This is a genomic window from Nocardioides marmoriginsengisoli (assembly GCF_003725695.1).
Lineage (GTDB): Bacteria > Actinomycetota > Actinomycetes > Propionibacteriales > Nocardioidaceae > Marmoricola > Marmoricola marmoriginsengisoli.
The window spans coordinates 56,327-111,840 of sequence record NZ_RJSE01000003.1 but is presented as its reverse complement, the minus strand read 5'-3'; the positions used below and the strand labels follow the sequence as shown (position 1 = coordinate 111,840).

General features: G+C 70.1%; 55 protein-coding genes (2 of these 55 running past the window's edge). 33 read left to right on the top strand and 22 right to left on the bottom strand.

Annotation, left to right across the window (positions count from 1 at the left end):
• On the bottom strand, window positions 1-321 hold the beginning of the coding sequence (locus tag EFK50_RS02530) for a thymidine kinase (protein ID WP_123225981.1). Its footprint begins 333 nt before the window's first position; 321 of the gene's 654 nt are visible here — the first part of the coding sequence; its start codon is at window positions 319-321; its stop codon lies beyond the left edge, outside the window.
• A gap of 16 nt (window positions 322-337) precedes the next feature.
• Between EFK50_RS02530 and EFK50_RS02525 the strand changes: the two genes are divergently transcribed.
• The gene (locus EFK50_RS02525; protein WP_123225980.1) at window positions 338-1,162 is read left to right on the top strand and encodes a sulfurtransferase; all 825 of its coding nucleotides are present in this window, start codon (window positions 338-340) and stop codon (window positions 1,160-1,162) included.
• Window positions 1,163-1,253: 91 nt separating this feature from the next.
• Here EFK50_RS02525 and EFK50_RS02520 read toward each other — a convergent pair whose 3' ends face one another.
• On the bottom strand, window positions 1,254-3,260 hold the full coding sequence (locus tag EFK50_RS02520) for an SDR family oxidoreductase (protein WP_123225979.1): 2,007 nt from the start codon (window positions 3,258-3,260) through the stop codon (window positions 1,254-1,256).
• A 138-nt stretch (window positions 3,261-3,398) separates the two neighbouring features.
• Entirely contained in the window at window positions 3,399-4,439 is a 1,041-nt protein-coding gene (sepH, locus tag EFK50_RS02515) for a septation protein SepH (RefSeq protein ID WP_183407666.1), read from the bottom strand.
• A 71-nt stretch (window positions 4,440-4,510) separates the two neighbouring features.
• Here sepH and EFK50_RS02510 point away from each other — a divergent pair, with 71 nt between their 5' ends.
• Window positions 4,511-5,140, top strand: a complete 630-nt coding sequence (locus EFK50_RS02510) for a trimeric intracellular cation channel family protein (protein WP_123225977.1) — start codon at window positions 4,511-4,513, stop codon at window positions 5,138-5,140.
• A 3-nt stretch (window positions 5,141-5,143) separates the two neighbouring features.
• Here the strand turns inward: EFK50_RS02510 and EFK50_RS02505 are convergent, their stop codons facing one another.
• Together EFK50_RS02505 and EFK50_RS02500 are read right to left on the bottom strand one after the other, a co-directional pair.
• Entirely contained in the window at window positions 5,144-6,442 is a 1,299-nt protein-coding gene (locus EFK50_RS02505; protein ID WP_123225976.1) for a D-arabinono-1,4-lactone oxidase, read from the bottom strand.
• 9 nt (window positions 6,443-6,451) lie between these two features.
• Window positions 6,452-7,633, bottom strand: coding sequence for an MFS transporter (locus tag EFK50_RS02500; protein ID WP_123225975.1), 1,182 nt, complete (start codon window positions 7,631-7,633; stop codon window positions 6,452-6,454).
• Window positions 7,634-7,702: 69 nt separating this feature from the next.
• On the opposite strand from EFK50_RS02500, the gene EFK50_RS02495 reads away from it, so the two are divergent.
• The 3 genes from EFK50_RS02495 (at window position 7,703) to EFK50_RS02485 (ending at window position 10,098) form a co-directional block, all read left to right on the top strand.
• On the top strand, window positions 7,703-8,788 hold the full coding sequence (locus tag EFK50_RS02495; protein WP_123225974.1) for a ferrochelatase: 1,086 nt from the start codon (window positions 7,703-7,705) through the stop codon (window positions 8,786-8,788).
• Window positions 8,788-9,603 carry an inositol monophosphatase family protein gene (locus EFK50_RS02490; RefSeq protein ID WP_123226583.1) on the top strand — a complete coding sequence of 272 codons (816 nt, stop codon included), beginning with the start codon at window positions 8,788-8,790 and terminating at the stop codon, window positions 9,601-9,603. The genes EFK50_RS02495 and EFK50_RS02490 overlap by 1 nt, the downstream gene beginning before the upstream one ends.
• A gap of 204 nt (window positions 9,604-9,807) precedes the next feature.
• Window positions 9,808-10,098, top strand: coding sequence for a DUF4193 domain-containing protein (locus EFK50_RS02485; protein WP_123225973.1), 291 nt, complete (start codon window positions 9,808-9,810; stop codon window positions 10,096-10,098).
• A gap of 66 nt (window positions 10,099-10,164) precedes the next feature.
• Here the strand turns inward: EFK50_RS02485 and EFK50_RS02480 are convergent, their stop codons facing one another.
• Together EFK50_RS02480 and EFK50_RS02475 are read right to left on the bottom strand one after the other, a co-directional pair.
• Window positions 10,165-10,485: a DUF4235 domain-containing protein gene (locus EFK50_RS02480; protein WP_246003996.1), complete on the bottom strand. Its 321-nt coding sequence runs from the start codon at window positions 10,483-10,485 to the stop codon at window positions 10,165-10,167.
• A 21-nt stretch (window positions 10,486-10,506) separates the two neighbouring features.
• Window positions 10,507-10,971, bottom strand: coding sequence for a DUF3093 domain-containing protein (locus tag EFK50_RS02475; RefSeq protein ID WP_123225972.1), 465 nt, complete (start codon window positions 10,969-10,971; stop codon window positions 10,507-10,509).
• A 160-nt stretch (window positions 10,972-11,131) separates the two neighbouring features.
• On the opposite strand from EFK50_RS02475, the gene dut reads away from it, so the two are divergent.
• The 4 genes from dut to EFK50_RS02455 are packed head-to-tail and all read left to right on the top strand — an operon-like array spanning window position 11,132 to window position 13,337.
• Window positions 11,132-11,572 (top strand): dUTP diphosphatase, encoded by a 441-nt coding sequence (gene dut, locus EFK50_RS02470; RefSeq protein WP_123225971.1) that lies wholly within the window; start codon window positions 11,132-11,134, stop codon window positions 11,570-11,572.
• Window positions 11,569-12,222 (top strand): DUF3710 domain-containing protein, encoded by a 654-nt coding sequence (locus EFK50_RS02465; RefSeq protein WP_123225970.1) that lies wholly within the window; start codon window positions 11,569-11,571, stop codon window positions 12,220-12,222. Before dut ends, EFK50_RS02465 begins: the two co-directional genes overlap by 4 nt.
• 9 nt (window positions 12,223-12,231) lie before the next feature.
• Window positions 12,232-12,597: an OB-fold nucleic acid binding domain-containing protein gene (locus tag EFK50_RS02460; protein WP_183407665.1), complete on the top strand. Its 366-nt coding sequence runs from the start codon at window positions 12,232-12,234 to the stop codon at window positions 12,595-12,597.
• Window positions 12,598-12,605: 8 nt separating this feature from the next.
• Window positions 12,606-13,337, top strand: a complete 732-nt coding sequence (locus tag EFK50_RS02455) for a DUF3159 domain-containing protein (protein ID WP_246003995.1) — start codon at window positions 12,606-12,608, stop codon at window positions 13,335-13,337.
• A gap of 9 nt (window positions 13,338-13,346) precedes the next feature.
• On the opposite strand, the gene EFK50_RS02450 is transcribed toward EFK50_RS02455, so the two are convergent.
• Window positions 13,347-14,009, bottom strand: coding sequence for a potassium channel family protein (locus EFK50_RS02450; RefSeq protein ID WP_123225969.1), 663 nt, complete (start codon window positions 14,007-14,009; stop codon window positions 13,347-13,349).
• An 8-nt stretch (window positions 14,010-14,017) separates the two neighbouring features.
• Window positions 14,018-14,665, bottom strand: coding sequence for a potassium channel family protein (locus EFK50_RS02445; RefSeq protein WP_425454372.1), 648 nt, complete (start codon window positions 14,663-14,665; stop codon window positions 14,018-14,020).
• 272 nt (window positions 14,666-14,937) lie between these two features.
• Here EFK50_RS02445 and EFK50_RS02440 point away from each other — a divergent pair, with 272 nt between their 5' ends.
• Both EFK50_RS02440 and EFK50_RS02435 read left to right on the top strand, forming a co-directional pair.
• Window positions 14,938-16,959 (top strand): APC family permease, encoded by a 2,022-nt coding sequence (locus tag EFK50_RS02440; RefSeq protein WP_123225967.1) that lies wholly within the window; start codon window positions 14,938-14,940, stop codon window positions 16,957-16,959.
• Window positions 16,949-18,073 carry a class I SAM-dependent RNA methyltransferase gene (locus EFK50_RS02435; protein ID WP_123226579.1) on the top strand — a complete coding sequence of 375 codons (1,125 nt, stop codon included), beginning with the start codon at window positions 16,949-16,951 and terminating at the stop codon, window positions 18,071-18,073. Before EFK50_RS02440 ends, EFK50_RS02435 begins: the two co-directional genes overlap by 11 nt.
• Here the strand turns inward: EFK50_RS02435 and EFK50_RS02430 are convergent.
• Window positions 18,070-18,732 (bottom strand): ion channel, encoded by a 663-nt coding sequence (locus EFK50_RS02430; protein WP_183407664.1) that lies wholly within the window; start codon window positions 18,730-18,732, stop codon window positions 18,070-18,072. The genes EFK50_RS02435 and EFK50_RS02430 overlap by 4 nt on opposite strands.
• Window positions 18,733-18,935: 203 nt before the next feature.
• Here EFK50_RS02430 and acnA point away from each other — a divergent pair, with 203 nt between their 5' ends.
• The 6 genes from acnA to EFK50_RS02400 all read left to right on the top strand — a co-directional run bounded on the left by acnA (window position 18,936) and on the right by EFK50_RS02400 (window position 25,998).
• The gene (acnA, locus tag EFK50_RS02425; protein WP_123225966.1) at window positions 18,936-21,608 is read left to right on the top strand and encodes an aconitate hydratase AcnA; all 2,673 of its coding nucleotides are present in this window, start codon (window positions 18,936-18,938) and stop codon (window positions 21,606-21,608) included.
• Window positions 21,609-21,735: 127 nt separating this feature from the next.
• Window positions 21,736-23,076 carry a hypothetical protein gene (locus EFK50_RS02420; RefSeq protein ID WP_123225965.1) on the top strand — a complete coding sequence of 447 codons (1,341 nt, stop codon included), beginning with the start codon at window positions 21,736-21,738 and terminating at the stop codon, window positions 23,074-23,076.
• Window positions 23,069-23,581, top strand: coding sequence for a SigE family RNA polymerase sigma factor (locus EFK50_RS02415; RefSeq protein WP_246003994.1), 513 nt, complete (start codon window positions 23,069-23,071; stop codon window positions 23,579-23,581). Before EFK50_RS02420 ends, EFK50_RS02415 begins: the two co-directional genes overlap by 8 nt.
• Entirely contained in the window at window positions 23,578-23,883 is a 306-nt protein-coding gene (locus tag EFK50_RS02410; RefSeq protein ID WP_123225963.1) for a thiamine-binding protein, read from the top strand. Before EFK50_RS02415 ends, EFK50_RS02410 begins: the two co-directional genes overlap by 4 nt.
• Window positions 23,884-23,908: 25 nt before the next feature.
• On the top strand, window positions 23,909-24,820 hold the full coding sequence (locus EFK50_RS02405; RefSeq protein WP_123225962.1) for an ABC transporter ATP-binding protein: 912 nt from the start codon (window positions 23,909-23,911) through the stop codon (window positions 24,818-24,820).
• On the top strand, window positions 24,817-25,998 hold the full coding sequence (locus tag EFK50_RS02400) for an ABC transporter permease (protein ID WP_123225961.1): 1,182 nt from the start codon (window positions 24,817-24,819) through the stop codon (window positions 25,996-25,998). Before EFK50_RS02405 ends, EFK50_RS02400 begins: the two co-directional genes overlap by 4 nt.
• A 96-nt stretch (window positions 25,999-26,094) precedes the next feature.
• Here the strand turns inward: EFK50_RS02400 and EFK50_RS02395 are convergent, their stop codons facing one another.
• Window positions 26,095-26,517, bottom strand: a complete 423-nt coding sequence (locus EFK50_RS02395; protein ID WP_123225960.1) for an SsgA family sporulation/cell division regulator — start codon at window positions 26,515-26,517, stop codon at window positions 26,095-26,097.
• 228 nt (window positions 26,518-26,745) lie between these two features.
• Window positions 26,746-27,834, bottom strand: a complete 1,089-nt coding sequence (locus tag EFK50_RS02390) for an oxygenase MpaB family protein (RefSeq protein WP_123225959.1) — start codon at window positions 27,832-27,834, stop codon at window positions 26,746-26,748.
• A gap of 47 nt (window positions 27,835-27,881) precedes the next feature.
• On the opposite strand from EFK50_RS02390, the gene EFK50_RS02385 reads away from it, so the two are divergent.
• The 8 genes from EFK50_RS02385 to EFK50_RS02350 all read left to right on the top strand — a co-directional run bounded on the left by EFK50_RS02385 (window position 27,882) and on the right by EFK50_RS02350 (window position 35,508).
• On the top strand, window positions 27,882-28,505 hold the full coding sequence (locus EFK50_RS02385; protein WP_123225958.1) for a TetR/AcrR family transcriptional regulator: 624 nt from the start codon (window positions 27,882-27,884) through the stop codon (window positions 28,503-28,505).
• A 32-nt stretch (window positions 28,506-28,537) separates the two neighbouring features.
• Complete coding sequence (locus EFK50_RS02380; protein WP_183407663.1) at window positions 28,538-28,969, top strand: hypothetical protein; 432 nt, start codon at window positions 28,538-28,540, stop codon at window positions 28,967-28,969.
• A gap of 21 nt (window positions 28,970-28,990) precedes the next feature.
• Window positions 28,991-29,428 (top strand): NUDIX domain-containing protein, encoded by a 438-nt coding sequence (locus EFK50_RS02375; RefSeq protein ID WP_246003993.1) that lies wholly within the window; start codon window positions 28,991-28,993, stop codon window positions 29,426-29,428.
• Complete coding sequence (locus EFK50_RS02370) at window positions 29,425-30,363, top strand: SMP-30/gluconolactonase/LRE family protein (RefSeq protein ID WP_123225957.1); 939 nt, start codon at window positions 29,425-29,427, stop codon at window positions 30,361-30,363. The genes EFK50_RS02375 and EFK50_RS02370 overlap by 4 nt, the downstream gene beginning before the upstream one ends.
• 57 nt (window positions 30,364-30,420) lie before the next feature.
• On the top strand, window positions 30,421-32,319 hold the full coding sequence (gene dxs, locus EFK50_RS02365) for a 1-deoxy-D-xylulose-5-phosphate synthase (RefSeq protein WP_123225956.1): 1,899 nt from the start codon (window positions 30,421-30,423) through the stop codon (window positions 32,317-32,319).
• Between the two features lie 7 nt (window positions 32,320-32,326).
• Window positions 32,327-33,598, top strand: coding sequence for a hypothetical protein (locus EFK50_RS02360; protein ID WP_148046028.1), 1,272 nt, complete (start codon window positions 32,327-32,329; stop codon window positions 33,596-33,598).
• 99 nt (window positions 33,599-33,697) lie between these two features.
• The gene (locus EFK50_RS02355; RefSeq protein ID WP_221177247.1) at window positions 33,698-34,645 is read left to right on the top strand and encodes a proteasome assembly chaperone family protein; all 948 of its coding nucleotides are present in this window, start codon (window positions 33,698-33,700) and stop codon (window positions 34,643-34,645) included.
• A complete protein-coding gene (locus tag EFK50_RS02350) occupies window positions 34,645-35,508 on the top strand; it encodes an acyl-CoA thioesterase (protein ID WP_123225954.1) in 864 nt (287 codons plus the stop codon). The genes EFK50_RS02355 and EFK50_RS02350 overlap by 1 nt, the downstream gene beginning before the upstream one ends.
• 8 nt (window positions 35,509-35,516) lie before the next feature.
• Here EFK50_RS02350 and EFK50_RS02345 read toward each other — a convergent pair whose 3' ends face one another.
• Together EFK50_RS02345 and EFK50_RS02340 are read right to left on the bottom strand one after the other, a co-directional pair.
• Window positions 35,517-36,398, bottom strand: a complete 882-nt coding sequence (locus tag EFK50_RS02345) for a MaoC family dehydratase (protein WP_221177246.1) — start codon at window positions 36,396-36,398, stop codon at window positions 35,517-35,519.
• A gap of 2 nt (window positions 36,399-36,400) precedes the next feature.
• Complete coding sequence (locus EFK50_RS02340; RefSeq protein WP_123225953.1) at window positions 36,401-37,738, bottom strand: 3-oxoacyl-ACP reductase; 1,338 nt, start codon at window positions 37,736-37,738, stop codon at window positions 36,401-36,403.
• A gap of 179 nt (window positions 37,739-37,917) precedes the next feature.
• Here EFK50_RS02340 and EFK50_RS02335 point away from each other — a divergent pair, with 179 nt between their 5' ends.
• Window positions 37,918-39,198, top strand: coding sequence for an acetyl-CoA C-acetyltransferase (locus EFK50_RS02335; protein WP_123225952.1), 1,281 nt, complete (start codon window positions 37,918-37,920; stop codon window positions 39,196-39,198).
• 135 nt (window positions 39,199-39,333) lie between these two features.
• Here EFK50_RS02335 and EFK50_RS02330 read toward each other — a convergent pair whose 3' ends face one another.
• From EFK50_RS02330 to EFK50_RS02290, 8 genes are all read right to left on the bottom strand, one after another.
• Complete coding sequence (locus tag EFK50_RS02330) at window positions 39,334-40,008, bottom strand: TetR/AcrR family transcriptional regulator (protein WP_123225951.1); 675 nt, start codon at window positions 40,006-40,008, stop codon at window positions 39,334-39,336.
• 25 nt (window positions 40,009-40,033) lie between these two features.
• Window positions 40,034-41,170: an HAD family hydrolase gene (locus EFK50_RS02325; protein ID WP_123225950.1), complete on the bottom strand. Its 1,137-nt coding sequence runs from the start codon at window positions 41,168-41,170 to the stop codon at window positions 40,034-40,036.
• Window positions 41,167-42,393 carry a helix-turn-helix domain-containing protein gene (locus tag EFK50_RS02320; protein ID WP_148046027.1) on the bottom strand — a complete coding sequence of 409 codons (1,227 nt, stop codon included), beginning with the start codon at window positions 42,391-42,393 and terminating at the stop codon, window positions 41,167-41,169. Before EFK50_RS02320 ends, EFK50_RS02325 begins: the two co-directional genes overlap by 4 nt.
• Window positions 42,394-42,511: 118 nt before the next feature.
• Window positions 42,512-43,759: a PucR family transcriptional regulator gene (locus EFK50_RS02315; RefSeq protein ID WP_484213811.1), complete on the bottom strand. Its 1,248-nt coding sequence runs from the start codon at window positions 43,757-43,759 to the stop codon at window positions 42,512-42,514.
• A 345-nt stretch (window positions 43,760-44,104) separates the two neighbouring features.
• The gene (locus EFK50_RS21785; RefSeq protein ID WP_148046026.1) at window positions 44,105-44,845 is read right to left on the bottom strand and encodes a hypothetical protein; all 741 of its coding nucleotides are present in this window, start codon (window positions 44,843-44,845) and stop codon (window positions 44,105-44,107) included.
• A gap of 15 nt (window positions 44,846-44,860) precedes the next feature.
• Window positions 44,861-45,784: a hypothetical protein gene (locus EFK50_RS02300; RefSeq protein ID WP_148046025.1), complete on the bottom strand. Its 924-nt coding sequence runs from the start codon at window positions 45,782-45,784 to the stop codon at window positions 44,861-44,863.
• A 211-nt stretch (window positions 45,785-45,995) separates the two neighbouring features.
• A complete protein-coding gene (locus tag EFK50_RS02295; protein WP_123225944.1) occupies window positions 45,996-46,646 on the bottom strand; it encodes a hypothetical protein in 651 nt (216 codons plus the stop codon).
• Between the two features lie 79 nt (window positions 46,647-46,725).
• Window positions 46,726-47,472, bottom strand: a complete 747-nt coding sequence (locus tag EFK50_RS02290; protein WP_148046024.1) for a hypothetical protein — start codon at window positions 47,470-47,472, stop codon at window positions 46,726-46,728.
• A 395-nt stretch (window positions 47,473-47,867) separates the two neighbouring features.
• On the opposite strand from EFK50_RS02290, the gene EFK50_RS22925 reads away from it, so the two are divergent.
• The 7 genes in view from EFK50_RS22925 to EFK50_RS02255 are tightly spaced (at most 1 nt apart) and all read left to right on the top strand, a layout consistent with a single transcriptional unit that may run on beyond the window.
• Complete coding sequence (locus EFK50_RS22925) at window positions 47,868-49,625, top strand: ABC transporter permease (RefSeq protein ID WP_425454366.1); 1,758 nt, start codon at window positions 47,868-47,870, stop codon at window positions 49,623-49,625.
• A gap of 1 nt (window position 49,626) precedes the next feature.
• Entirely contained in the window at window positions 49,627-50,463 is an 837-nt protein-coding gene (locus tag EFK50_RS02280; protein ID WP_123225942.1) for an ABC transporter permease, read from the top strand.
• Window positions 50,460-51,749 carry an MCE family protein gene (locus EFK50_RS02275; RefSeq protein WP_123225941.1) on the top strand — a complete coding sequence of 430 codons (1,290 nt, stop codon included), beginning with the start codon at window positions 50,460-50,462 and terminating at the stop codon, window positions 51,747-51,749. The genes EFK50_RS02280 and EFK50_RS02275 overlap by 4 nt, the downstream gene beginning before the upstream one ends.
• On the top strand, window positions 51,746-52,750 hold the full coding sequence (locus EFK50_RS02270) for an MCE family protein (RefSeq protein WP_183407662.1): 1,005 nt from the start codon (window positions 51,746-51,748) through the stop codon (window positions 52,748-52,750). The genes EFK50_RS02275 and EFK50_RS02270 overlap by 4 nt, the downstream gene beginning before the upstream one ends.
• Window positions 52,750-53,769, top strand: coding sequence for an MCE family protein (locus tag EFK50_RS02265; protein ID WP_123225939.1), 1,020 nt, complete (start codon window positions 52,750-52,752; stop codon window positions 53,767-53,769). Before EFK50_RS02270 ends, EFK50_RS02265 begins: the two co-directional genes overlap by 1 nt.
• Window positions 53,769-54,800 (top strand): MCE family protein, encoded by a 1,032-nt coding sequence (locus tag EFK50_RS02260; protein WP_123225938.1) that lies wholly within the window; start codon window positions 53,769-53,771, stop codon window positions 54,798-54,800. The genes EFK50_RS02265 and EFK50_RS02260 overlap by 1 nt, the downstream gene beginning before the upstream one ends.
• Window positions 54,800-55,514 carry the 5' portion of an MCE family protein gene (locus EFK50_RS02255; RefSeq protein WP_183407661.1) on the top strand. Its footprint extends 554 nt past the window's final position, so the window shows 715 of its 1,269 coding nt (coding positions 1-715); it begins with the start codon at window positions 54,800-54,802; the stop codon falls past the right edge of the window. The genes EFK50_RS02260 and EFK50_RS02255 overlap by 1 nt, the downstream gene beginning before the upstream one ends.

The following is a 55,514-nucleotide window of genomic DNA, read 5'->3' as shown; positions in this document are numbered from 1 at the left end:
CTGCAGCTCGTCGACGACCCGGGCGAGCTGGTCGATCTGCAGCGGTGCGTAGAACTGGGCCTCGTCGCAGATCAGGTAGTCGATCCGGGCGCCGTGGGTCAGCGAGTCCACCACGTAGCGCCAGAAGTCGAAGTCCGCGGTCACCTCGAGGGCGTCGTGCTCCAGACCCAGCCGCGAGGACAAGATCGCTTCGCCGGCGCGGTCGTGCGTGGTGAAGATCCGACCCACCCTGCCCCTGGCGGCATGGTTGTGGTTCGTCTGCAGCGCGAGCGTGCTCTTCCCGGAATCCATGGTCCCGGTGAAGAATTGGAGTTCAGCCATCGGGGAGGATCATGCCATGAGCGTGTTGATCTCAGCCTCCGAACTGAACGCCGTCCTCGACGACGTGACCGTCCTGGACGTCCGCTACCAGCTGGGCGGGCCCCCGGGCGGTGAGCAGTTCATGCTCGGGCACGTCCCGGAGGCCCAGTACGTCGACCTGGACAAGGCCCTCGCCTCCGAGCCGGGACCGCGAGGCCGGCACCCGCTGCCGGACCCGGCGAGGTTCGGCGCCGCGATGCGCTGGGCCGGGGTCTTCGCCGACCTCCCCGTCGTCGTCTACGACGACTGGCAGGGCCGCGCGGCGGCGCGTGCCTGGTGGCTGCTGCGGCACCACGGCCACCCGGATGTCCGGGTGCTCGACGGCGGCTGGTCCGCTTGGGTCGCCGCCGGTGGCGCAGTGGAGACCGGCATGCGGCTGCCGATGCGAGGTGACTTCGAGCCCGGTCCGGGGGTGCTGCCGGTGATCGAGGTCGACGACGTCCTCGGTTTCGCCGAGCGGGCCGTGCTCGTCGATGCCCGCAACGCGGAGCGCTACCGGGGCGACGTCGAGCCGGTCGACCCGGTCGCAGGCCATGTCCCGGGGGCGGTGAACGTGCCGACCGGCACCAACCTCCGCACCGACGGGACCTTCCGGTCCCCGGCCGAGATCGCCGCCCTGTACGCCGCCTCGGGCGTGACCGACGGCGCCGAGGTCGGCGTGTACTGCGGGTCCGGGGTGACGGCGGCCCACGACGTACTGGCGCTGGCCCATGCCGGGATCGACGCCGCGCTCTACCCGGGGTCGTGGAGCGAGTGGGTCGCGGACCCGTCCCGGCCGGTCGCGACCGGGTCGAATCCGTAGACCGGACTCAACCGACCACGGCCGCCGACTGAACGGGCCGATTCAACGGGCAAGACGGGCCTGTTCAACGGACAAGACGGGCCTATTCGACCTACCAGTGGACGCCCTTGAGGACCCGGGCCATCATCGCCTGCTCGGAGGTGGGGGCGGGCGGGGATTCGCCGCGGGCCGCCGCCGAGTCCGGGAAGATCTGGTAGGCCAGGTGCAGCACCCGGAAGGCGACCTTCGGCGCCAGGGTGTGCGCCAGCGAGCCCAGGTTGCCGGTGAGGGTGTTGATCTCGTGCGGCCGGTCGACCAGCGCCGAGATCACCTTCTGCGCGGCCTGCCCGGGGCTGATCGTCGGGAACCGGTCGTACATCTTGGTGGGCGCGATCATCGGCGTCCGGACCAGCGGCATGTGGATCGAGGTGAACGAGACCCCGTCGCCGACGAGCTCGCTGGAGACCACGTTGCTCCAGGCGTCCAGCGCGGCCTTCGAGGCGACGTACGCGCTGAACCGCGGCGGGTTCGTCAGCACGCCGATCGAGGAGATGTTCACGATGTGCCCGGACTTCTGCTGGCGCATCTTCGGCAGGAGCCCCATGATCAGCCGGATCGCGCCGAAGTAGTTCAGCTGCATGGTGCGCTCGAAGTCGTGGAACCGGTCCTCGGAGAGCTTCAGCGAGCGCCGGATCGAGCGGCCGGCGTTGTTGACCACGTAGTCGATGTGCTCGAAGTCGCCGGACAGCTGCTGGGTGAGGGCGTCGATCGCCTGCAGGTCGGAGAGGTCGCAGCCGTACGCGTACGCCGTCCCGCCCTGGCTCTCGATCAGCGCTTTGGTGGACTCGAGCTTGTCCTTGCCGCGGGCCACCAGGATCGGGATCGCGCCGGCCTTGGCGACCTGGACCGCGGTCACCAGGCCGATCCCGGAGGAGGCGCCGGTGATCACGACGGTCTTGCCCTTGAGCGCGGAGACCGTCGCCCGGTCGGAGGTGATCGAGTCGTCGAGCATCTCCTCCCAGTAGGACCAGAGCGCGCCGGCGTACGACTCCAGATCCGGTACGGCGATGCCGGAGCCCGCCAGCGCCTTCTGGGTCGCCTTGGAGGCGTACACGGTCGGGAAGGAGACGTGCTCGAGCACCTCGGCCGGTACGCCGAGCCGCCCCATCGTCTGGTTCAGCAGCAGGTGCGCCGGGGGAGTCCGCAGCGCCGCGCCGATCAGCGCGCCGGGACGGAACTGGCGGGGGAGCAGGGCGGTCGGCAGCCGGTTGGTGACGCTGCGGTCGAGGGGGACCGCGAACTGCGGTGCCTTCGCAGCGGCGGCGAACGTGTTGACCAGGTCGATGGTGTTCTGCGGCTCCGGGTTGACCAGGTGGAAGGCCTCGCCGTCGCGGTCGGGCAGGTGCCCGAGGTGGTCCATCGCCTTGGCGACGAAGTCGACCGGGACCACGTTGGTGTCACCCAGGTCCAGACCCGCCAGCGGCAGCCAGGACGGCAGGTTGTCGCGCATCCGCTTGAACACCGGGAAGAAGTAGTAAGGACCGTCGATCTTGTCCATCGCGCCGGTCTCGGAGTGCCCGACCACGACCGCGGGCCGGTAGACCCGCCACGGCACCGGGGACTCCTCGCGGACGATCCGCTCCGACTCGAACTTGGTCCGGTGGTAGGCGGAGGGGAGGTTCTGGCCCTCGTCGAACATCGTCTCGTCGAAGAGGCCGCGGTAGTCGCCGGACGCGGCCACCGAGGAGACCTGGTGGAAGATGCCGGCCTCGACGGCGCCGGCCAGCGAGAGCGCGGCGCGGGTGCCGCCGACGTTGAGCTCCTCGTTCATCTCGTCGCTCGCGGTCATGTCGTAGATCGCGGCCAGGTGGAAGAAGTGGTCGATCTTGCCGGTGTTCTCGGCGATCCACTCCGGGTCGACGCCGAGCTGGTCGGCCCGCAGGTCGCCGACGACGGGGACCAGGCGCGAGCTGCCGCCCCACTGCTTGATCAGCGCGTCGAGACGGCCGCGCGAGCCTTCTCGGCAGAGCAGGTAGATCTCGCCCGTGCGGTTCTCGAGGAGCTCGCTGACGAGGAAGCGACCGATGAACCCGGTGGCGCCGGTGACGAAGTAGGACATGGAGCCTCTTCTATCTGCTTGGCTGACGGAGATGATTCATTCAACTCGCAACGCGCCGTGGCGTCACGCACTGGCGCGATGTTACTGAGCAGTAACCAACGCGTCCAGTACGCGACCGTAGGTAGGGCCGAGGCCCCGTCAGTCGTTCTTGCCGCCGCCGAACATGATCTCGTCCCAGCTCGGGACCGACGACCGTCCCTTCTTGCGGGGCGGGGCGTCCTCGACCGGCTCGGGGGCCACGTCCACGGCCTCCCCGGCGGGCTCCTCGGCGGGCTCGTCCGCGGGCCGTTCGTCGGTGGGTGCCACCGGTGCCTCGTCCGGGACGACGGCGATCCAGTCGGCGTCCGCGTGGTCCGCGCCGAGGTCGTCGAAGGCCCCCTGCTCGGACGCCGGAGCCTCGGCGACAGGAGCCGCGGTCACCGGAACCTCGACGGTCGCCTCGGCGACCGGGGGCTGCTCGGGCGTCGGCTCGGCAGGCGTCTCGACCTCGCGCTCACGGACCAGCTCGAGGGCGTCGTCGCCCAGCGGCAGCTCCTCGGCTCCCGGAGCCGGGACGGCCGCGAGACGGCGTCCGGTTGGCTCGGCGGCAGCTGCCGGTGCGGTCGCCTCGCCGGTCAGCAGCAGGGCCTCGTCGTTGTCCGCGACCACGTAGCGCCCGGGCTGGTCGTAGGTGAACTCCGCCAGGTGCACGCTGCCCTGGGCCTCGTACATCCCGGCCAGGTGCCAGCGGCCGTCGTCACGGCGCCAGGCGTCCCACTCGACCTGGTCGGCGCGGACGGAGATCGCCATCAGGTGCTGGCGGGAAGCCTCGTCGAGGGTGCGGCCGACCGGGCTGGAGTCGGCGCTGGCGCGGCGGATCGACGACTTGACCGCGGTCTGAGCCACGTGCGCGCGCTCGGCGAGGACCGGGGCGGCGAACGCCATGATCGCGTCGACCGTCGTCTGCGCCGCCGCGGCGACGTCCTCCGCGGACTCGCCGGCGCGGATCCGCGACTGGATGTCGCGCGGTCGAAGTGCGCTTTCCATCTTCATCTCCAACTGGCCGAGTCGTGCATTGTCACCCCGCAACGCGGTCCGGAGGCGCTGATCCACCCGTACGGCGAACTCCTCGCCCGAGTCGCTGGTCAGGACGAGTTCAGTGCCGTCCTGGTTCAGCCCCACCGGGGTGAGGTGCTGCATCGTTGCCGACTCCTTCATTTTCCGCGTGGGGCCGAGCCTACCTTCACCGGCAGCCTCATTAGGCTCACGACATGATCGACGACTCGCCCCTCTTGCTGACGTTCGAGCTCGTCGGGATCTTCGTCTTTGCGATCTCCGGCGGGCTGGTGGCGGTGCGCAAGCACCTCGACGTCTTCGGCGTGATCGTGCTGGCCGGCGCTACCGGTCTCGGCGGCGGTTTCCTGCGCGACGTCCTCATCGACGCGACCCCGCCCGCGGCGCTCGCCGACTGGCGCTACCTGCTGGTCCCGGTCGTCGCCGGACTGACCACCTTCGTCTTCCATCCGGCCCTCGGCAAGATGGAGCGGGTCGTGAACATCTTCGACGCGGCCGGGCTGGGGCTCTTCTGCGTGACCGGCGCGCTCAAGGCGCTCGACTACGGGCTCGGACCGATTCCGGCCGCGTTGCTGGGGATGGTGGCCGGGATCGGCGGCGGCATGCTGCGCGACCTCCTCGCCGGCCGGGTCCCGATCGTCTTCTCCAGCGAGCTGTACGCGACCCCGGCACTGGCCGGCGCGGCCTGGGCCGTGTTCGCGCACGAGCAGGGCTGGGCGCTGGCGGCGGTGGCGATCCCCGGCGTGGTCCTGTGCTTCGGGTGGAGGGTGCTCGCGATCCTGCGGAACTGGCGCGCCCCGGTGGCCAGCGGACCGGCGAGCGTCTAGGGCTCAGTCGCCCAGGACGCGACGCAGGTAGGTGTTGCTGAAGATCCGGTCCGGGTCGAGCCGGTCGCGGAGCTTCTGGAACTCCTCCCAGCGCGGGTACGCCGGCGCCAGGTCCGCCGCGGTGCGGGTGTTGAGCTTGCCCCAGTGCGGGCGGCCGTCGTACCCGCGGAGGATGTCCTCGACGCCCTTGAAGTAGGCGGTGTGGTCGGTCTGCGCGTTCATGTGGAAGGCGAGGTACATCGAGTCGCGGCCCGAGGAGGTCGAGAGCGCGATGTCGTCGGCCGGGGTGGTGCGCACCTCGATCGGGAAGGAGATGCTGATCCCGGAGGCGTCGATCCAGCGGCGGACGTCCTGGAGTGCGGCCAGGCCGACCTCGCGCGGGACGGCGTACTCCATCTCGCGGAAGACCACCGAGCGCGACGACGTGAAGACGCGGTGCGGGGCGTCGGAGTAGGTGCGCTCGGAGAGCGCCTGCCCGGCGAGGTTGCTCATCCGCGGGATCAGCGAGGGGCGTAGGTTGCCGATCCGGTTGACCAGGCCGAACAGCTTGTTGGAGAGCAATTCGTCATCGACCCAGTGCCGCACCTTGCCCAGGGGCGCCGGCTCGTCGAGCGTGCGGTTGTTCTCCTTGGCGAGGATCCGGTCGGTGTGCGGGAACCAGTACATCTCCGCGTGGTGGTTCTGCTCGGTGAGCTCGTCGAACCGGGCGATCGCCTCGTCCCAGAGCATCGGGAACTCGTGCGCCTCCAGGGTGAACATCGGCTCGACCTTGAAGGTGATCGACGTCAGGATGCCGAGCGCGCCGAGGCCCAGGCGCGCGACCGCGAAGACGTCGGGGTTGGTGTCCGCGTCGGCGCGCAGCGTCTCCCCGGTGCCGGTGACCAGCTCGAGCCCGGCGATCTGGGCGCTGAGCGAGGCGACCAGCCCGCCGGTCCCGTGGGTGCCGGTGGAGGTCGCGCCGGCGATGGTCTGCTCGGCGATGTCGCCCATGTTGTGCAGCGACAGGCCGTGCGACTCCAGCGCTGCGTTGAGGACGTGCAGCGGGGTGCCGGCGTGCGCGGTGACGGTCAGGTTCTCGGCATCGACCGCGATCAGCCCGGACATGCCGGCCGGGTCGAGCCGGATCCCCTCCGGCGCGGCGATGCCGGTGAAGGAGTGGCCGGTGCCGGGCATCTTCACGGTGGTGCCGAGCTCGCGGGCCCGCTCGGTCGCGGCGACCACGTCGGCGACGCCGGCCGGTCGGATCACCTCGCTCGGAGTGGTCGTCGTCAGGCCGGACCAGTTGCGCCACTCGGTGCTCATGGCGGCAGGTTAGTCGGCAACCGGGGCTGGACGGCAACTGAGCGCCGCGATCAGGGCGAACCCGGCCGCGCCGGCGCAGACCCAGTACGCCGGCGACCCGCCGGCGTGGTCGGCGACCACCCCGGCCAGGTAGGCGCCGGGAGCGATGCCGCCGGAGATGCCGGTCTGGAAGACCGCCATCGCCTCGGTGAGCCGTGATCGCGGCGTCGACCCCTCCAGCAGCGAGACGATCGCGATCAGGGTGGGGGCGAGCGCGGTGCCGATCACGAAGAGGACCAGGCCCAGCGGGACCAGGTGGGAGACGAACGGCAGCACCAGCATCGCCGGGGCCAGCAGTGCGATGCCGCCCTGGAACCGGCGCAGGTCGCTGGACTTCCAGTGGATCGCGCCGGCCACGATGCCGGCTCCCATGCTGCCGAGGGCGAACACCCCGAGCAGGGCGCCGGACGCCGCCTTGTGCCCGTCGTCCTCGGCGACCGCGACGGTGGCGACCTCCAGGGCGCCGAACAGGCAGCCCATCGCGATCGCGGCCAGCGCGATCGGCACCAGCCGCCCCCAGGGCAGCGGGTCGGTCTTGGTCTCCCGGGTCACCGGGTGGGCCGGCGGGGCCGTCCGGGTCTGCAGCGCGAGCACGACGGTCCCGACGGTGCCGAGCGCGAGCGCCACCAGCAGGCCCGTCTGCGGGGCGTAGAGGGTGGAGAGGAAGGTGACCAGGCCGGGACCGGTGACGAAGACGAGCTCGTCGACGACGGCCTCGACGGCGAACGCGGTGTGCCGTTCCTGGTCGGAGGAGACCAGGTTCGCCCAGCGGGCACGGACCATCGAGCCGATCTGCGGCATCGCGGCGCCGGACAGCGCGGCGAACAGGTGCGGCACCGGGTTCGCCCAGTCGGCCGTGACCGAGTGCACGAGCAGTCCGGTGGCCAGGGCGAAGACCACCGCGTCGACGTACAGGACCCTGGTCTGGCCGAACCGGTCGGCCAGCCTGCCGTGCGCGATCGCCACGACCGCGTTGCCGATCACGAACGCGGCCGAGACCTGACCGGCCAGCCCGTAGGACCCCGACAGGGTGCTGACCAGGATGACGATGCCGAGCGTCATCATCGAGATCGGCAGCCGGGCGATCAGGCCGGTGGCCGAGAACGACGCGCTTCCTGGATGGGCGAAGACGCGGCGGTAGGAGTCGAGCATGGCTAGCCGAGGCTATCCGTTCGGGCAGCCGATCTCATCTCGGTTTCCCGGCCTCGTAGCATTCGGACCATGCCTTCCGGTCCCGATCCGTACGACGCCCTGCTACTGGTCTCCTTCGGCGGTCCGGAACGGCCCGAGGACGTGGTGCCCTTCCTGCGCAACGTCACGACCGGGAAGAACATCCCGGACGAGCGCCTCGTCGAGGTCGGCGCGCACTACGAGCTCTTCGGCGGCCGCAGCCCGATCAACGACCAGAACCGGGCGCTGCTCGCGGCGATCCGGGAGGACTTCGCCAGCAACGGTCTCGACCTGCCGGTCTACTGGGGCAACCGCAACTGGGACCCGTACCTGACCGATGCGCTGGAGCAGATGAAGGCCGACGGGATCCGCCGGGCCGCCTGCATCGTGACCTCGGCGTACTCGTCCTACTCGGGATGCCGGCAGTACCGGGAGAACCTGGCCGACGCCGCTGCCGCCATACCGGGTGCACCGCAGCTGGACCGGCTGCGGGCCTACTTCAACCACCCGGGCTTCGTGGAGCCGAACGTGGACGCCACGCTGGCCGCCCTGGCCCAGCTCCCCGACGACGCCCGGCACGAGGCGCACCTGGTCTTCGTCACGCACTCCATCCCGGAGGTGATGAATGCGGGCAGCGGGCCGATCGGCGACGCCTACGTCTACCAGCACCGGGTGGTGATGGACGAGATCAGCGACCGGGTCCAGGACGAGACCGGGCACCGGTACCCGTCCGCGCTGGTCTACTGCTCCCGCTCCGGGCCGCCGTCGATGCCCTGGCTGGAGCCGGACGTCAACGACCACCTGGCGGCGCTGAACAAGGCCGGCGTACCCGGAGCCGTGCTGGTGCCGATCGGGTTCGTCTCCGACCACATGGAGGTCATCTACGACCTCGACACCGAGGCGATGGCGACCGCACGGGACCTGGGGATGGCCTGCGAGCGGGCCGCCACGGCGGGCGTGGACCCGCGCTTCGTCGCGATGGTCCGGGAGCTGCTCCTCGAGCGCGCCGCTGTCGAGCGCGGCCAGGAGATCGAGCGGGCCGTGGTGGGTCCGGCTCCGGCGGCCTGGGACGTCTGCGCACCCGGGTGCTGCGCCAACCCGAGAGGGCCGCGACCGGCGCTCTGCGGGTCGGACTGATGACCGACCTCGAGGAGCTGCGGATCCTCGCGACGGCGATCGCCCGCGAGGCCGGCGAGCTCATCCTGGCCAAGCGCGCGGCCGGAGTGCGGATCGCGGAGACCAAGAGCAGCGCGACCGACATCGTCACCGAGGCCGATCGGGCCAGCGAGGCCCTGATCCAGGACCGGGTCCTGGCCGCGCGTCCGGACGACGGCCTGCTCGGTGAGGAGGGCGCGTCCCGGGAGGGGGCCTCCGGGGTGCGCTGGATCATCGACCCGATCGACGGGACGGTGAACTACGCCCACGGACTGCCGCACTACGCGGTCGCGATCGGGATCGAGGTCGACGGGGTGCCCGCGGTCGGGGTGGTGCACGCGCCAGCCCTCGGCCTCGAGTACAGCGCCGCCCTCGGCGGCGGTGCCTGGTGCAACGGTCGTCCGCTGCGGGTCGCCGACCCGGTTCCGCTGGGCAGTGCGCTGGTCGGCACCGGGTTCTCCTACGAGCGTGCGTTGCGGGTCAGCCAGACCACGACGCTGACCGCGCTGCTGCCGCGGATCGCCGACATCCGCCGCAACGGCTCCTGCGCCCTGGACCTGTGCGCGGTCGCGGACGGACTCCTCGACGGCTACGTCGAGGAGGGCATCGGGGGACCGTGGGACTACGTCGGCGGACGGGTCATCGCGCACGAGGCCGGAGCCGACTCGGAGGTCCTGACCGGGGTGGCCGGACGCATCCTGGTCGTGGCCGCTCCGGCGGGTTCCTACCCGGGGTTCCGGGCCGCCGTCGAGGAGTGCGGATTTGTGGAATCCGGGGCCTCGAAAGAGCGGCTCTGAGCGGGAACAACCAGCCCCGGGCGGGTGTTGTGTGAATCCGTTGGGCGCAATCGCGCGGTGAACGTGCACTTTCGTTCGTTGTGGTGCACAATCTGCCCGCCGTCTCATTGAGGCGGCCCGGGGAGAAAAGCCCGGCGCGGTTCAGGGAAATGAGCCTGGACCGGCCCGGCAACGGGGACAGAGGACGGGGGCAGGAGAGGGACGATGGCTACTGATTACGACGCACCACGCAAGACTGAGGAAGAGCAGAACGAGGACAGCCTCGAAGAGCTCAAGGCGCGCAGGCACGACAAGAACTCCGGCAAGGTCGACGAGGACGAGACCGAAGCAGCCGAGTCGTTCGAGCTGCCCGGCGCCGACCTGAGTCACGAAGAGCTCGCCGTCGAGGTGATGCCTCGTCAGGACGACGAGTTCACCTGCATGAGCTGCTTCCTGGTGCATCACCGCAGCCAGCTGGCTGACGAGAAGAAGCTGATCTGCCGGGACTGCATCTGACCGCAGGACCGCACGCGAAACGGCCGCCGAACCCCGATGGGGTCGGCGGCCGTTCGCGTTGCCGGGTCAGGCGTCGGCGCGTAGCCCGGGCGGGAGCTTGCCCGTCGAGCGAGCGTAGTAGTCGGCGGCACGTCGGGTTGCCAGCATCCGGACCACCGCGATCAGGGTGCCGCTGACAGCGGCCCAGAGCAGGGCCTCGCGCATCGCGACGTCGGGATCGGCCGGGTTGGCCGGCGGCTCCTTGCCGGTGGCCGCCTTCCAGGAGGCGTTCAGTCCCTTGCGGGCCACGGTGGCGGCGAGCAGCGCCGAGACCAGGGAGAACGCTCCCCAGATCTTCGAGCTCTCCTGCTCCTCGGACTTCGACATCTTCACCTCGGGTTCGTGCACGGTCGGATCGGTGACGCCAGCCTAGCGAGCCGGGCCGCCGAGGGCAGCCGCCAGCTGCCGGGGGTGCCGGGTCGAGACCAGCCAGTACGGCGTCGGGTCGGCCGGGTCCTCGATCGGCACCCGCACCGACCGGGAGAGGTAGGGCCGCGTCTGCAGGAAGGCGCGCACGTCCGCATCGACGCCGTGCACCCGGCGGGTGGCGTCCTTGTCGAGCGGCTCGGCGGCACCGAGGTGCTCCAGCGCGATCTTGGCGCGGCCGACGTGCAGGACGCCGTCGCGGACCTCGACCCGGACCGACCCGACCCAGGCGAACAGGCCGAAGACGACGGCGAGCATCGAACCGGAGGCAGAGGCGGCCAGCCACGGCGGCAGCGCGACGGTGAAGGCGAGCCACACGGTCGCGAGGAACATCGTCGCCTGCACCCACCAGCGCAACGGGACGTACAACCGCTCGGCGTACACAGGCGGAGCTGTGTGGGTCGGCATCGTGATCCCTCGTGGTCTAGGTGCGTGGTGTTCGGCAAAGCCTGTCATCCCCGTCCTGAACACGCGCGGGTAGGGTCCGCTCGTGATCCTCGCTTCGCTCGTCAACCAGTTCTCGGAGACTCGGTCTCGAGCAAGCTCGGACCCTCGGTAGCCTCGACCCGTGGTTGCCATCCAGATCATCAGACTCGACCCCGACCTGCCGCTTCCGGCGTACGCGCAGCCCGGCGACGCCGGTGCGGACCTGTACGCCCGCGAGGACGTCACCCTGGCGCCGGGGGAGCGCCGCCTGGTCCCGACCGGGGTGGCGCTGGCGCTTCCCGAGGGGCACGTGGCGCTGGTCCACCCGCGCTCCGGGCTGGCGCACCGCAGCGGCCTCTCCATCGTCAACGCACCGGGCACGATCGACGCGGGCTACCGTGGAGAGATCCAGGTGTGCCTGATCAACCTCGACGCCAGCACACCGATCGTGCTGAGCCGGGGTGATCGGATCGCCCAGCTGGTGATCCAGCGCTTCGAGACGGCCGACTTCGTCGAGGTCGACGCGCTTCCCGATTCCGCCCGGGGTACCGGCGGTTACGGATCCACAGGAGGGTTTGCATGAGACTGCGTCGCAAGAACACCGACGAACCGACCGAGGTCGTGGAGGTCGTCGATGACGTGGAGCCGGCCGCGCCGCCCGCACCGGCCGGACCGGTGGATGCGAGCGAGCTGGACCGGGACGCGGTCTTCATCGACCTCGGCAGCCTGCTGGTGCAGCCGACCGACCTGGACCTCCGGCTCCAGGTCGACGAGGAGACCGGCTCCGTGCTGTCGGTGCTGATGGTCGCCGAGGAGGGCATCCTGGAGATGCGCGCGTTCGCGTCCTCCCGCGGTGGCGACCTCTGGGCCGACGTACGACGGGAGATCGCCGCCGACAGCGCCCAGCGCGGCGGCACCGCCACCGAGCAGGAGGGCCCGTTCGGCACCGAGCTGTACTGCGAGGTCCCGGTGACCGGCCCTGACGGGGAGCAGTTCGTGCAGCCGTCCCGGGTGATCGGCTGCACCGGGCCGCGCTGGTTCCTGCGCGCCACGATCGCCGGCCGCCCGGCCCAGGACGCCGAGTACGCGGCACCTTTCGAGGAGGCGGTCCGATCGCTCGCGGTCCGTCGCGGCAACGAGGCGATGGCTCCCGGCGAGCCGTTGCCGCTGCGGCTGCCTCCCGAGGCGCGTCCGCAGACGGTCGAGGAGGCCGCCGCCGAGGCGGCCGACTAGGATTTGTCCATGCCGAACACCAAGGGACGCCTGCGCAGCGGGATCCGGCAATGGGCGAGCCAGGCGCACGCCGAGGCCGTCGACCTGCAGCGCGACGTGGCCAAAGCCGGGTGCCTGCGGATCAGCGACGCCCCGGACCGGGAGCTGGTCACCGTCCAGGGCACCCTGCGCACGGTCACGCTGCGCCCGCGCGGCGGCGTCCCCGCGCTCGAGGCCGAGCTGTACGACGGCACCGGCACGATCACGGTGCTCTGGCTCGGACGCCGGCGGATCGCCGGCATCTTCCCGGGCCGGGCGATCCGGGTCACCGGCCGGATCGGCGTCCACGGCGGCGTGCGCACGATCTACAACCCGCGCTACGACCTGCGGTACTGAGGACCGTCGTGGAGCACCCAACCCCGCCCGGGCCGCAGTCCGAGTTCGACAGCCCTGCCCCCTCGGCGGAGCGGACCGTCGAGGAGGTCGTCCGCGGCGAGCTCGCCAAGGCACTCGGCGGCCGGCGCGGCATGGTCGAGGCTGCGGTGCCGACCGCGGCGTTCACCGTGCTCTTCCTGACCACCCACGACCTGAAGCTGTCGGTGCTGATCTCGGTCGGTGCCGCCCTGGTGCTGCTGGCTGCTCGGCTCGCGGCCCGCTCGACCCCGCAGTTCGTGCTCAACAGCCTCTTCGGGATCGGGATCGGCGCGCTCTTCGCCTGGCGGTCGGCCCGGGGCGGGGGAGACGCCAACGACCAGGCGCTCGCCTACTTCCTGCCCGGGATCATCTACAACACGGCGTACTCGGCGCTGATGGTGCTCTCGATCGCGGTCCGGTGGCCGCTGCTCGGCTTCCTGGTCGGGAGCGTCACCGGTGACCCGACGGCGTGGCGCGCGGACCGGGCGATCGTCCGGCTCTGCAGCCGGCTGACCTGGCTGCTGGTGCTGCCCTGCGTGCTCCGGGTGCTGGTGCAGGGGCCGGTCTACCTGGCCGGCAAGAACGGCTGGTGGGACGAGGATGCCGCCGTGACGTTCCTCGGCGCCAGCAAGATCGCGATGGGCTGGCCGCTGCAGATCGCCGCGCTGGCCGCCATGGTCTGGCTGCTCAGCCGCAACCGCACCCCGGTCGCCGCGTCCTGATCCGTTCGCTCAGTGGTGCGGGTTGAGGAGCCGCTCGAGCTCCTCCTCGACATCCGGGTGGCAGACGAACAGCAGCTCGTCGCCGGACTCCACCGGCTGCTCCGGCGACGGCGTGTAGACCAGACCGTCGCGCAGGATCGTCACCAGCGAGGTGTTCTCCGGGAACGGGATCAGCCCCGACGGCTTGCCGACGTACGGCGAGTCGGCGGGCAGCGTCATCTCGACCAGGTTGGCGTTGCCCTGGCGGAAGGTGAACAGCCGGACCAGGTCGCCGACGGTCACCGCCTCCTCGACCAGGGCCGACATGATCCGCGGGGTCGAGACGTTGACGTCCACGCCCCAGGCCTCGGTGAACAGCCACTCGTTGTCCGGGTGGTTGACCCGGCCGACCGTGCGCGGCACCCCGAACTCGGTCTTGGCCAGCAGCGAGGTGACCAGGTTGGCCTTGTCGTCACCGGTCGCGGCGATCACGACGTCGCAGTGCTCGAGGCGGGCCTCCTCCAGCGAGGAGAGCTCGCAGGAGTCGGCGAGCAGCCACTCCGCGTCGGGGACGCGCTCGGGCTTGATCGAGCGCGGCTCCTTGTCGATCAGCAGCACCTGGTGCCCGTTCGCTATCAGCTCGCGGGCGATGGAGCGGCCGACGGCGCCGGCTCCGGCGATGGCTACGCGCATGTCTTCGCCTACTCCTCTTCCGGGCCCTGCTCGATGACCGTGTACGCGTGCGTCGCGTTCTCCTCACGGAGTACGACGTGCAGGATGTCGCCCTCCTGGATCACGGACTCGCGGGTCGGCAGCATGCCCTCGCCGAGCCGGTCGATCCAGGCGATCCGGCACTTGGACTGCTCCTGGAACTTGACGGTGCGCTCGCCGATCCACGGCTCGCCGGCCGGGACCTGGTCGAGGCGGATGGTGCCGGACGGGTCCCGGAAGTCCGGCTCGGCGCCGGCGGGGAGCAGCCGGCGGAGGACCTGGTCGGCGGTCCACTTCACGGTCGCGACCGTGGTGATGCCGAGCCGCTGGTACACCTCGGCTCGACCCGGGTCGTAGATCCGCGCGACGACCTGCTGGATGCCGAAGGCCTCGCGGGCGACGCGGGCGGCGATGATGTTCGAGTTGTCGCCGCTGCTCACCGCGGCGAAGGCGTCGGCGCGCTCGATGCCCGCGTCGGAGAGCACCTGCTGGTCGAAGCCGTAGCCGGTGACCTTCAGGCCGTTGAAGGACGGACCGAGGCGCCGGAACGAGTCCGGGTTGCTGTCGATGACGCTGACCGTGTGGTTCCGGTCCTCGAGCGAGCGCGCCAGCGTGGAGCCGACCCGGCCGCATCCCATGATCACTACGTGCACGTGCGGAGCCTATCGAGCGCCCGAGACGGAGTCTCGTGGTCGAGTGGGCGAGAGCACGATGACGAACGAAGTGAGGAGCACGGTGGGAACGCTACTGCACCCGGGGCGCGGAGGCCGACAGTGCTCTGCCCTGGGTTCCTGTCCGACGGATCGCCTGGAATGCCCTACCGTTGTCCCTCGTGATCCTCACTTCGTTCGTCAATGAGCTCTCGGCGACTCGGCCACGAGCAAGCTCGGGCACTCGGTAGCCTCCGCTCATGGGTGTCGGTGGCGTTTCCAAGCGAATCATCCTCGGCCGCAAGCTCCGCAGCTCTCAGCTCGGGGAGACGTTGCTGCCGAAGCGCATCGCCCTACCGGTTTTCGCCTCGGACGCGCTCTCCTCGGTGGCCTACGCCCCGGATGAGGTCTTCATCATGCTGTCGGTCGCCGGCGTCTCGGCGTACGCCTTCAGCTGGAAGATCGGCATCGCCGTCGCCCTGGTGATGGCCACCGTGGTGCTCTCCTACCGCCAGAACGTGCACGCCTACCCGAGCGGCGGCGGCGACTACGAGGTCGCGACCGTCAACCTCGGCCGGCGGGCCGGCGTCACGGTCGCCAGCGCGCTGCTGGTCGACTACGTGCTCACGGTGGCGGTGTCGATCTCCTCCGGTGTCCAGAACGCCGCCGCGGCGCTGCCGTTCGTGGACGGCCACGAGACCGAGTGGGCCTGCGTCCTGGTGGCGCTCCTCGCGGCCCTCAACCTGCGCGGCGTCCGGGAGTCCGGCGCGGCGTTCGCGATCCCGACGTACGGGTTCATGATCGCGGTGCTCGGGATGACCGCCTACGCCGCGATGCGCGCCGCGGAGGGCAACCTGCCCGACGTGGAGAGCGCGGACCTGAAGCTGCTGCCGGCGTCCGGGTACGAGGGCGAGATCAGCCAGATCGCGATGATCTTCCTGCTGGCGCGCGCGTTCTCCTCAGGGTGCGCGGCGCTGACCGGAGTCGAGGCGATCTCCAACGGCGTGCCGGCCTTCCAGAAGCCGAAGAGCAAGAACGCGGCCACCACGCTGCTGCTGCTCGGGGCGATCGCGATCACCATGCTGATCAGCATCATCGTGCTGGCGCGGAACATGGGCCTGCGGTACGTCGACCCGCACGACCTCGAACGGCTGCGCCAGGGCGACGGGTCGCCGCTCCCGGACGGCTTCGACCAGCACACCGTGATCGCCCAGATCGCGAAGGCGGTCTTCAGCGACTTCTCGCCCGGCTTCTACTTCGTCATCTCGATGACGGGCATCATCCTGATCCTGGCCGCGAACACCGCGTTCAACGGCTTCCCGGTGCTCGGCTCGATCCTGGCCCGGGATGGTTTCGCCCCGAGGGCCCTCGGCTCCCGCGGCGACCGGCTCGCGTACAGCAACGGCATCCTGTTCCTGGCGGCGATGGCGATCGTGCTGATCGTCGCCTTCCAGGCGCAGCCGACCCGGCTGATCCAGCTCTACATCGTCGGCGTCTTCGTCTCGTTCAACCTCAGCCAGCTCGGGATGATCCGGCACTGGACCCGGCACCTGAAGACGGAGAAGAACCCGGCCGAGCGGCGCCGGATGTACCGCTCCCGCGCGATCAACACCTTCGGCCTGGCGATGACCGCGGTCGTCCTGGTGGTCGTGCTGCTGACCAAGTTCCTCCTCGGTGCCTGGATCGCGATCCTGGCGATGATCGTCTTCTACGTGATCATGATGCGGATCCGGCAGCACTACGACCGGGTCGAGGCCGAGCTGGTGATCGGCGACGCGGACCCGATCATGCCGACCCGGGTGCACGCGATCGTGCTGGTCTCCAAGCTGCACAAGCCGACGATGCGGGCGCTCGCGTTCGCCAAGGCGACCCGGCCGAACCTGCTCGAGGCGGTGTACGTCGGCTTCGACCAGGACGAGACCGACAAGCTGCTCGAGGACTGGGACCAGCGCCGGATGGACGTCCCGCTCAAGGTGCTCTACTCGCCGTACCGGGAGATCATCCGGCCGATCGTCGAGTACGCCATCGAGATCCGGGAGGCGAACCCGCGCGGCGTGGTCGCGGTCTACATCCCCGAGTACGTGGTCGGCAGGTGGTGGGAGCAGATCCTGCACAACCAGACCGCCCTGCGGCTCAAGGGCCGGCTGCTCTTCACCCCGGGAGTGATGGTGACCTCGGTGCCGTACCAGCTGCGCGGCTCGGAGGTCGGCAAGGAACGTGAGGACCGGGTGCTCTACCGCTCCCGCCCCGGCGACATCAGGCGTGGTGGACGTGACCGCTGAGGCAGCCTTCGCCGTCGGCGACCGGGTCGAGGCGAGCGTCGGGCCGGTCGCACACGGCGGCCACATGGTGGCGCGGGTGCCGGCCGGCGACGCGTCCGTGGTGATCTTCGTCCGGCACGCCCTGCCCGGCGAGCGGGTGGTCGTCCAGATCACCGACGTCGCCAAGCGGTTCTTCCGCGGCGACGCCGTCGAGGTCCTCGAGGCGTCACCGGACCGGGTGCCGGCACCGTGCCCGCTCGCGCACCCGGACGGCTGCGGCGGCTGCGACTTCCAGCACGTCTCGCTGCCCGCCCAGCGCGACCTCAAGGCGGCCGTGGTCGCCGAGCAGCTCCAGCGGCTCGCCGGGCTCGAGGTCGACGTCCGCGTCGAGGAGGTCCCCGGGGCGCCCGACGGACTGCACTGGCGCAGCCGGATGCAGTACGTCGGCCTGCCGGGCGGCGACTACGGGTTGCGCAAGAACCACTCTCACGAGGTGGTCGCGGTGCCCGAGTGCCTGATCGCGGCGCCCGACGCCCGGGTGGTCCTGGTCGGCCAGCCACCCGCGGGCGACACCGTCACCGAGACCGTCCGCGGCCGCTCGTTCGAGGTCGCCGGCGATGGCTTCTGGCAGGTGCATCCGGGCGCCCCCGAGACGCTGGTGTCGTCCGTGCTGGAGCTGCTCGACCCGCAGCCGGGGGAGCGCGCGATGGACCTGTACGCCGGCGTCGGCCTGTTCTCCGCGTTCCTCGCCGAGGCGGTCACCGAGACCGGCAGCGTGATCTCCGTCGAGGGCGACCGCCGGGCCAGCGACCTGGCCAAGGGGAACCTCCGCGACCTGCGCCAGGTGAGGACCAAGGCGGGGCGCGTCGACCGGGTGCTCAAGGACCTGGACACGATGGCTGACGTGGTGGTGCTGGACCCGCCGCGCGAAGGCGCCCGCAAGGACGTCGTGAGCGCCGTGGTCGACCTGGCGCCGCGGGCGATCGCGTACGTGGCCTGCGACCCGGCGGCGCTGGCGCGCGACCTCGGCTACTTCGCCGAGCGCGGCTACCGGCTGAGCACGCTGCGGGCGTTCGACCTGTTCCCGATGACCCACCACGTGGAGTGCGTGGCGCTGGTGGAACGCGCTTGCTAGCGCTGCGTCTTCCGTGCCGTGTTCATCGCGACCAGGCGGGTCACCACCATCGCGATGTAGAACACCCCGGCGACCTGCTCGATCATGACCACGCTGCGGGAGTGGCCGCTGATCGGCACGACGTCGGAGAGCCCGGTGCTCGACAGCGTCGTGAAGGAGAGGAAGAGCAGCTCGGTCCAGCTCCGGGCGGCGTCCGGGTCGACGGCCGCGGTGAAGCTGCCCGGGTCGAGGGCCTGGACGACGACGTAGAGGTGCGCGAAGGCCCAGGCCAGCAGGGTGAAGACGGCGCCGATCGCGAACAGCTCGTCGGTCGTGACGTGGTCGTCGTGGAGCATGTACGCCAGCATCGCCGCGGCGGCGTACACGTACAGCGCCGCCTCGAACCCGGACGCCCACGGGGCCAGGTCCTCGTTCTGGGTGATCACCTGGACGACCAGCAGCACTACCGCCGGCAGCGCGATCAGGATCGCCACCCAGGAGAGCAACGGAGTCGCCCGGATCGCGAAGATCGCCAGCCCGAGGACCAGCAGCCCGAAGAGCGCGAACAGCTGGCGCCCGGCGAAGCTGCCCTCCAGGAACGGGTAGAGCAGCACGCCGGCGAGCTGGGCGGCGAGCAGCACCGCGCACGGCGTCCGCCTGAGGAATCTGATCAGCTCCATGCGCCCGAGGCTATCGAGCCGGGGCGGGCATCCGCGGAAGAAGTTTGATATCGTGTATCTTGACATCAAGATAAATCAGAGCGGCCTTGAAGTTAGGTAAACCTTCCTTACGCCCCGGCTTCGAAGATGGGCAAGATGGCCCCGACAGACTTCCCTGCACCTCGCGTGCCGCTGCAGATCAACGAGACACAAGGAGAACGCCGATGGCGAGCGTCGACAGCTTCGGTGCCAAGGGCACCCTGGACGTGAATGGCAAGGCCTACGAGATGTTCCGTCTCGACGCCGTGACCGGTGAGGGTGTCGACGTCGCGTCGCTCCCGTTCTCCCTCAAGGTACTGCTGGAGAACCTCCTGCGCACCGAGGACGGCGCCAACATCACCGCCGACGACATCCGGTTCCTCGGGGCCTGGGACGCCGACGCCCAGCCGGACAAGGAGATCCAGTTCACCCCGGCGCGGGTGATCATGCAGGACTTCACCGGCGTGCCCTGCATCGTCGACCTCGCCACGATGCGCGAGGCGATGGCCGAGCTCGGTGGCGACGCCACCAAGATCAACCCGCTCGCGCCCGCCGAGATGGTCATCGACCACTCGGTGATGGCCGACGTCTTCGGCACCCCGGAGGCGTTCGAGCGCAACGTCGAGATCGAGTACGAGCGCAACCGCGAGCGCTACCAGTTCCTGCGCTGGGGCCAGGGCGCCTTCGACGACTTCAAGGTCGTCCCGCCGGGCACCGGCATCGTGCACCAGGTCAACATCGAGCACCTGGCCCGCACGATCTTCACCCGCGAGGTCGACGGTGAGCTCCAGGCATACCCCGACACCTGCGTCGGCACCGACTCGCACACCACCATGGTCAACGGCATCGGCGTCGTCGGCTGGGGCGTCGGTGGCATCGAGGCCGAGGCGGCCATGCTCGGCCAGCCGGTCTCCATGCTGATCCCGCGCGTGGTCGGCTTCAAGCTCTCCGGCGAGCTGCCCGAGGGCTCGACCGCGACCGACCTGGTGCTGACCATCACCGAGATGGTCCGCAAGCACGGCGTCGTCGGCAAGTTCGTCGAGTTCTACGGCCCGGGCGTCTCCGCGCTGCCGCTGGCCAACCGCGCCACCATCGGCAACATGAGCCCGGAGTTCGGCTCCACGATCGCGGTCTTCCCGATCGACGAGGAGACCGTCAAGTACCTCAAGCTCACCGGCCGCTCCGAGGAGCAGCTCGCGCTGGTCGAGGCGTACGCCAAGGAGAACGGTCTCTGGCACGACCCGTCGGCCGAGCCGCGCTACTCCGAGAAGCTCGAGCTCGACCTCGCCACCGTGGTGCCGTCGCTGGCCGGCCCGAAGCGCCCGCAGGACCGCGTCGAGCTGTCCAACGCTGCTCCGGCGTTCGCCTCCGAGCTGCCGGCGTACAGCTCCAACCCGGACGCGAAGATTCCGGTCACCCTGGCGGACGGCACCAGCTTCGACCTCGAGAACGGTGCGGTCACGATCGCCTCGATCACCTCGTGCACGAACACCTCGAACCCGTCGGTGATGATCGGCGCGGCGCTGCTCGCCAAGAAGGCCGTCGAGAAGGGCCTGGTCCGCAAGCCGTGGGTCAAGACCACGCTGGCGCCCGGCTCGAAGGTCGTCACCGACTACTACGAGAAGGCCGGCCTGACGCCGTACCTGGACAAGCTCGGCTTCAACCTCGTCGGCTACGGCTGCGTCACCTGCATCGGCAACTCCGGTCCGCTGATCCCCGAGGTGTCGCAGGCGATCAACGACAACGACCTCGCCGTCGTCTCGGTGCTCTCGGGCAACCGCAACTTCGAGGGCCGGATCAGCCCGGACATCAAGATGAACTACCTGGCCTCGCCGCCGCTGGTCGTCGCCTACGCACTGGCCGGCTCGATGAAGGTCGACCTGTTCAAGGACCCGCTGGGTGTTGATCAGGACGGCGCCGAGGTCTACTTGAAGGACATCTGGCCGAGCCCGAGCGAAGTCGAGGAGACCATCGCGATGGCGATCAACTCGGACATGTTCGACGACTCGTACGCCGACGTCTTCGCCGGCGACGACCGGTGGCGCTCGCTGCAGACCCCCGAGGGCAACGTCTTCGAGTGGGACCCGAGCTCGACGTACGTGCGGAAGGCGCCGTACTTCGACGGGATGCCGGACGCCCCGGCTCCGGTCACCGACATCGAGGGCGCCCGGGTGCTGCTCAAGCTGGGCGACTCGGTCACCACCGACCACATCAGCCCGGCGGGTGCGATCAAGAAGGACAGCCCGGCCGGTCGTTACCTGACCGAGCACGGCATCGAGCACCGCGACTTCAACTCCTACGGTTCCCGACGCGGCAACCACGAGGTGATGATCCGGGGCACGTTCGCCAACATCCGGCTGCGCAACCAGCTGGCTCCGGGCACCGAGGGCGGCGTCACCCGTGACTTCACTGCCGGCGGCGAGGTCACGTCGGTTTACGAAGCCAGCGAGAACTACATCGCCGCGGGCATCCCGCTGGTGGTGCTCTCCGGCAAGGAGTACGGCTCCGGGTCCTCGCGCGACTGGGCCGCGAAGGGCACCTCGCTGCTGGGTGTGAAGGCCGTCATCGCCGAGTCGTACGAGCGGATCCACCGCTCCAACCTGATCGGCATGGGCGTCATCCCGCTGCAGTACCCCGAGGGCCAGACCGCCGAGTCGCTCGGCCTGACCGGCGAGGAGACCTTCTCGATCTCGGGCATCACCGAGCTGAACGAGGGCCGCACCCCGAAGACGGTCAAGGTCACCGCGGGCGACGTGTCGTTCGACGCGGTGGTCCGGATCGACACCCCGGGTGAGGCGAACTACTACCGCAACGGCGGCATCATGCAGTACGTGCTGCGGAGCCTGCTGAAGGGCTGATCTCCACGGCGATCGGCCTGTCACCTCCGGGTGGCAGGCCGATTGCTACTTTTCTTCTCCGCGACCCAACCTTTCAGCGACCTCGTCTCGTGATCAGGGGCAGAACATCCCTGGACAGAGGAGCGACATGACCACCGAGCTCGGACGACGACTGCGCGAGGTCGCAGCCGACGCGCCACCGACCCTGCCCGCCGACGGGTTGTGGGACCGCGGCCTGCGGAGGCACCGCACCCGCCGCCTGGCCGGCGTGGTGGGGAGCATCGTCGTCCTGGCGACCCTGGTCGGGGGCATCGGCATCCAGGCACTGGACGGTCCGGACCGCCGGGCGCAGGTCGCCGCCGCGAAGCCCGGGGACCTGCACCTGCCGCGCACGATCGCGGTCCCGGCGCCGTGGTCGAAGGGCACCGCCGACGAGGGTGAGCTCGGGGTGCTGGCGGCGGTCGGGGCATCGGACCGGAAACGCCCGAAGGGCATCGCCGGGATGGTCGCCTACCAGGGCCTGTACGGCGTCTCGGCGGTCGACGGGACGGTGCGGTTCCTGGACCTGCCGACCCCGGAGAGCAAGGACATGCCCGGGCAGTTCATCAACGCGGCCCTCTCGCCGGACGGGCGCAAGCTCGCGTACCCGCGCTACGACGGCAACGGGAACGACACCAGCAGCGATGGGAGCCTGGTCGGGTGGTCGGTCTACGACACGGTCACCGGCAAGATCACCGAGCTGCAGGACCCCGAGGCGCCGCGGATCGAGGCCGGAGCCTCCGACCTGGCCTTCAGCACCGACTCGCGGTTCCTGCTGACCAGCTACGCCGCGGCAGGCAACGCTGACAGCGAGTCCGACGAGTTCGTCGCCTGGAACGTCGCGGACGGTTCGAGGACCGTGGTCGAGGGCGCCGGGGAGTACTGGCTGCCCAACATCGGTTCCGGCCCGGGCGGGATTGTCTGGTCCCGCGACAACGACACCTACACCTACGGCACGGTGGCCGGGGCGACGACGTCGATCCGAACCGAGCACGACCCCGTGACCGCGTCCTTCGCGCCCAGCGGATCCGGGTTCGCCTACGTCGGCGGAACGCTGGCCGGGGGTCGCAACGGCGGGATCGACGCCCCGTGGAAGCTGTACGTCGGCCCGACCCCGGACCGGATGCGTCAGGTCCCCGGAATCACCGACGCCGGCCTGGTCCTCGGCTGGCGCGACCCCGATCACGTGGTGGTCGCCACCACCGACCGCGACTACGTCGTGGTCGACGTGAACGACCGCAGCATCGAGAAGGGTCGCATCGGCGGCAACGTGAACCTCGCGGTCCCGATGCTGGCTTCCGACCTGTGGGCCAACGACCTGGTCGACGGCGTCCAGCCGCCGGACGCCTCCGACCCGCGCACCCCGGCGCGGATCGCGGTCCTCGGCGCGGGCCTCGTGCTCGCCGTCGGTGTGTTCGGCACGATCCGGTGGCGGCGTCGACGTGGCTGACCGCAACGACTTCGAAGAGTTCGTGGCAGCGCGTTCGGCAGCCCTGCTGCGGACGGCGTACCTGCTCACCGGCCAGCACGCCGACGCCGAGGACCTGCTCCAGCGCGCCTTCCTCAAGGTGGTGCCGGCCTGGTCGCGGATCCAGGGCAGCCCGGAGGCGTACGTCCGCAAGGTGATGGTGCGGGAGAACATCTCGCGCTGGCGGGCCCGCCGCTGGCGGGAGGTGCTGGTGTCCCGGCACCCCGAGGAGCCGACGGACTCGGGTACGTCCTTGGAGGACCGACTCACCCTCATGGCCGCGCTGGCAACGCTCGCGCCGCGGCAGCGCGCCGTGATCGTGCTGCGCTACTTCGAGGACTTGACCGAGGTGGAGACCGCCCGGCTGCTCGGGGTGGCCGTCGGCACGGTCAAGTCCCAGCACCGGGACGCGATCGCCAGGCTCCGGGTGCTGGTCCCGGACCTCCTCCGGGAGGGCTCCGATGAGCGTCGTACGGTGGCTCCATGATCGTCGCCATCAGCATCAGCCCGTCCGGAGCCGCCGACGAGAGCGGCAGCGTCAGTGCCGCAGTCGCCGAAGCCGTCCAGGTGATCCGGGACTCCGGCCTCCCCAACGAGACCAACTCGATGTTCACCAACATCGAGGGGGAGTGGGACGAGGTGATGGCGGTCGTCAAGGCGGCCGTCTTCAAGGTCGCCGAGTCCTCGCCGCGGGTCGGGCTGGTCCTCAAGGCCGACATCCGGGAGGGTTTCGCGACCGGTCAGCTGACCGCCAAGGTCGACCGGGTCGAGGCCGCGCTCCGGACGTAACCAGCCCTGTGCTGGTATGGGGCGCATGTCCGTTCTCGAGATCGACAGGCTGTCCAAGTCCTACGGGTCACGCGCTGCGCTGACCGGGACCTCGTTCGAGGTGCGCGCCGGGGAGATCTTCGGCTTCGTCGGCTCCAACGGTGCCGGCAAGACCACCACGATGCGGATCGTCCTGGGAGTGCTGGCCGGTGACGGCGGCGAGGTCCGCTGGGACGGCCGCCCCATCGATGCCGACCTGCGCCGCCGGATCGGGTACATGCCCGAGGAGCGCGGGCTGTACCCGCGGATGAAGGTCGGCGAGCAGCTCACCTACCTGGCCCGGCTCTACGGGATGGACGCGGCCACTGCACGCGCCTCGATGGAGCGCTGGACCGACACCCTCGGGATCGCCGAGCGCCGCGACGACGAGGTGGTGAAGCTCTCGCTCGGCAACCAGCAGCGGGTCCAGCTCGCGGCCGCCCTCGTGCACGAGCCGGAGCTGCTGGTCCTCGACGAGCCGTTCTCCGGCCTCGACCCGGTGGCCGTCGACGTGATGAGCGAGGTGCTCCGCGAGCGCGCCGCCGCCGGAGTGCCGGTGCTGTTCTCCTCGCACCAGCTCGAGCTGGTCGAACGCCTCTGCGACCGGGTCGGCATCATCGCCGCGGGCCGGATGGTCGAGGTGGGCGCGATCGACGAGCTACGCCGCCACGAGGTACCGCGCTGGCGGGTGGACGGCGAACCGGCCGCCGCCTGGGCGCCGGGCCTGGCCGGCGTACGGGTGCTCGCGGAGACCGGTACGACGACCGTCGTCGAGCTCGCCGCCGGGAGCGAGCAGGCCGTCCTGGCAGCAGCCCTGGCGGCAGGTCCGGTGCGTGAGTTCGCGCTCGAGCGTCCCTCGCTGACCGAGCTCTACCGCGACGTCGTCACCGCGAGCAACGGGACCGAGGTGCCGGCATGAGCGCCTGGACGATCATCCGGCTCGTCGCCGCCCGGGAGATCCGGGTGAAGTTCACCTCGCGGTCGTACCTGCTGGCGACCGGCTCCATGCTCGCGGCCGTCGTCCTCGGCGGTGTGCTGATCAACGTGGTGGACTCCTCGGACCCGCTGAAGGTGGGCCTGACGCCGCAGACCTCGTCGGTCGCCGACGCCGTGACCAGCCTGTCCGGCAAGGGTGACGTCGAGACGAAGGACGTGGCCGACGAGGCAGCCGGCAAGCGGCAGGTCCGGGACGGCGACCTCGACGCCCTGCTGACCGGTACGCCGGACCGGCTGGCCGTGGTCGTGAACAAGGACCTGGACCCGAAGCTCGAGTCGGTGTTCACCGCGATCGCCCAGCAGCAGGCGCTCTCCGCGCAGATCGAAGGACTGGGCGGCGACCCGGAGAAGGTGGCGTCGTCGCTGCTCTCCGCCGTCCCGAAGGTCACCCAGCTGGACCCGGCGGAGACCGACGGCGGCAAGGTGGTGGCGGCGTACATCGTCGGCATCCTGATCTTCCTCGGCCTGGTCACCGCCGGCCAGCTCGTCGCCCAGGGCGTGGTCGAGGAGAAGACCAGCCGGGTGGTGGAGCTGCTGCTCGCCACCATCAGCCCGTGGCAGCTGATGGCCGGCAAGGTGCTCGGCATCGGCGTGGTCGGGCTGACCCAGATCGCGGTCGTCGTGGCCGGGGGAGCCGGCACCGCCAGCATCCTCGGGCTCGTGGACACCAGCGAGCTCAACCTGGGTGCGACGGCGATCTCGGCGATCGGCTGGTTCCTGATCGGGTTCACCACCTACGCCCTGGCGCTGGCCGGACTCGCGGCGCTGGTCTCGCGCCAGGAGGAGGTCAGCTCGGTGATCTCCCCGGTGATCATGCTGATGACGCTGCCCTACGTCGTCGGGGTCTCGATCGGCACCTGGGAGCCCGACAACCCGCTGGTGGTCTGGCTGTCCCGGATCCCGTTCTGCTCGCCGCTGGTGATGCCGATCCGGATCGCGGGCGGCGGCGTACCGGCGTGGGACGTGCTGCTCGCCGTCGGCCTGTCGCTGGCGATCATCCCGGTGCTGGTCTGGGTCGCCGGACGGCTGTACTCGAACGCGGTCCTGCAGACCGGCGACCGGGTCAAGCTGCTCCAGGCGTTCCGGGCCGACCGCGGCTGAAATGCAAACTGAGCCGCTCCCCAGTGCGGCTCAGTTGCACGTCCGTCGTCTCCGACGGACCCCGTCTCCCTCCCAGAAGCCGGGTAGTCCGGTTGCTCAGGCGTCGGACGCCAGGAGCTGGTCGAGCCAGGCGTCGACGTCGACGTTCTCGCTGCCCAGCGGGACCGTCTCGAGCGAGGCGTAGATGAAGTCCTGGACGGCGCGCGTCGGGAACTGCAGCAGGGTCTCGCCGGACGGCGAGTCGAGCTCGACGATCACGACGGCCTCGCCGCTCGGGCTCAGGCAGGGCCAGACGTGCACGTCGCCGTCGCCGGTGGGCTCGTACTGGCCCTCGAGGAGCAGGTCGCGGGCGAACGTCCAGACGACCGGGCCACCGTCGGCGTTGAGGGTCATCGTGACCGCCCACGGGTCCGCAGGGTTGTAGTTGAACTCGGCCGAGAGGTCGTGGTCCTGCTCGGTGTCGGCGGCAGCGATCTGAACCGCCGTCGTGCTGACCTTGGTGGTGAGCTTGCTGTCCATGGTCGTGTCCCTGTCCTGAGTTGGCTCGTGTTCGATCCTTCGGCAGAGGAACGGGGAACATTCGGTTTCATGACTCGATATCGGTGGACTGGTCCAGTTGAAATGCCAACTGGTCTAACTTTCTAGTCCGATTAGGTCCGTATTGGTCGATATTGTCTGGAACTTGTTCTCACGAAAAGCAGAACCGGTTCTGCCCGGAGGCAGAACCGGTTCGGCGGCAACGGGGGATCAGGCGGTCGCGACCTCCAGGCCGGTCCGGCCCAGGATCGGCTCGGACTCGATGATGCCCTCCTCGCTCGGCGCGACGCCCTCGTCGAAGACCTTGGCGGCCTGGCGGGCCCGCAGCTCAAGGTGCGCCTCGGCGGGTTTGTCGTACCCGTAGAGCTCGCGGGCCTCGGCGGGAGTCCGCACGACCGGCTCGGTCGGCGGCACCCCGTAGAAGATCGGCGCGACGACCGGCTTGGTCATCGGTGAGAGGAAGCCGAGCAGCTCCAGCTTGACCCGCTTGTTCAGGTTCGCCAGGAGGAAGGCGATCTTCATGACCGGGACGACGGCCAGGTCGACGAGCCGGGACTGCTTGATCCCGCCGAGCTCGCGCATCCAGCGCGGCATCGTCGCGATCGTGGCCGCCCGCAGGGTGCGGCCGACGACCCAGTTCGCCGGCGCGAAGATCCGCGGCATCTCGGGCAGCATTACCGACGCGTCGAGGAGGTGGTGCATCGCCTTCTTCGCGATCCCGGAGCCGATCAGCTCCGGCCGCATCCGGTCGTAGTACGCGCGCAGCTCGTCGCGGGTGCGCGGGATGTCGTCGGGGGAGCAGGTCTGCAGCTCGGCGGCTACGGCGCACTCGGCCCAGTACTGGCGCTCCTCGGCCTCGCTCAGCTTGCCGGGGCCGTACATCTCGTAGGCCTTGAGGATCGAGTGCCAGCCGGTGAGCTGGATCCAGAGCTGCGAGTCCGGGTCGTTGGCGTCGTACCGGCGTCCGGTGACGGGGTCGGTGCCGACGGCCTTGGAGTGCACCTTGACCAAGACGTCGGCGACCTGCGACGTCGACCGGGTGTCGGCGAAGGCGACCATCGCGAAGTAGCGCAGCGTCCGGTCGTACCGGGTGCGCGGCCGGGCGTAGATGCCCTGGGTCTTGTCGACCGCGGCCACGAGGGCCGGATCGAGCTCCTCGATGACGACGGCGCGCTGGAAGCCGACGGTGAGGGAGGTCGGATAGCTCCAGACCTTCCACGTGACCGAGTCCGGACCGAAGAAGCCGTAGTCCTCGTGCGGGGTGATCTCCGGCGTGCGGAGGAGTGCGGGGAGTGCCATGAGCCAATTACTACACGTGTGTAGCAATTGTGCAATAGGCTGCCCCGGTGAGTTCCAGCAAAGTCGGCGCACGCCGCCCGTACGCCGCGCGGGTGCCCGCCGGCGTCCGGCGCGAGCAGCTGCTCGACGCCGCCCTGACGATCATCGTGCGGGACGGGTACGACGCGGTCACCATCGACGCGATCGCCAAGGAGGCCGGTGTGACCCGGCCGGTGGTCTACGGCGTCTTCGACGACCTCCGCGACCTGCTGGGCAGCCTGCTCGACCGCCAGCAGGAGCGCGCTCTCGCCCAGCTCGCCGCCGCGCTCCCGCCCGAACCCGACCTCACCGACCCGGACCGGCTGGTCGCCGACACCGCGCGCCGGATGATCGAGACGGTCCGGTCGAACCCGCTCACCTGGCAGCCGATCCTGCTGGCGCCCGCGGGCATGCCCGAGCAGGTGCGGAGCCGGATCGAGGCGGACCGCCAGAACTTCCTGACCCAGGTCACCGGCCTGCTCGAGGTGGGCCTGGTCCTGCGCGGCGGACCCGACCTCGACGCCGAGGTGATGGCGCACGCGCTGCTGGCGATCCTCGAGCACTTCGGCCGGATCCTGCTGACCGATCCGGATCGCTTCGACACCGAGCGGCTGGTGCGCACGATCCAGGGAGTGCTCGGCGCGCTGCGCTAGATTCGTTCGAACACCTGTGCGAAGATGAGCGCATGTTCCATCCTCGACCCGACCCCGCGCCCGTCCCGCAGTCCGTCCCGGCCGGTTCCACGGTCGCGCCGCCGGGCTGGCCCAGCCAGGTCCGGCCTCCGGGCACCCCGGACTGGGAACGCACCGCCACCAACTGGCTGCTCGACATCTGCCCGCCGGAGTACCGCGGCTATCCCGGACTGCGCCGGCATCCGGCCATCCTGGCCCGGTTCGCGGTGCTGCACGTCGAGGCGGGTCAGGCCGCGGTCCAGCGCGGTCTCAGCGAGGTCCGCGGCCTGCTCCGGGACATTGCCTCGCACGCCGAGGTCGCCGCGGCGGTCGACGTCTGGCAGTACGAGGGCGCCCGGCTGATCAGCACCCGGCGCGCGGTCGGCCTGGTCGAGGACGCGCTCCGCGGTCAGCGGTACGCCGCGCGGCTGTCCGACGCGGTCTGAACTCTCTGCCAGAGTGGCCGGGTGATCCCCACCCGACTCGCCGTCCTGCTGCTGATCGACCGCCGCGGCTGGGTGCTGCTCCAGGAGCGTGACGAGCACGCGCCCCGGGCGGCGAACCAGTGGGGCATGCCCGGTGGGCACGTCGAGGACGACGAGGACTTCGAGCCGGCTGCCTACCGCGAGCTCGCCGAGGAGACCGGGATCGACCTGCCTCCCGGTTCGCTGACGCTCTGGCGGGACGCCGAGTACACCTACCCGGACGGGCACCACGGCCACTACCGGATCTTCGCCGCCGCGGTCGACCTGGCCGATGCCGACATCGTGGTCGGCGAGGGCCGGCAGATCGTCTTCGTCGATCCGGAGCGCGTCGCCGGGCTCGACCTCGCCGGCTCGTCGCGGCACTTCGTCCCCGACTTCCTCGGCTCCGACCTCTACCGCTCACTGAGGAGCACCCGATGACCGAGCCCCGCCTGCTCCCGGTCGCCGTCCACCCGGTGCCGTCGTACGGTGCCGAGGACGTGGTGGTCGCCGACAACGGCCTGGTCTTCACCGGCACCGAGGACGGCAGCATCTTCGCGGTCCGTCCCGACGGCGGCGGGGTCGACCTGATCGGCAGCACCGGCGGTCGGCCGCTGGGGATCGAGCTGCTCGGTTCCGACCGTCTCCTGATCGCCGACGCCCACCACGGGCTGCTCGCGATGAAGCTGCGGACCGGCGCACTGGAGACGCTCGTGGACGCCGTCGAGGGTCGCCCGCTGGTGTTCTGCAACAACGCCGCGGTCGCGCGCAACGGCGACATCTGGTTCTCCGACTCCTCAACCGTCTTCGGCATCGAGAAGTGGAAGAACGACTTCGTCCAGCACACCCGCACCGGACGGCTCTTCTGCCTGCGCGCGAACGGCGTCGTCGAGCAGGGCCTGGACGGGTTGGCCTTCGCCAACGGTGTGGCGCTCGCGGCGGACGAGTCGTACGTCGCTGTCGCCGAGAGCGGTGCCCGTACGGTGGCCCGGCTCTGGCTGACCGGCGAGCGAGCGGGGGAACGCGACTTCCTCTGCACCGACCTCCCGGGCTACCCCGACAACATCGCCCGCGGGTCGGACGGACTGATCTGGGTCAGTATCGCCTCACCGGTGGACCCGCTGGTCGAACGGATCCGCCGCGGGCCGATGGCGCTGCGCAAGGCGGTCACCGCGATCCCGGAGGCGTTGCAGCCCAAGCCCCGGCAGACGGTCCGGGCGATGGCGTACGACGACAGCGGCACCCTGGTCCACGACGTGAGCGGCGAGGTGGGCGGCTTCCACATGGTCACCGGCGTCCGCGAGCACGACGGCCGGCTCTGGCTCGGCAGCCTCCACGAGCCAGCGGTTGCGGTGATCTCACTCGGGGCGGACTAGACTTCTCCGAAGCACTGATCGACAGCACCGATCGACGAAACCGGGGAAGGCAGGGCATTGGGGCACCTTGACGCGATCACCGGACCGCAGGACCTGCGCCGGCTCGACGATCGCCAGCTCGACGAGCTGGCGACCGAGATCCGCGACGAGCTGGTCCGCACCTGTGCTCCCCGCGGCGGCCACCTCGGCCCGAACCTCGGTGTCGTCGAACTGACCCTGGCGATCCACCGGGTCTTCGACTCGCCGCGTGACAAGGTCGTCTTCGACACCGGCCACCAGGCCTACGTGCACAAGATGCTCACCGGCCGGGCGCCGGAGTTCGACTCGTTGCGCACCGAGGGCGGGCTCTCCGGCTACCCGAGCCGCGCCGAGTCCGACCACGACCTGGTCGAGAACTCGCACGCCTCCACGTCGCTGTCCTACGCCGACGGGCTGGCCAAGGCCTACGCGATCCGCGGCGAGGACCGGCACGTGGTCGCGGTGATCGGTGACGGGGCGCTGACCGGCGGGATGGCTTGGGAGGCGCTGAACAACATCGCCGTCGGCAAGGACCGCTCCCTGGTGATGGTCGTCAACGACAACGGCCGCTCGTACCAGCCCACGGTCGGCGGCCTCGCCGGCCACCTGACGACCCTCCGGACCAACCCCCGGTACGAGCAGGTGCTCGACCAGGTCAAGCGCAAGCTCAACGGCGTCCGCGGTGTCGGCCCGGCGGTCTACGACGCGCTGCACGCGATGAAGAAGGGCATGAAGGACGCACTGGCGCCGCAGGGCCTCTTCGAGGACCTCGGCCTGAAGTACGTCGGCCCGATCGACGGCCACGACCGGCCGGCCGTCGAGCAGGCGCTGGTGCAGGCCAAGCGGTTCGGCGGCCCGGTGATCGTGCACGTGATCACCCAGAAGGGCTTCGGCTACCACCCGGCTGAGCGCAACGAGAACGACCAGATGCACCAGGTCGGGCCGATGGACCCGGAGACCGGCGCGCCGATGCCCAAGGGCCGGATCTGGACCGACTTCTTCTCCGACGAGATCGTGAAGATCGGCGAGGAGCGCCAGGACGTCGTCGCGATCACCGCCGCGATGCTGTACCCGGTCGGGTTGGACCGCTTCGCCGCGCGGTTCCCGGACCGGACCTTCGACGTCGGCATCGCCGAGCAGCACGCGGTCACCAGCGCGGCCGGCCTGGCGATGGGTGGCCTGCACCCGGTCGTCGCCATCTACGCGACCTTCATGAACCGGGCCTTCGACCAGGTCCTGATGGACGTGGCCCTGCACAAGTGCGGTGTCACCTTCGTCACCGACCGCGCCGGCGTGACCGGCGACGACGGCGCCAGCCACAACGGCATGTGGGACATGTCGATCTTCCAGGTCGTTCCCGGCCTGCGGCTCGCGGCGCCGCGCGACGGCGCGCGGGTCCGTGAGCTGCTCCGGGAGGCCGTCGCCGTCGAGGACGCTCCGACGATCGTCCGGCTACCGAAGGGCGCCCCGCCGGAGCAGGACATCCCGGCCCAGTTCAAGGTCGGCGACGCCGACGTCCTGGTCCGCCGTGGTGACAAGGACGTGCTGATCGTGGCTCCCGGTTCGATGGCCGCTACGGCTGTCGAGGTCGCCTCCCGCCTGGTCGACCAGGGCATCGGGGTGACCGTGGTGGATCCGCGGTGGGTCAAGCCGATCGAGCCCGCACTCGTCCCGCTCGCCGCCGAGCACCGCCTGGTGGTGAGCGTCGAGGACAACGGCCGGGTCGGCGGCTTCGGGGCGAACCTGCTCCAGCTGCTCAACGACGAAGGCGTTCGGAGGCCGTTCCGGCTGCACGGCATCCCGCAGGAGTTCCTCGACCACGCCAAGCGCGAGGCGATCCTGGAACGGATCGGTCTCACCGCGCAGGCCCTGGCCCGCCAGATCGTCGAGGACGTGACCGCCCTGGACGCGGGTCACCCCCTGGTCGACGTCGACTAGGCCGTTCGTGCGGTCCTCTCAGCGGCAGCCCCTGGCCGCGCTTGTCGTCGTGGTCGCCCTCTGCCTGGGCATGCTCACCGGCTGCCGGGACGACAGCGACCCGAGCGACAGCGCCACCACCGGCGCGGTCTCGGCCGACGAGGCCCAGCAGCTTCTCGACACGCGTTCCGCTGCCCTCCGCGACGGAGACCTGAAGGCGTTCCTGGCGACGCTGGACCCGACCGACAACGCCCTGCTCAAGCGCCAGCGCCGGTACTTCGCCAACCTGCAGGCGCTCCCGATCGAGACGCTGGACTACACGGTGCTCAAGTCCCAGTGGCCGCACGCCCTGCGCGCCGGGGACTGGGGAGCGCACGTGTCCGTCCCGCAGGTCCGCGTCGCCACCCAGCTGGCGGGCTTCGACTCGGTCCCGGTCAAGCGGATCACCGGGTTCGCCTTCGCCCGGCTGGACGGACGGCCGGTGATCATCTCCGAGATCACCGGCAAGGGCAAGCAGTTCCCCGGGTCCAGCCCGGCGCCCTGGGACCTGGTCCGGATCCACGTCCGTACCGATGGCGCCACCCTGCAGCTGTACGACGACGACACCTGGCCGCAGTCGGCGGAGCTCTCCCGGGTGATCGGCAACGGCATCGACGACGTTGAGTCGGCATTGCCGTTCCACTGGGACGGCCGGGTCGTGGTCTACGTCTTCGGACGGAAGGCGGTGCTGAACTCCTTCGAGGGCGTCCCGGGCGGAAACATCAACCACCTCGGTGCGATGACGTTCCCGATGTACGCCGTCCTCGGCCAGCCCGAGGTCGCCGGCATCCGGTTCACCCTGCTGCCCAGCTCGGTCCGGGCCGGCCAGCCGTTCCTGGACCGGATCACCCGGCACGAGCTCACCCACGTGGCGGTCGGGGACCGCGACGACGGGGCGCCGATCTGGTTCGCCGAAGGGCTGGCCGAGTACCTCGGTGCCCGCTCGATCGAGAAGGACAAGCGCCGGATCGCGACGGTGGCCGTCGAGCGCGCCCGCCGGGACGACGAGCAGCTTCCCTCCTCGCAGACCTTCAACGGCCCGGACCAGGCCTGGAACTACGCACTGAGCTGGATGGCCTGCGACTACATCGCCGCCACCCAGGGCGAGGCCCGGTTGTGGGAGCTGATGGACGCGCTGCACAACGGCGGCGAGGGTGTCACCGACGAGGAGCAGGACCCGGTGCTGCAGCGGGTGCTCGGCTTCGACTCCGCGCAGCTGGCCCGGCGGGCCGAGCGACGGATCCTGCGCATCTACGGGTAGCGCGACACGCATCACTCCGCCGCCCGGGCATATCGCGCGCCGCCGCGGCGTTGAGGACTCTAGGCTTGACCCAGAGCACCGCCCGACTTAGGAGCAATCGTGACCCAGGCACGCTTCGTGCACATCGTCGATGACGTCCCCGAGCTCGAGGGACTCAGCGACGGGCCGGTCATGATCGTCGCCCTCGAGGGCTTCCTGGATGCCGGGAACGCGTCCGGGCTCGCGTCCGGTGACCTGCTGGAGAACTCGTCCAGCCGGGTGGTGGCCAGCTTCGAGGTCGACGAGTTCTACGACTACCGCGCGCGGCGCCCACCGATGACCTTCTTCGAGGACCACTACACCGACTACGACGCGCCGCGGCTCGTCGTACGGCTGCTGCACGACGACGCGAACACGCCGTTCCTGCTGCTGAGCGGTCCCGAGCCGGACTCCCGCTGGGAGGGCTTCGCCGAAGCGGTGCGCCAGGTGATCGAGCACTTCGACGTCCGTCTGGTGGTCTCGCTGGGGTCGGTGCCGATGGCGGTACCGCACACCCGGCCGGTGCAGCTGACGAACCACGCCACCGCGAAGCGGCTGCTGATCAGCACCAACGTGTGGGCCGGCGAGATCCGGATCCCGTCCAGCGCGCAGTCGCTGCTCGAGGTCAGGCTCGGCGAGTGGGGTCACGACGCCACCGGCTTCGTCGCGCACATCCCGCACTACGTGGCGCAGTTCCCGTACCCGGAGGCGGCCGCGGCGATGCTCCGCCAGGTGGCCGCGGTGACCGGCCTGAGCTGGGACACCTCCGAGCTGGAGCAGGCCGCGACCGAGCGGCGTGCCGAGATCGGCAGCCAGGTCGCCGACTCCGACGAGGTGCGCTCGGTCGTCGAGGGGCTGGAGCAGCAGTACGACGCGTTCCACACCGGGGGACCGAACCTGCTCGACGGCACCGACGCCCTGGGCGACGCGTTGCGCGAGACCGGTGAGCTGCCGACCGGCGACGAGCTCGGGGCCCAGTTCGAGCAGTTCCTGGCCGGACTCGACCAGACCGAGGAGGACACTCCCTGATGCCCGCCTCCGTAGCCGAGCTGATCGACCTCCTCGACCTGGAGATGATCGAGGACAACCTCTTCCGCGGGAAGCAGCCGAAGACCGAGCTGCAGCGCGTCTTCGGGGGACAGGTGGCCGCGCACGCGCTGGTCGCCGCCACCCGGACCGTGGCCGAGAAGTACGTCGTGCACTCGCTGCACTCCTACTTCGTCCGGCCCGGCGACACCGCGGTCCCGATCGTGTACGACGTGGACAACGTTCGCGACGGCCGCACCTTCGCCACCCGGCGGGTGGTGGCCCGCCAGCACGGCCGGCCGATCTTCGGGATGACGCTGAACTTCCAGGTCCCCGAGGACGGACTCGAGCACCAGGACGTGATGCCCGACGTACCGGCTCCGGAGGACTGCCCGTCGCTGAACGACCTGTTCGACGCCCGCAGCGAGGAGGACGGCGACACCAGCGAGTGGGAGCGGGAGTGGGCCGCCCTCGAGGTGCGCTACGCCGGCAACTCGCGGCCGGGCGGCGAGCTGCCCCACGACCTCGAGCCGGCCCGGGCCCGGCTCTGGATCCGGGTGAACGGCGACCTGCCCGACTCGCCGCTCCAGCACACGGCGGCGTTCACCTACGCCAGCGACATGACGCTGCTCGGCGCCGCACTGGTGCCGCACGGCGTCTACATCTCCTCGCCGAACGTGCAGGCGGCGTCGCTGGACCACACGATCTGGTTCCACCGGCCGTTCCGCGCCGACGAGTGGTGGCTCTACGACCAGCACAGCCCGGCCGCGTCCGGGGGACGCGGCCTGACCTTCGCGCGGGTCTTCACCGCGGACGGCCGGCTGGTGGCCAGCGTCGCCCAGGAGGGCCTGATCCGGGTGCGCTGACCCGGGTGTCAGCGGGTGCGGCCCACCACGTGCGGCTTGCCGTTCTTCGGGTTTGTCATCGAGAAGTCCAGACCCTGCACCGGTCCGTCGTCGACGATCCGCGAGCCGAAGGCGACCTTGGTCGGCAGCAGGACCGGCTTGCGGAACTCGACCTCGATCGTCACCGCGTCGGGCAGTCGGCTCTCCATCGCAGCGACGCAGCGCGCCTTGGTCCAGATGCCGTGCGCGATCTGGCTCGGGAACCCGAACGCCTTGGCGGTCAGCGGGTAGAGGTGGATCGGGTTGTAGTCGCCCGAGACCGCGGCGAAGCGGCGGCCCAGGTCGGCGCCGAGCTTCCACTGGGTCCCGTTGCCCTCGATGACCTCGAACGGTGCGCCCTCGGGCTGCGCGTCCTTGTCGCCGCGACCCGGACGCAGGTACGTCGACACCGACTCCCAGACCAGTTCGTCGCCGCTGGTGACGGTGGTGACGAAGTCGAACATCGTGCCCTTGCTGTGCGCCCGCTTGTTGGTCGCGGTCGCCGAGACGTCGAGGAGCTCGGTCGGCGCGATCGAACGGTGCTGGGTGACCGAGTTGCGCAGGTGCACGCTGCCGATGGCGGCGTACGGGAAGCTGCTGTCGGTCATGATCCCCATGTGCAGCCGGAAGGCGAGCATGTGCGGGTAGGTGACCGGCAGGTACTGGCCGGGCTCGAAGCCGCAGACCTCCCGGTACGTCGCCACGTGGGCAGGGTCGATCGTGACGTCCTTGCGGGTCAGTCGCAGGTCGGGCAGGTCGCCGCCCTTCTTGGCGACGCCCGGGAGCAGGTTCACTCCCGGGACGACGGGCAGCGCCGCCTTCAGCATGGACGGCAGCGCCGATCCGGCGCCTTCGATGATCCGCTCGGTCATGCTCAGGCGCCCAGCATCATCTGGCCGCAGACCCGGACGACGTTGCCGTTGACCGCGGACGAACCGGGGGAGGCGTACCAGGCGATCGCCTCGGCGACGTCGACCGGCAGACCGCCCTGGGCCATCGCGTTCATCCGCTGGCCGACCTCACGAGTGGCGAACGGGACGGCGGCCGTCATCGCGGTGATGATGAAGCCCGGCGCGACCGCGTTGATGGTGATGTCGTTCTTCAGCTCCGGCGCGACCGCGTCGACGAACCCGATGACGCCGGCCTTGGAGGCGGCGTAGTTGGTCTGGCCGACGTTCCCAGCGATCCCGGCGATGGAGGAGACGCCGACGATCCGGCCGTTCTTGTTGATCAGGCCCTGGTCGAGCAGCTCACGGGTGATCCGCTCCGGCGCGGAGAGGTTGACCGCGATCACGGAGGACCAGCGGTCCTCGCCCATGTTCGCCAGCTTCTTGTCGCGGGTGATGCCGGCGTTGTGCACCACGATGTCGACGCCGCCGTGCTTCTCCTTGACGTGGTGCGCGATCCGCTGAGGCGCGTCCTTGCCGGTGATGTCGAGAGTCAGGGTGTCGCCGTCGAGCTCCTTCATCAGCGCCTGCAGCTCGCTGGCCGCCTGCGGCACGTCGATGCCGAGGACGGTGGCGCCGTCGCGGTGCAGGACCCGGGCGATCTGCTCGCCGATGCCGCGGGAGGCACCGGTGACGATCGCGACCTTGCCGGCCAGCGGCTTGGCCTGGTCGGCGACCTTGGCCGCCTTCTTGGTGCCGGTGAGGCCGAGCCGGGCGACCTGGCCCGAGACGTAGGCCGACTTGGGGGAGAGGAAGAACGCGAGGGTGGACTCGACGGTGCCCTCGGAGCCGGGGGCGACGTACACCAGGTTCACGGTGCTGCCCTTGCCGATCTCCTTGCCGAGCGAGCGGGTGAAGCCCTCGAGAGCACGCTGGGCGATCCGCTCGTCGGTCGAGTCGGTCTGGGTCGGGTTGGTACCGAGGACGACCACCCGGGCGCAGCCCTTGAGGCTGCGCAGCAGCGGGGTGAAGAACTCCTGGAGGGCGATCAGGCCCTCGGGGTCGGTGATGCCGGTGGCGTCGAAGACCAGGCCCTTGTACTTCTCACCCTCGGCAGCGGTCCGGGTGCTGGCGATCTCCAGGTTGTCCAGGGTCGCCGTCAGGACGTCGGTCAGCCGGCCCGCGCCGCCGACCAGGACGGTGCCGTCGACGAGGGGAGCGCCCTCGGTGTAGCGGTCGAGCTTCTCCGGGCTCGGCAGGCCGAGGTTCTTGACGAACATCTGGCCGATCGGGCTCGAGCTGAAGGACTGGTAACGGTCGCTCATCGGGGTTCCTCGCATCAGGGAATCGGGGCGCTGCCACGGGCGTTGAACCGGTCAGCGCAGCAAATGTAACTTCAGGTGTAACTCGGAGTCCAAAATTCGTGACGTGGCCCTCACTGCGTTTCAATTCCCGATGTTACGCGCCAGTATTGTGAGACCTTCGCATCGATCAGGAGAACCCCATGCAGGCCAAGACTCGTCGCGTCGCCATCCTCGGTGGCAACCGGATTCCGTTCGCTCGCTCGAACACCGTCTACGCATCCGCGTCGAACCAGGAGATGCTGACCGCCACCCTCGACGGCCTGGTCGCGCGGTTCAACCTGGAGGGCGAGCGGCTGGGCGAGGTCGCCGCCGGCGCCGTGCTCAAGCACTCCCGGGACTTCAACCTGACCCGGGAGGCCGTGCTGAGCACCCGCCTCGCTGCGGAGACCCCGGCCGTCGACCTCCAGCAGGCCTGCGGCACCGGCCTCCAGGCGATCATCTACGTCGCCAACAAGATCGCCCTCGGCCAGATCGACTCCGGCATCGGCGGTGGCACCGACACCACCTCCGACGCCCCGATCGCGATCGGCGAGAAGCTCCGCAAGAAGCTGATCAAGCTCAACAACGCCCGGACCAACAAGGACCGCCTCGCCGTCCTCGCCTCGATCCGGCCCGGCGACATCAGCCTGGCGATCCCGTCCAACGGCGAGCCCCGGACCGGCCTGTCGATGGGCGAGCACCAGGCGCTGACCGCGCTGGAGTGGCAGATCACCCGCGAGGCGCAGGACGAGCTCGCGGTGAACTCTCACCACAACCTGGCCGCTGCCTACGAGGCCGGCTGGCAGGACGACCTGATCACGCCGTTCAACGGTCTGGAGCGGGACAACAACCTGCGTGCCGACTCCAAGCTGGAGAAGCTCGCCACCCTGAAGCCGGTCTTCGGCAAGGGTGAGGCCGCGACCATGACGGCCGCCAACTCGACCCCGCTGACCGACGGCGCCTCCGCGGTGCTGCTCAGCTCGGAGGACTGGGCCAAGGAGCACGGCCTGGAGCCGCTCGCCTTCCTGGCCGACTACGAGACCGCGGCGGTCGACTTCGTGCACGGTGGCGAGGGTCTGCTGATGGCTCCGGCGTACGCCGTCCCGCGGATGCTCGCGCGTGCCGGCCTGACCCTGCAGGACTTCGACTTCTACGAGATCCACGAGGCGTTCGCCTCCCAGGTGCTCTCGACGCTGGCGTCGTGGGAGGACCCGGTGTTCTGCAAGGAGCGCCTGGGCCTGGACGCGCCGCTCGGTTCGATCGACCGGTCGAAGCTGAACGTCAAGGGTTCCTCGCTCGCGGCCGGGCACCCGTTCGCCGCGACCGGCGGCCGGATCGTCGCCAACGCCGCCAAGCTGCTCGCCGAGAAGGGCTCGGGCCGCGCGCTGATCTCGGTCTGCGCGGCGGGTGGCCAGGGCGTCGTCGCGATCCTCGAGCGCTGACGCCAACCGGACGTCGAGCTTGTCGAGACGTGGTGACCTCGGCGCTTGCCTCACCACGTCTCGACGTGCCCGGCTCCGGCATCGTTCCTGGCCGGACTCGCTCCTCGGCGATCTGATCCGCTGGCGCGCCCCTGATCAGCGATCGGTGGCGAGGGCGACCGCGGTGGAGGTCAGGAACGCCTTGACCTGGTCGCCGGAGATCGGCGAGATCGCGGGGATGCCCGGACTGCTCTCCTTGACGAGCATCCCGATCCGGGCGAGTTGCAACGCTCCCAGGCCCGAGGCGTACATGTAGTTCGCGGCCAGCACGCTGTCCTGGTCCTTGAAGTCTCCGGCCTCGATGCCGGCGTCCAGGGTCTCCTTGAGCGTCCGCAAGCAGGCGGAGATCGCCCGACCGAGCCGGAAGAGCGCGCCTTCACTGACCTGCTCGAGCAGCTCGGGGCCGGGGCGGCGCATCAGCGTCTGGGCGCAGTCCACGAACGCGGGGTACTCCAGGCCGAAGTCGACGAAGGCGGCGACCACCGCTCGCAGGCGGTCGGACGGGGTCCCGGTCGCCTCGGCGGCCGCGGTCTCGAGGCGCTGCTTGAGCTCTTCGAGGTACCCCTCGACGGCGAGCGCGAACAGCTCTTCCTTGCCGCTGAAGTGCCGGTAGATGATCGCCCGGTTGATCCCGACCGCCTTGGCGATGTCGTCGATCTGCGCGTCCCGCACGCCCGACTCGTCGAAGAGCTGGCGGGTCGCGGCCAGGATCTGCTGTTCGCGCGCCTTGCGCCGCGCAGCCGCCGCTGACTGCCGACTGGGAGTACTCATGTCGAAACTGTAGTGCAACTCCTGTTTACACAGGTGTCGCACTCCGGACCGCTCCGCCTGGACGCAGGACGGCGCCTGCGACCAGCGCCAGGTTCGCGGTAGCGAGACCGACGCTCACCGGGAGGTCGAGGGCTCCGGACGCGGCCGCGATCCCGGTCAGCGCCGCGCCGATCGAGCCGACCAGGGTGCCGTGACGGGCTCGGGCGATCGCACGGCGGGCGTGCGCGATCACCGGGCCGAGCCGCGCGACGTCGAGGTCCTCCAGCGCGACGCCGTACGGGGGCGGCGGGCCGGGCCAGCTGTCGCAGACCGCCAAGTCGGCCACGGTGAGCGGTCCGTCCACGCGGTACGGAGCCACGACGGCGACCGAACGGCCGTACTGCCGAAGGTCGCGGACCTGAGCCGCCTGGGCGGCTCCGTCGAGCTCGCCGTGCCATCGCCCGACCCCGGCGGCCCGGGCGGCGGCCTCGGTCCGCGCCGGGGTGTCGTCGGAGACCAGGACAGTCTGCAGGTCCAGCCGGTGCAGTCCGCGGACGTCGTGCGCGGCATCGGCGCGGAGCGTGTCCTCGACGGTGATGGTGCCGAACGGGCGGCCGTCCACCTCGACTCCGAGCACGTGACCGATGCTCGGTGGCGCCGGGAGCTCCAACCACGCCGGTGCCCCGACCCGAACCGGGTGCCGGTCCACCGAGCCGACGACGCCGATCCCGGGGACCTCCTCGACCTCCGTGCTGCGACCGCCGGCGGCGAGCCGCGAGACGGCACGACCGACCGGGGTCGGCAACGCATGGCAGAGCGCACCCGCGAACCAGCGCAGGTTGCGGTCGTCGGCCTGATCGAGCGGGTCGACCGAGACCACTCGGAGCGCGCCGGTCGTCACCGTCCCGGCCTTGTCCAGCACCAGGAGGTCCACGCGGGCGGCTCGGACGAGCGCCGCGGAACCCCAGGCGCGCACCCCGAGGCCCCGGCTCCGTCGTACGGCGACAGCGCGGGCGAGGGCCGGGGCAAGCAGCATCGGGGCCGGGGAGAGAGCGAGGAAGGTCGCGATCGTGACCTGAGTCGCGCGGTCGGTGCCGGCGCCGAGGAGCACCTGGATGGCTCCCGCCAGCACCGCCACCCCGACCCCCGCGATCGCGAGCCGGCCCGTAGCTCTGCGGCTCATTCCTCGCCCTCGGTGTGGAAGCGCTCGAAGTCGCTCTGGTCGCCTGCCTTCCACAACGGCACGCTGGCTTTGAGCAGCATCGTCAGCTGGACGACCAGCTCAGGGTCGTGCAGCGCCTCGCCGAAGATCTCGTTGATCCGCTTCCAGCGGTACCGGACGGTCTGCGGGTGCACGTCCAGCCGGGCCGCGATCGCGGGAGCGCTGTCCCGGGTCTCCAGCCAGGTGAGCAGGGTCTCGGAGAGGATCTCGCGCGAGTTCGGGGTCTCGGCGAGCAGCGGAGCGAGCAGCTCCTGGCAGAGCTGCTGACGCATGTACGGCTCCGCGTGCAGCCAGAGCTGGGTGCGGTGGCGCAGGCACTCGATCACCCGGGCGGTCGGGATCACCCCGCGTCGGGCGAGGTCGATCGCGCGCCGGGTCCAGAGGCTCGCGGCCGGTGTGCTCGCCAGGTTCACCGGCCAGCTGGTCGCGATCCGGGTGACCGACCGGTCCTGGTCGAGAAGGTCGAGCGCCGCCGCGAGATGTTCCGGAGTCGTCACCAGCATCGGTCCCGGGTCGCTCAGGCCGGTCGAGCAGACCAGTAGCTCGGGGGAGTCCCGCCACGGTGGCACTTCGTCGGTGCCTGCGGGGGTCACTTCGAGAGCCAGCACCACCACCGTGGTCGGAACGGTCCACTCGGCCGCGATCGAGGCCAGGTACGGGTCGGTGCCGGTGAGGAGGGCTTCGGCGAGGTCGTGACGGCGCCGGTGCGGCTTCCGGGCGAGCTGGTGGAGGGCGGTCTGGTGCCCGCGCTTGACCTGCTCGGTCAGCCGCGCGAAGACGGTGTCGATCGCCTCGCCCAGCCGGTCGAGAGCTGCCGCACTGGCAGCGTGCTCGACGGCGAGCGAACGGACCAGGTCCCAGGACATCTGCGCCGCGAGGTCGAGCGCGGCCAGCATCGGGCTGAGGTCGTGCTCGTCGGTGGCCTCGCCGTGGCCCATCTTCGCGAACAGGTCGTCGACCCGGCGCGAGGTGTGCTCCCGGCCGGCGGCGACGTCGAAGAAGAGCCGGACGGCACCTTCTGTCGCCATCCGGATCAGCCTGTTCCGGCGGCCGTCGACCGGACCGGTGAAGGGCCCGACCTCGGCCTGGACCCGGCGGGCAAGGTTCTCGGCGAAGCCGGAGACCTCGCGAAGCCGGTCGAGCAGGTCGGCGTAGCGGGCTTCGCTGTCGGTCGTCGTCGCCAAGGTCACCTCCCCCGAGTAGGCGTGCCGTTCAGACTATTTGCGCGCGGACCGGCGATGGGGGCCGCGGACGAAAATGTGGATAACTCTGCGGATCGCGGACAATCGGACGGAAGTCCGGTCACCCACGGTCCCGGGCCGGCTGGCGGGGGAAGTCGCTCTGATCCCCGGTCCGCCAGAGCGGCACGCTCGCCTTGAGCAGCATCGTCAGCTGCACGATCAGCTCCGGTTCGCGGAGGGCGTCGCCGAGTAGCTCGTTGATCCGCTTCCAGCGGTACCGGATGGTCTGCGGGTGCACGTCCAGCCGGGCCGCGATCGCCGGGGCACTGGCCCGCATCTCCAGCCAGACCGAGAGCGTCTCGGCCAGGATCTGCCGCGAGTGCGGGCTCTCGGCGAGGAGCGGGCCGAGCAGCTCCTGGCAGAGCTGGCGACGCAGGTGCGGCTCGGCGTACAGCCAGAGCAGGGTCCGGTGCTGGTCGCAGTCGAGGACCCGCTCGTCCAGGAGCACGCCCTGGTCGGCGAGCTCGAGCGCCCGGCCCACCCAGCGGCGCGCGTCGTCGGCGTGCGCCGTCGCCACCGACCAGCTCACGGCTGCTCGTCGTACGCCGAGGTCTGCGGTGAGCGTCTCGATCAGCCGATCCCGGTCGGGCGCAGCTGCCAGCGCCAGCAGCTCGCCGTCGACGAGGTCGGAGAGGATTCCCGGCACGCCGGTCAGGTCGGGCTCGCCCTCGATCGAGGCCAGCACCACCGCCGCCGGCAGGTCGCTTCCGGCAGCGAGTGCGAGTGCGACCAGCGTCTCCCGGTCGGCGCCTTCGACCAGCCCGCGGAGGAGCTCGCGCCGCGGCCCGCCGTGGCTCCGGGCGACGGCGCGCTCCCCGGCTGCGTAGCCGCGCTCGACCTGGGTACGCAGCCTCGTGTGCAGCCGCTCGATCTCGTCGTGCAAGCCGCTCAGCACCGCGGCGGCGCCGTCGAGGCGCACGACCAGCGCCCGGACCTCGTCCCAGGCGAGCAGCCGGGCGTGCTCGAGAGCTTCCAGGATCGGCGCCAGGGTGTGGCCGTCGGTGGCCTCGCCGTGGCCCATCTTCGCGAACAGCTCGTCGACCCGGCGACCGCTCGGTCCGCGGCCGGTGAGCTGGTCGAAGAACTCCTCGATCGCCGAGCGGGTGGCCAGCGCGATCAGCCGGTGCCGCTTGCCGGTGACCGGGCCGGCGAAGACCTGGACCCGTTCCTGGATCACCCGGGCGATCCGGCCGCCCAGCGGGTCGGCGGCCGACCGCATCGCGTCGAGCAGGTTCGGAACTCCTGCGAGGGGCTCCGGAGAGCCCCCTTCGCAGGGGTGGTCCGCAGGGCGCCTAGGGGCAGATCCCACGAGGCGCCCTGCGGACCGAGGGGTCGGGCACCGTGCTCGCCGGGGGGATGAGCACGTGCCCTGAACCGGACATCCGGCCAGGGAGTGGCGGGAGTAGATGTCCGGAGGACTGGTGGAGACGGAGGGGGAGCTGAGCAGAGTCGAGGCCGAGCGTGCGTCGTGCACCGGTGGTCCTGACCGAGCCCATGCTTCTCCCTCCCCAGGGACGGGCGCCGGTGGTCGGCGCCGTTGGTCCGACCTTGCTGGCCGGGGTGCGTTCACGTCCAGTGATTGGTGCTCGATCGGGCTTGCTGGATGAAGATTGCTGACGAACTTGTGAGGGCGGTAACAAAACGCGCGGGATGGTCAGGGGCTGCTGACCAGATTGATCGGGCCGCCGGGGACGCTCACGCTGAAGGTTGCCGGGAGGATCGGTCCTGCAGGGGTGGCGAATCCGACGATGTCGGCCGGGTTGCCGTTCTGAACCTGCCCGAGGCAGCCCCAGACTCCGGAGACGTAGAGGTTGCCGGCGAAGCCTCCCTCCTTGATCGCGAGCTTTTGGGTGCTCTCGTCGAAGGTGGCGGGAAGCGTGCCCGGCACGGTCCCTGCGGGGTCGCCCGCCAGGTCGAACCTGCAGCCTCCCGTCGGGGATTCGAAATGCAGGCGGACAGTGTCGATCTGGCCGCTGACCACGTCGGTTGAGGAAGGAGTGACCGGGCTGGTGCTCCGGAACGTCCAGGTGCCGACCTGGCTGGGTGGAAGCGCACCGAAAGGTCCGGTGCAGCCCTGCCACGAAGAGCTGACCAAGTCGAGGACGTCCGGCACGGTTCCGGCGTGGGCAATGGCGCTGCCCGTGATTGACGTACACCCCCACCTCACCACGGTGCCGGCCTTGTTTCGCACCCGGAACTCCACCCGCCGCGTCGTTGCTGGCGTAGACACGATCGGGTCGGCAGTCAGCGTGGCCGGATGGGATCCGGGTGCAGTGTCCCCGCCGACGGCGACCGTGTACGCCGAGCCGGTCGCCTGCGCTGGCCCGACGATCGCGGCGATGCAGAGCGCCGATGTGGCCGCGATGGACCTTGTCGTGAGCATCCTGACCTGCATGGTGGGGCCTTCCGGTTAGGGAGCGTGGTTCGGGAACGGGAGCGGGTCGGGAACCGTGACGATCTTGGGATTCGCCGGGATCGGGTGCTGGACACGGCCGTCACCGAGGCAGTTCGCCTTCTCGGGGGTCGTGTCACCAGGACCGGGTGGACGGATCATCCAGTCCGGACCCGTGGTGAAGCAGACCGCGATGCCGAGACGTGCCGTGACTGGGTTCCCCGGACCAGCGATGGTGGCGGTGAGGATTCGGGAGACGTCATCGCCTGCGGCCGTCCGGCAGTTGGCGAAGGCGGGGATGTCGAGGGTGCCGGTGAGTGTCCCGCCGGGTCCTCCCATGAAGCTGTGGTCGGTATCGAAGGCCTCCATCTGCTCGGTGCCGTTGGTGCCTGGTCCCTCCCAGTACTTCGAGGTGAGTTGGAGCCGTGCCCAGGTTCGGGGCGCACAGGTCGACCTCAGGCGCAGGTCTACTCCGTCGACCTTGAGGCTACGAACCCGGAGGCCCACCTGAGCATCGAGTACCGCGGGATCAGCGAAACTTCCTGTCCCGGTCGCGGGGATGCCGTCCTTGGCGTCGATGGCGATCGGTACCGGCACATTCTGGTCGTCGCGGCGTTGGACCAGTTGCAGCGTCGCCTCGACCGGGATGGTGCCGAATGCGACCGTCCGTACCGGAATTAGCGGTGACTCCCCATAGGGATGCTCAGAGCCCTGAGGCGACACGAAGAAGGCCAGCGCAGAGTACGGGATTGCAATCCGGCCAGCAGCGTCCGTGCCGGCCTCGGGGTCGACGACCGCGTTGATAGCAAGCATGGCCAACGGGATCCGCGCCCATTGCTTGGCACGCACGGACCCTGCCATGCCCGTCTGCGCAACGCCGCCCCAGTAGTACTCGGCACCCATGCTCCCGGGCCGGTCCGGATCGTAGGTCAGGTACGGCAACCCTGGCCAGGGTGGTGTCCCGTCGGCGTTGCTGGCCGCCGGTAGCAACGGCAACGCAGCGACGGCGAGGGCGCAAGCGAGCAACCGGCGGCGTCGCCGGCTGCGGGGGGCTCGGTGCGATGTCACGATTTCAGTTCTCCTTGGTGCTGGGTGACCCCTGGCCCGTCCGTGAGGCAGACAGGCCAGAGGTCACGTCCTGGCAAGTGGGGCTTCAGCTCACCCGGCCGTTGGTCGCCTGCAGGGTGACGGTGTTGCCGGCCCCGGGGACCAGCAGGTTGACGAACGGCGTGAGCAGCCCGCAGTTCTGGAACTGGCCGATCGTGTAGGTCCCCGTCAACCGGCCGCCGTTGATCAGGTCGAAGCCTTCACCGGGGGGCGTATTCGCCGGGATGCTGACCGGATTGACGGTGCGGCAGGTGGAGCCGCCGAACCACCAGAGCGGGAGCAGGCCGATCGCCTTGATGTTCGAGAGCTTCACGTAGAACTTCGCGGTGGCGCTGACCTCGGCGTTCTCGCCGGCCAGGTTGATGTGCCCGGTCACCGGGCCGGCCGGGATGAAGTCGATGTTCGCCTCGAGCGGGACGAGGCCCAGCGCGGCGAACCTCGTCCTGGTGCCCGGCAGCGTGAGCGACCCGGTGAAGTCGCCGGTGTCGATGTCCAGGTCGGTGTGCAAGGTTCCCGGTCCGAGCCGGACCGTGCTGTTGGTGCTCTTGATGTACGTGCTGCCCGAGACGTCGTGGTCCAGGCTGATGATCGTCGCGGCGTTGGCCGCGGCGACAGGAGTGAGGGCGAGCGCCGCGGCTGCGGCGACCGCGCCGAGGCGTCGGCGACGCCGGGCGCTCGGGGGAGCGTAGGTCTTCATGTCTTCTCCTTCGGACAGGCGAATGGGGACGGCGACGGGTGGACGGGCGACGACCGGCGCCGCCCGTCCACCCGGTGGGTCACGGCGTGCTGATCCCGTTGACCGGGCCGTCGGGCACGGTCAGGGACAGGTTCGCGGGCAGCACGGTCCCGGTGGACGTGGTGTACCCGACCATGTCGGCCACATTGCCGCTCTGGATCTGCCCGAGGCAGCCGACCACGTTGTACACGTAGAGGTTGCCGACGAATCCGCTCTCCAGGACGGAGAGCTTCTGGGTGGCCTCGTCCACGGTGCCGCGCGCCGACCCGGGGATGGTCCCGGTCGGGTTGCCTGCCACATCGAACTTGCAGATGCCGGTCGGCGACTCGACGTGCGCGCGGACGTTCTCCACGTGCCCGGCGATCACGTCTGTCTGAGCCGGGGTCACCGCACCGGTGCCGTGGATCTTCCAGGTGCCGACCTGGGTCACGTTCAGGATGCCGCCCGGACCTGCGCACGACGTCCAGGCCGAGGTGCGGATCTCGCCGATGTCGGTGATGCCGGAGCCGGAGTTGACGATGCCCGTGCCGGACACGCCGTTGCAGCCCATCTTGATGATGGTGCCGGCGTTGTTCTTGACCTTGAACTCGACCCGCCGGGTCGTCGCCGGCGAGGTCACGATCGGGTCGGCGACCGCGCTGGCAGTGTGCGTCGCTGCCACGGTGCTGCCACCGACCGCGACCGTGTACGACGACCCGGTCGCCAGCGCCGGACCGGCGACCGCGCCGATGCCGGCGATTGCCACGGCGGCGAGAACGGCCTTCCTGGAGTGCTTCTTGAGTTGCATAGTCTTCCCTCTCCCTGAGATGGATTCGGCGCCTCTTGTGAGGCGCGTCACCTGGCTGAGTCAGCCCCAGGGATCGAGCCGTAGTCCAGAGAGAAGCCCCAAAAACAAGGAGATTCGGCTCGCCGACGAGCGGAATTTGTAACCCGCGTAACAAGAATGCGACGTCTGCGGTCTGGTTCGCCGATCGTCCCGACCTCTCGTCGGTTCGTGCGCCCGACGGATGCCCTGAATCAGCCCGCCGCGGCCGTCGTACGACGGAGTTGTTATCGCACTCACAACTTCAGATCACGAAGAGGTAACAGCGCTCCGCCCAGCTCGATCGCCCTTGCCTCGATCACCCACGTCCTCCCTAGGTTGCCGGAACACCGAGGCACACCAACTGAGGGAGAACCGTGATGGGCGGAACCGTCGAAGTCAGCGGGCTGACCAAGAGCTACGGGCGTCAGAACATCTGGCACGACGTGTCGCTGACCTTGCCGGCGGGGGAGATCACCGCGCTGCTCGGACCGTCGGGCACCGGCAAGTCGGTCTTCCTCAAGTCGATCATCGGCCTCGTCGAACCCGAGCAGGGCAGCATCCTGGTCGACGGTGTCGACATGGTCGCGGCGAACGAGGCCCAGCGCCTGGAGCTCCGGAAGAAGTTCGGCGTGCTCTTCCAGGACGGTGCCCTCTTCGGCTCGATGAGCGTCTACGAGAACGTAGCCTTCCCGCTGCGCAAGCACACCCGGCTCAAGGAGCACCAGATCCGCAAGCGGGCGCTGGAGAAGCTCGACCTGGTCGGCCTGATCGGGCAGGAGCACAAGGTTCCGGCCGAGATCTCCGGCGGCATGAAGAAGCGTGCCGGACTGGCCCGGTCGCTGATCACCGATCCCGAGATCATCCTGGTGGACGAGCCGGACTCCGGCCTCGACCCGGTGCGCACCTCCAACCTGGCGCAGCTGCTCGCCGAGGTGAACGCCGCCACTGACGCCACGATGCTGGTGGTCACCCACAACATCGAGCTCTCCCGCACGCTCCCCGACAACCTCGGCATGCTGTACCTGCGCGAGCTGGTGATGTTCGGCCCGCGCGAGGAGTTCCTGCTCACCGACCACCCGGTGGTCTCCCAGTTCATGAGCGGTGACCCGGACGGCCCGATCGGGATGAGCGAGGAGGCCGACCACGGCCGCCGCGACCTGCTGGCCGAACCCGAGTACCCGGGCGGCGTGGCGTTGATGAGCTCGGCCGCACGGTCGATCGAGGTGCTGCCACGCCAGCTGATGCCGCGTTCCGGCGCGGGCCGGGCCGGGGCGGTCCGTCACCGCGAGCGGGTCGCCGCGGGGACGGCTCCGTTGTACGTCGCCGAGGACGACGACCGAGACCGGGTCGCCGCAATCCCGGGTCAGCACCTCGCCACCCGGGCGCTCCAGGCGACGGGGGACTTGTACGCGCTCGGGCTCGACACTCTGCGGATGGGGGTCAGACGCCCGTTCGCTGCCCGCGAGGCGCTGGAGCAGTTCTGGTTCGTGGTCAGCGTCTCCTGGCTGCCCGCGATCCTGATCGCGATCCCGTTCGGCGCGGTGATCGCGCTGCAGCTCGGCACCCTGACCGTCCAGGTCGGCGCGCAGTCCTTCACCGGTGCGGCCAGCGTCCTCGCCGTGGTCCAGCAGGCAGCTCCGATCGTGACCTGTCTGGTGATCGCCGGAGCCGGAGGCGCGGCGATCTGCGCCGACCTCGGCTCGAGGACGATCCGCGACGAGATCGCCGCGATGAGGGTGGTCGGGCTCTCCCCGGTCCAACAGCTGGTGGTACCGCGGACCCTGGCCTGCGTCGTCGCCGCCGTACTGCTCAACGGGCTCGTCGCGGTGGTCGGCGTCCTCGGCGGCTACTTCTTCAACGTGATCGTCCAGGACGGCACTCCCGGCGCCTACCTGTCCAGCTTCACCGCGCTGGCACAGCTCCAGGACCTCTGGGTCGGAGCGATCAAGGCGGTGATCTTCGGCTTCATCGCCGGGGTGGTCGCCTGCTACCGCGGGCTCAACACGGCACCCGGCCCCAAGGGTGTCGGTGAGTCGGTGAACCAGTCCGTGGTGATCACCTTCCTGCTCACCTTCTTCGTGAACTCGGTGATCACGACGCTGTACCTGCAGCTCTTCCCGGGAAAGGGGGCTTGAGATGGCCGCCCCTGATGCCGTTGCCCGGCTCGTGCACGGGCCGTTGGAGAAGCTCGCCGGGGTCGGGTCCGGCCTGCGCTTCCACCTGACTGCCCTGCTGCGGATCCCGGCAGCGATCCGGGATCACCGCAAGGACGTCGTCGCGCTGCTCTCCGAGGTCTCGTTCGGCAGCGGCGCGCTGGCGGTCATCGGCGGCACCATCGGCGTGATGGTCGGCCTGACCCTCTTCGTCGGAACCGTGGTCGGGATGCAGGGCTTCGCTGCGCTCGACCAGATCGGGGTCTCGGCGCTCAGCGGATTCACCTCGGCCTACTTCAACACCCGTGAGATCGCGCCGCTCGTGGCCGCACTGGCGCTCTCTGCGACCGTGGGCTCCGGCTTCACCGCCCAGCTCGGCGCAATGCGGATCAACGAGGAGATCGACGCCGTCGACGTGATGGGCGTCTCCAGCATCACCTACCTCGTCTCGGCCCGGGTGCTCGCCGGCTTCGTCGCGATCATCCCGCTCTACGTGATCGGGCTGCTGACCTCGTACGCCGGCTCGAGGCTGGTCACGGTGCACCTCTACGGGCAGTCGGCCGGCACCTACGACCACTACTTCCACCTGTTCCTGCCGCCGATCGACATCCTGCTGTCGTTCGCCAAGATCCTGGTCTTCGCCGTCCTGGTGATCCTGATCCACTGCCGGCTCGGTTTCCAGGCGAGCGGGGGACCGGCGGGTGTCGGCGTCGCCGTCGGCACCGCCGTACGACGGAGCATGGTGACCGTCGCACTGCTGGACCTGGTGCTCTCGATGGCGCTCTGGGGCGCCACGACGACGGTGCGGGTGGCGGGATGAGGGCCCGCCGGTTCGACGTCGTCCTCGGCGCGATCGCGCTGCTGGCCGTGGGCGCCCTGGTCCTCGTCGCCGTCCTGGCCTACAACCGCACCTTCGTCCGCAGCGACTCGGTGACGCTTCAAGCAGGCGCTCTCGGCAACGCACTCCAGCGGGGCTCGGACGTCAAGCTCAACGGCGTTCCGGTCGGCTGGGTCTCCTCGATCACCCCGATCGAGGGTGGAGCCAACCTGCAGCTCGACCTGGACCCGTCGGTGATGTCCCAGCTTCCGCCGGACACCACGGCCCGGCTGCTGCCGAAGACGCTCTTCGGCGAGCGCTTCGTCTCCCTGGTCCGTCCGACCGGTACCGCCGGCGGCGGGCTCGAGACGGGGGACACCATCCACGAGGACATGTCCGCCCAGGCCGTCGAGCTGCAGCAGGTCTTCGACGAGCTCCTGCCGCTGCTGCACTCGATCCAGCCCGAGAAGCTCGCCGCCACGCTGGGAGAGCTCGCCTCGACGCTGCGGGGACGCGGTGACGACATCGGGGCGGCGCTCACCGCGTGGGCGTCGTACCTGTCGAAGCTGAACCCGCACGTGCCCGCGCTCGCCGAGGACCTCGGCCGGCTCGCCTCGGTGGCTCGCACCTACGACGAGGCCGCACCCGAGCTGATCGACGCGCTGGCCACGATGACGACCACCACCCAGACGCTGGTCGAGGAGCGCGGCCAGCTCCAGCAGGTCTACTCCTCGGTGATCGGCTCGGCGAACACCACCCGCGGTTGGGTCGCCGACAACCGGGACACCATCGAGGTACTCGCCGTCCAGAGTCGCGCCGCGCTGGAGGCGGTGCGCCCGTACGCCAGCGAGTTCCCGTGCGTCTTCAAGGCGGCGCGACAGTTCATCCCGCGGATGGACAAGGTGCTCGGCAAGGGCACTCGCGAGCCCGGGTTCCACGCCCGGATGAGCATCGTCAAGGCCCGCGCCAAGTACCTCCCCGGCAAGGACGCGCCCCGGTACGCCTCGGGCGCCTCTCCGAGGTGCCCGTACGTCACCGGCCAGACCGGGACCAGGGTCGCGCGCGCCGACGAGAGCGGACCGCCGTCGATACCGCCGCCACCGTCCGAGCTGATGCAGGACCGGCTGGCGCCGACCGACGGCCTCGGGCCGGCCAACTCGTCGGGCGAGAACCAGCTGATCGCCGAGCTGCTCGCCCCCGAGGCCGGGGTCGCCCCGGCCGAGTACCCGGCATGGGCCAGCTTGCTGCTCGGTCCCCTGATGCGCGGCAAGGGAGTGGTGCTCCGATGACCCGGACACTCGTCAAGAGCGTCGTCTTCACGCTGGTGACGGTGCTGGCCACCTTGGTGCTGGCCGCCACCATCCGGAACGGCTCCGGTGGCGGGACCGAGTTCCGTGCGCTCTTCACCGACGCGACCAGCCTCAACGAGGGTGACGACGTCCGGATCTTCGGCGTCAAGGTCGGCACCGTGACGAAGGTGAAGGTGCGCGACAACCGGCTAGCCGAAGTCACCTTCACGGTCTCCGACGCCGTCACCTTGCGCTCGGGCAGTGCCGCCGAGCTCCGGTTCCGCAACTTGGTCGGGCAACGCGTCCTCGCCCTGGATCCGGGTGACGCCGACGAGCCTGCGCTGCCGGCGGGGTACACCTTCCCGGTCGAGCGGACCACCCCGGCGCTCGACCTGACCCTGCTCTTCAACGGCTTCCAGCCGCTCTTCCGGATGCTCTCGCCGAAGGACGTCAACAACCTCAGCGCTCAGGTGATCGCCGTCTTCCAGGGCGAGGACGCCACCGTCGAGGGCCTGCTGTCCAGCACCGCGTCGCTCACCTCGACGCTGGCCGGCCGGGACCGGGTGATCGGGGAGCTGATCAGCAACCTCAGTGCCGTGCTCAAGACCGTCAACGACCGCTCCGGCGAGCTCGACGACACCGTGGTGACGATGCAGCGCCTGGTCAGCGGGCTCGCCGAGGACCGTGCGGTCATCGGGCAGAGCCTCGAAGGGCTCGGGTCGATGACGGCCGCGGTCGCAGGCTTGGTCGAGGACGGGCGAGCGCCGCTCAAGGAGACGATCAGCGGCCTCGGCCGACTCTCGACCAACCTTGCCAACGCCCAGCCGATCCTCGACCGGTTCTTCAAGACCCTGCCGGTCAAGCTCGACCGCATCGGCAGGATCGCCAGCTACGGCTCCTGGGTCAACTTCTACGTCTGCTCCATCCATGGGCGGATCCCGATGCCCGAGGGCTACTTCGGTGGTCTCGGCGTGAACCCGGTTGCCGGGAGGTGCCGCTGATGTCCCAGTTCCGCAACGCGTTCGCCGAACGCAACCGAGTCCTGATCGCGCTGATCGGGTCGATCGCGATGGCGGTGATCTTCGCGCTCACCTTCGTCGCCGACTCGCTCCCGCTGATCGGCGGTGGCAAGACCTTCACCGCGCACTTCGCCGAGTCCGGCGGCATCCGTGCCGGCAACGAGGTCAGGGTCGCGGGGGTGAAGTCGGGCACCGTCATCTCGGTCGAGCTGCACGGCAAGGAGGTGCTGGTGAAGTTCCGGATCAAGGACGTCACGCTGGGGGACCAGAGCACCGCCGGTGTCTCGGTGAAGACGATCCTCGGGCAGAAGTTCCTCGACATCGACCCGCTGGGCCACGGCGAGCTGAAGGGAGACATCCCGCTGGAGCGCACCACCACGCCGTACGACGTCAACGCCGCGCTCTCCGACTTCTCCAGCACCGTCTCGGCGATCGACACCCCGCAGCTGGAGAAGAGCTTCGAGGTGCTCAGCAAGACCTTCGAGAACACCCCCGAGTCGGTGCGGACGATGCTGACCGGGCTCACGTCGCTCTCCCGGACGATCTCCAGCCGGGACGGCGAGCTTGCCTATCTCTTCGCCGCGACCCGGAAGGTGAGCCGGACGCTGGCCGGTCGGAACACCGAGTTCGCGGCGCTGATCCAGGACGGGGACGCCCTGCTCACCGAGCTCCAGCAGCGCCGAGAGGCGGTCTCCGCGATGCTGGAGTCGACGGCCCGGCTGGGCCGCGAGCTGCGTGGCCTGGTCGACGACAACCGGGCGACGCTCGCCCCCGCGCTGGCGAAGGTCGACCGGCTCTCGGTGGTGCTGCGGCGCAACCAGGACAACCTCGACGCCTCGCTCCGCAAGCTCGGGCCGTACTACCGGGTGGTCACCTCGGCCCTCGGTAACGGGCGTTGGATCGACACCTACGTCTGTGGTCTGTTCGGCGCCGACGCCCTGCCTCTGCTCGATCCGAACGCCGTCCGCAACTGCCATCCCAAGAAGGGAGGTGGGCGCTGATGACCAGGTCACGGAGCCTGCCGATCGCCCTGGTTCTTGCCGTCGTCGCGACGCTGGTCTTCATCGGCTGGCGGGCGTTCGCCGGGTCGGACCAGACCGAGTTCGTGGCACGGTTCGAAGCAACCATCGGCCTCTACCCGGGGTCGGACGTCCAGGTGCTCGGCGTCCCGGTCGGTGAGGTGCTCTCGGTGAAGCCGGACGGCGCCAAGGTCTTGGTGCGGATGCGCCTGGACTCCGGCCAAAAGGTCGACGACGAGACCCGTGCGGTGATCGTCGCACCGACCTTGGTCAGCGACCGGTTCGTCCAGCTCACCGAGCCGTACGACGGCGGCAGGGCGCTCCCGGACGGAGCCGTGATCCCGGAGTCGCGGACCGCGGTGCCGGTGGAGATCGACGAGCTCTACCGGAGTCTGGAGGAGGTGAGTGCGACCTTCGGCCCCGACGGCGCCAACAAGAACGGAGCGCTCTCCCGGCTGCTCACGGTCGCCGCGGAGAACCTGGGCGGCAACGGTCGCGACCTCAACGAGATGATCTCCGAGTTCGGCAAGGCGAGCGCGACCCTGGCAGGAACCGGCGACGACCTCTTCGGGACCATTGAGAACCTGCACGAGTTCAATACGATGCTCGTCGCCAACGACGCCGAGGTCGCCACGGCCAACAAACGGTTCGCGGACGTGGCGGCGTACCTGAGCGCCGACCGGAAGGACCTCGCCCAGGCGGTTGCGAACCTTGCCGACGCCCTCGGGGTGGTGGACGACTTCATCAAGGAGAACCGCGCGCACCTGAGCCGGAGCCTGAAGAACCTGCACGGGCCCACCCAGGTGCTCGCGAGGCAGAAGAAGTCCCTGAACGAGGCCGCCCGACTGATCCCGCTGGCCCTGCAGAACTTCCTCAAGGCGTACGACGCCCGGACCAACACCGTGCACGGTCGCGGCAACCTGAACGAGATCTCGATCTGGGCCAACGGGCTCGGCGCGCGGACCTCGGCCGGGGCGCCACCGAACCTGCTGCCCTCGATGGGAGGCCGATGATGAGGTGGTCACTCCGACGCGGTGCCGGCGTCCTGGTCGCGGGCGCCGTACTCGCCACCGGATCGGGCTGCGGCCTGCTCAGCAACGGAGCCTACGAGCTGCCGCTGCCCGGCGGCGCCGACCTGGGCAGCGACCCGATCACCCTGACCGCGAACTTCAGCGACGTCCTCGACCTGGTGCCGCAGTCCAGCGTGCGGGTCGACAACGTCGCCGTCGGCAGGGTCACCAAGATCACCCTCGCTCCGGACGAGCAGTCGGCCCAGGTCGAGCTGAAGGTCAACGGAGAGGTCCCGCTGCCGGTGGGGACGGTCGCGCGGCTGCAGAACACCTCCCTGCTCGGCGAGAAGTTCGTCGCGCTGCTACGGCCGCAAGGGCCGGCGGACGGTCCCGCGCTCGAGTCGGGGGACCGGCTCGGCCAGGAGCAGACGTCGCAGGCCGCTGAGGTCGAGCAGGTCCTCGGCGCCCTCTCGATGGTGCTCAACGGCGGTGACGTCGGCAAGTTCCAGGAGATTTCCCAGGAGCTGCAGCAGGTCACCGACGGTCGCACCGGTCAGGTCCGGTCGGCGCTCGAAGAGATCCACGGGTTCGTCTCGGTGCTCAACTCTCGGCGCGGGGCGATCACTGCGGCCCTGGACGGGCTGGGCGACCTCGCCGCGACGCTGAAGCAGGACCGCGGCAAGATCGCGACCGCGCTGGACGGACTCAGCCCCGGGC

Coding starts and splice junctions, on each gene's coding strand:
- EFK50_RS02390 (WP_123225959.1), bottom strand. CDS start 27,834: ATGGCACTCCCCGCACTCCTCCGCACGCCGGAGATCACCCCGCACGAG.
- EFK50_RS02270 (WP_183407662.1), top strand. CDS start 51,746: ATGACCCGGACACTCGTCAAGAGCGTCGTCTTCACGCTGGTGACGGTG.
- EFK50_RS02490 (WP_123226583.1), top strand. CDS start 8,788: ATGACCGACCTCGAGGAGCTGCGGATCCTCGCGACGGCGATCGCCCGC.
- EFK50_RS02410 (WP_123225963.1), top strand. CDS start 23,578: ATGATCGTCGCCATCAGCATCAGCCCGTCCGGAGCCGCCGACGAGAGC.
- EFK50_RS02260 (WP_123225938.1), top strand. CDS start 53,769: ATGACCAGGTCACGGAGCCTGCCGATCGCCCTGGTTCTTGCCGTCGTC.
- EFK50_RS02380 (WP_183407663.1), top strand. CDS start 28,538: ATGTTCCATCCTCGACCCGACCCCGCGCCCGTCCCGCAGTCCGTCCCG.
- EFK50_RS02460 (WP_183407665.1), top strand. CDS start 12,232: ATGCCGAACACCAAGGGACGCCTGCGCAGCGGGATCCGGCAATGGGCG.
- EFK50_RS02500 (WP_123225975.1), bottom strand. CDS start 7,633: ATGCTCGACTCCTACCGCCGCGTCTTCGCCCATCCAGGAAGCGCGTCG.
- EFK50_RS02445 (WP_425454372.1), bottom strand. CDS start 14,665: ATGGGATGCGGCCGGGTCGGCTCCACGCTGGCGCGCTCGCTCGAGGAC.
- EFK50_RS21785 (WP_148046026.1), bottom strand. CDS start 44,845: ATGCAGGTCAGGATGCTCACGACAAGGTCCATCGCGGCCACATCGGCG.
- EFK50_RS02430 (WP_183407664.1), bottom strand. CDS start 18,732: ATGGAGCTGATCAGATTCCTCAGGCGGACGCCGTGCGCGGTGCTGCTC.
- EFK50_RS02330 (WP_123225951.1), bottom strand. CDS start 40,008: ATGAGTACTCCCAGTCGGCAGTCAGCGGCGGCTGCGCGGCGCAAGGCG.
- EFK50_RS02345 (WP_221177246.1), bottom strand. CDS start 36,398: ATGACCGAGCGGATCATCGAAGGCGCCGGATCGGCGCTGCCGTCCATG.
- EFK50_RS02350 (WP_123225954.1), top strand. CDS start 34,645: ATGCCCGCCTCCGTAGCCGAGCTGATCGACCTCCTCGACCTGGAGATG.
- sepH (WP_183407666.1), bottom strand. CDS start 4,439: ATGCAGCACCTCACCCCGGTGGGGCTGAACCAGGACGGCACTGAACTC.
- EFK50_RS02495 (WP_123225974.1), top strand. CDS start 7,703: ATGCCTTCCGGTCCCGATCCGTACGACGCCCTGCTACTGGTCTCCTTC.
- EFK50_RS02290 (WP_148046024.1), bottom strand. CDS start 47,472: ATGCAACTCAAGAAGCACTCCAGGAAGGCCGTTCTCGCCGCCGTGGCA.
- EFK50_RS02465 (WP_123225970.1), top strand. CDS start 11,569: ATGAGACTGCGTCGCAAGAACACCGACGAACCGACCGAGGTCGTGGAG.
- EFK50_RS02420 (WP_123225965.1), top strand. CDS start 21,736: ATGACCACCGAGCTCGGACGACGACTGCGCGAGGTCGCAGCCGACGCG.
- EFK50_RS02525 (WP_123225980.1), top strand. CDS start 338: ATGAGCGTGTTGATCTCAGCCTCCGAACTGAACGCCGTCCTCGACGAC.
- EFK50_RS02405 (WP_123225962.1), top strand. CDS start 23,909: ATGTCCGTTCTCGAGATCGACAGGCTGTCCAAGTCCTACGGGTCACGC.
- EFK50_RS02440 (WP_123225967.1), top strand. CDS start 14,938: ATGGGTGTCGGTGGCGTTTCCAAGCGAATCATCCTCGGCCGCAAGCTC.
- acnA (WP_123225966.1), top strand. CDS start 18,936: ATGGCGAGCGTCGACAGCTTCGGTGCCAAGGGCACCCTGGACGTGAAT.
- EFK50_RS02485 (WP_123225973.1), top strand. CDS start 9,808: ATGGCTACTGATTACGACGCACCACGCAAGACTGAGGAAGAGCAGAAC.
- EFK50_RS02505 (WP_123225976.1), bottom strand. CDS start 6,442: ATGAGCACCGAGTGGCGCAACTGGTCCGGCCTGACGACGACCACTCCG.
- EFK50_RS02280 (WP_123225942.1), top strand. CDS start 49,627: ATGGCCGCCCCTGATGCCGTTGCCCGGCTCGTGCACGGGCCGTTGGAG.
- EFK50_RS02325 (WP_123225950.1), bottom strand. CDS start 41,170: ATGAGCCGCAGAGCTACGGGCCGGCTCGCGATCGCGGGGGTCGGGGTG.
- EFK50_RS02370 (WP_123225957.1), top strand. CDS start 29,425: ATGACCGAGCCCCGCCTGCTCCCGGTCGCCGTCCACCCGGTGCCGTCG.
- EFK50_RS02520 (WP_123225979.1), bottom strand. CDS start 3,260: ATGTCCTACTTCGTCACCGGCGCCACCGGGTTCATCGGTCGCTTCCTC.
- EFK50_RS02395 (WP_123225960.1), bottom strand. CDS start 26,517: ATGGACAGCAAGCTCACCACCAAGGTCAGCACGACGGCGGTTCAGATC.
- EFK50_RS02510 (WP_123225977.1), top strand. CDS start 4,511: ATGATCGACGACTCGCCCCTCTTGCTGACGTTCGAGCTCGTCGGGATC.
- EFK50_RS02335 (WP_123225952.1), top strand. CDS start 37,918: ATGCAGGCCAAGACTCGTCGCGTCGCCATCCTCGGTGGCAACCGGATT.
- EFK50_RS02275 (WP_123225941.1), top strand. CDS start 50,460: ATGAGGGCCCGCCGGTTCGACGTCGTCCTCGGCGCGATCGCGCTGCTG.
- EFK50_RS02450 (WP_123225969.1), bottom strand. CDS start 14,009: ATGCGCGTAGCCATCGCCGGAGCCGGCGCCGTCGGCCGCTCCATCGCC.
- EFK50_RS22925 (WP_425454366.1), top strand. CDS start 47,868: ATGGGCGGAACCGTCGAAGTCAGCGGGCTGACCAAGAGCTACGGGCGT.
- EFK50_RS02340 (WP_123225953.1), bottom strand. CDS start 37,738: ATGAGCGACCGTTACCAGTCCTTCAGCTCGAGCCCGATCGGCCAGATG.
- EFK50_RS02475 (WP_123225972.1), bottom strand. CDS start 10,971: ATGCCGACCCACACAGCTCCGCCTGTGTACGCCGAGCGGTTGTACGTC.
- EFK50_RS02295 (WP_123225944.1), bottom strand. CDS start 46,646: ATGAAGACCTACGCTCCCCCGAGCGCCCGGCGTCGCCGACGCCTCGGC.
- EFK50_RS02265 (WP_123225939.1), top strand. CDS start 52,750: ATGTCCCAGTTCCGCAACGCGTTCGCCGAACGCAACCGAGTCCTGATC.
- EFK50_RS02400 (WP_123225961.1), top strand. CDS start 24,817: ATGAGCGCCTGGACGATCATCCGGCTCGTCGCCGCCCGGGAGATCCGG.